71 protein-coding genes and 3 tRNA genes (1 of these 74 running past the window's edge) are annotated in these 55,379 nt (G+C 57.5%); 65 read left to right on the top strand and 9 right to left on the bottom strand.

Annotation, left to right across the window (positions count from 1 at the left end):
* The 4 genes in view from QXU97_02575 to QXU97_02590 are tightly spaced (at most 19 nt apart) and all read left to right on the top strand, a layout consistent with a single transcriptional unit that may run on beyond the window.
* Positions 1–187 carry the final stretch of an ABC transporter permease gene (locus QXU97_02575; protein ID MEM4035485.1) on the top strand. The gene continues 872 nt to the left of window position 1, outside the view, so the window shows 187 of its 1,059 coding nt (coding positions 873–1,059); the start codon falls outside the window, past its left edge; the stop codon is at positions 185–187.
* 19 nt (positions 188–206) lie between these two features.
* Positions 207–1,301, top strand: coding sequence for an ABC transporter permease (locus QXU97_02580; protein ID MEM4035486.1), 1,095 nt, complete (start codon positions 207–209; stop codon positions 1,299–1,301).
* Positions 1,298–2,299 carry an ABC transporter ATP-binding protein gene (locus QXU97_02585; protein MEM4035487.1) on the top strand — a complete coding sequence of 334 codons (1,002 nt, stop codon included), beginning with the start codon at positions 1,298–1,300 and terminating at the stop codon, positions 2,297–2,299. The genes QXU97_02580 and QXU97_02585 overlap by 4 nt, the downstream gene beginning before the upstream one ends.
* A 3-nt stretch (positions 2,300–2,302) precedes the next feature.
* Positions 2,303–3,277, top strand: a complete 975-nt coding sequence (locus tag QXU97_02590) for an ABC transporter ATP-binding protein (GenBank protein MEM4035488.1) — start codon at positions 2,303–2,305, stop codon at positions 3,275–3,277.
* Between the two features lie 22 nt (positions 3,278–3,299).
* On the opposite strand, the gene QXU97_02595 is transcribed toward QXU97_02590, so the two are convergent.
* The 4 genes from QXU97_02595 to QXU97_02610 form a co-directional block, all read right to left on the bottom strand.
* Positions 3,300–3,923, bottom strand: coding sequence for a hypothetical protein (locus QXU97_02595; GenBank protein MEM4035489.1), 624 nt, complete (start codon positions 3,921–3,923; stop codon positions 3,300–3,302).
* A complete protein-coding gene (locus tag QXU97_02600; protein MEM4035490.1) occupies positions 3,920–5,827 on the bottom strand; it encodes a S16 family serine protease in 1,908 nt (635 codons plus the stop codon). The genes QXU97_02595 and QXU97_02600 overlap by 4 nt, the downstream gene beginning before the upstream one ends.
* Before the next feature lie 119 nt (positions 5,828–5,946).
* Positions 5,947–7,158, bottom strand: coding sequence for a hypothetical protein (locus QXU97_02605; protein MEM4035491.1), 1,212 nt, complete (start codon positions 7,156–7,158; stop codon positions 5,947–5,949).
* 103 nt (positions 7,159–7,261) lie between these two features.
* Positions 7,262–7,525 (bottom strand): hypothetical protein, encoded by a 264-nt coding sequence (locus QXU97_02610; GenBank protein ID MEM4035492.1) that lies wholly within the window; start codon positions 7,523–7,525, stop codon positions 7,262–7,264.
* Between the two features lie 162 nt (positions 7,526–7,687).
* Between QXU97_02610 and QXU97_02615 the strand changes: the two genes are divergently transcribed.
* The 4 genes from QXU97_02615 to QXU97_02630 all read left to right on the top strand — a co-directional run bounded on the left by QXU97_02615 (position 7,688) and on the right by QXU97_02630 (position 12,233).
* Positions 7,688–9,496: an ABC transporter substrate-binding protein gene (locus tag QXU97_02615; GenBank protein ID MEM4035493.1), complete on the top strand. Its 1,809-nt coding sequence runs from the start codon at positions 7,688–7,690 to the stop codon at positions 9,494–9,496.
* 6 nt (positions 9,497–9,502) lie between these two features.
* Positions 9,503–10,477 carry an ABC transporter permease gene (locus tag QXU97_02620; GenBank protein ID MEM4035494.1) on the top strand — a complete coding sequence of 325 codons (975 nt, stop codon included), beginning with the start codon at positions 9,503–9,505 and terminating at the stop codon, positions 10,475–10,477.
* Complete coding sequence (locus QXU97_02625; protein ID MEM4035495.1) at positions 10,477–11,316, top strand: ABC transporter permease; 840 nt, start codon at positions 10,477–10,479, stop codon at positions 11,314–11,316. The genes QXU97_02620 and QXU97_02625 overlap by 1 nt, the downstream gene beginning before the upstream one ends.
* Before the next feature lie 119 nt (positions 11,317–11,435).
* On the top strand, positions 11,436–12,233 hold the full coding sequence (locus QXU97_02630; GenBank protein MEM4035496.1) for a hypothetical protein: 798 nt from the start codon (positions 11,436–11,438) through the stop codon (positions 12,231–12,233).
* Here the strand turns inward: QXU97_02630 and QXU97_02635 are convergent.
* Positions 12,208–13,023 carry an SAM-dependent chlorinase/fluorinase gene (locus QXU97_02635; GenBank protein ID MEM4035497.1) on the bottom strand — a complete coding sequence of 272 codons (816 nt, stop codon included), beginning with the start codon at positions 13,021–13,023 and terminating at the stop codon, positions 12,208–12,210. The genes QXU97_02630 and QXU97_02635 overlap by 26 nt on opposite strands.
* Positions 13,024–13,376: 353 nt before the next feature.
* Here QXU97_02635 and QXU97_02640 point away from each other — a divergent pair, with 353 nt between their 5' ends.
* Complete coding sequence (locus tag QXU97_02640; protein MEM4035498.1) at positions 13,377–14,234, top strand: winged helix-turn-helix transcriptional regulator; 858 nt, start codon at positions 13,377–13,379, stop codon at positions 14,232–14,234.
* Between the two features lie 5 nt (positions 14,235–14,239).
* Here the strand turns inward: QXU97_02640 and QXU97_02645 are convergent, their stop codons facing one another.
* The gene (locus QXU97_02645) at positions 14,240–14,614 is read right to left on the bottom strand and encodes a hypothetical protein (protein ID MEM4035499.1); all 375 of its coding nucleotides are present in this window, start codon (positions 14,612–14,614) and stop codon (positions 14,240–14,242) included.
* Positions 14,615–14,795: 181 nt separating this feature from the next.
* On the opposite strand from QXU97_02645, the gene QXU97_02650 reads away from it, so the two are divergent.
* The 8 genes from QXU97_02650 (at position 14,796) to QXU97_02685 (ending at position 21,776) form a co-directional block, all read left to right on the top strand.
* A complete protein-coding gene (locus QXU97_02650) occupies positions 14,796–15,449 on the top strand; it encodes an archaellin/type IV pilin N-terminal domain-containing protein (protein MEM4035500.1) in 654 nt (217 codons plus the stop codon).
* A 46-nt stretch (positions 15,450–15,495) separates the two neighbouring features.
* Positions 15,496–15,771, top strand: coding sequence for a hypothetical protein (locus QXU97_02655; GenBank protein ID MEM4035501.1), 276 nt, complete (start codon positions 15,496–15,498; stop codon positions 15,769–15,771).
* Positions 15,761–16,591 carry a hypothetical protein gene (locus QXU97_02660; protein ID MEM4035502.1) on the top strand — a complete coding sequence of 277 codons (831 nt, stop codon included), beginning with the start codon at positions 15,761–15,763 and terminating at the stop codon, positions 16,589–16,591. Before QXU97_02655 ends, QXU97_02660 begins: the two co-directional genes overlap by 11 nt.
* 30 nt (positions 16,592–16,621) lie before the next feature.
* Positions 16,622–17,086, top strand: a complete 465-nt coding sequence (locus tag QXU97_02665) for a hypothetical protein (GenBank protein ID MEM4035503.1) — start codon at positions 16,622–16,624, stop codon at positions 17,084–17,086.
* A gap of 10 nt (positions 17,087–17,096) precedes the next feature.
* Positions 17,097–17,645, top strand: a complete 549-nt coding sequence (locus QXU97_02670; protein MEM4035504.1) for a hypothetical protein — start codon at positions 17,097–17,099, stop codon at positions 17,643–17,645.
* Entirely contained in the window at positions 17,635–18,348 is a 714-nt protein-coding gene (locus QXU97_02675) for an ATPase domain-containing protein (GenBank protein ID MEM4035505.1), read from the top strand. The genes QXU97_02670 and QXU97_02675 overlap by 11 nt, the downstream gene beginning before the upstream one ends.
* Positions 18,349–18,364: 16 nt before the next feature.
* Positions 18,365–20,077 (top strand): type II/IV secretion system ATPase subunit, encoded by a 1,713-nt coding sequence (locus QXU97_02680; GenBank protein ID MEM4035506.1) that lies wholly within the window; start codon positions 18,365–18,367, stop codon positions 20,075–20,077.
* Positions 20,078–21,182: 1,105 nt separating this feature from the next.
* Complete coding sequence (locus QXU97_02685; protein MEM4035507.1) at positions 21,183–21,776, top strand: hypothetical protein; 594 nt, start codon at positions 21,183–21,185, stop codon at positions 21,774–21,776.
* A 307-nt stretch (positions 21,777–22,083) separates the two neighbouring features.
* Here QXU97_02685 and QXU97_02690 read toward each other — a convergent pair whose 3' ends face one another.
* A complete protein-coding gene (locus QXU97_02690) occupies positions 22,084–22,761 on the bottom strand; it encodes a hypothetical protein (GenBank protein ID MEM4035508.1) in 678 nt (225 codons plus the stop codon).
* Between the two features lie 166 nt (positions 22,762–22,927).
* Positions 22,928–23,440: a YfcE family phosphodiesterase gene (locus QXU97_02695; GenBank protein ID MEM4035509.1), complete on the bottom strand. Its 513-nt coding sequence runs from the start codon at positions 23,438–23,440 to the stop codon at positions 22,928–22,930.
* Between the two features lie 78 nt (positions 23,441–23,518).
* On the opposite strand from QXU97_02695, the gene QXU97_02700 reads away from it, so the two are divergent.
* The 26 genes from QXU97_02700 (at position 23,519) to QXU97_02825 (ending at position 40,156) form a co-directional block, all read left to right on the top strand.
* Positions 23,519–24,061 carry a nitroreductase family protein gene (locus QXU97_02700; protein MEM4035510.1) on the top strand — a complete coding sequence of 181 codons (543 nt, stop codon included), beginning with the start codon at positions 23,519–23,521 and terminating at the stop codon, positions 24,059–24,061.
* Between the two features lie 3 nt (positions 24,062–24,064).
* Positions 24,065–25,243, top strand: a complete 1,179-nt coding sequence (locus QXU97_02705) for an iron-containing alcohol dehydrogenase (GenBank protein ID MEM4035511.1) — start codon at positions 24,065–24,067, stop codon at positions 25,241–25,243.
* 19 nt (positions 25,244–25,262) lie between these two features.
* Positions 25,263–26,825, top strand: coding sequence for a gamma-glutamyltransferase (locus QXU97_02710; protein MEM4035512.1), 1,563 nt, complete (start codon positions 25,263–25,265; stop codon positions 26,823–26,825).
* An 83-nt stretch (positions 26,826–26,908) separates the two neighbouring features.
* Positions 26,909–27,199, top strand: a complete 291-nt coding sequence (locus tag QXU97_02715) for a hypothetical protein (protein MEM4035513.1) — start codon at positions 26,909–26,911, stop codon at positions 27,197–27,199.
* Positions 27,200–27,299: 100 nt separating this feature from the next.
* Complete coding sequence (locus tag QXU97_02720; protein ID MEM4035514.1) at positions 27,300–27,764, top strand: 30S ribosomal protein S19e; 465 nt, start codon at positions 27,300–27,302, stop codon at positions 27,762–27,764.
* Positions 27,765–27,844: 80 nt separating this feature from the next.
* Positions 27,845–28,201, top strand: coding sequence for a DNA-binding protein (locus tag QXU97_02725; GenBank protein MEM4035515.1), 357 nt, complete (start codon positions 27,845–27,847; stop codon positions 28,199–28,201).
* A 3-nt stretch (positions 28,202–28,204) separates the two neighbouring features.
* Entirely contained in the window at positions 28,205–28,369 is a 165-nt protein-coding gene (locus QXU97_02730) for a 50S ribosomal protein L39e (protein ID MEM4035516.1), read from the top strand.
* A gap of 20 nt (positions 28,370–28,389) precedes the next feature.
* Complete coding sequence (locus QXU97_02735; protein ID MEM4035517.1) at positions 28,390–28,686, top strand: 50S ribosomal protein L31e; 297 nt, start codon at positions 28,390–28,392, stop codon at positions 28,684–28,686.
* A gap of 92 nt (positions 28,687–28,778) precedes the next feature.
* Complete coding sequence (locus tag QXU97_02740) at positions 28,779–29,450, top strand: translation initiation factor IF-6 (protein ID MEM4035518.1); 672 nt, start codon at positions 28,779–28,781, stop codon at positions 29,448–29,450.
* 134 nt (positions 29,451–29,584) lie between these two features.
* Positions 29,585–29,857 (top strand): 50S ribosomal protein L18Ae, encoded by a 273-nt coding sequence (rpl18a, locus tag QXU97_02745; GenBank protein ID MEM4035519.1) that lies wholly within the window; start codon positions 29,585–29,587, stop codon positions 29,855–29,857.
* 6 nt (positions 29,858–29,863) lie between these two features.
* Positions 29,864–30,343, top strand: coding sequence for a prefoldin subunit alpha (gene pfdA, locus QXU97_02750; GenBank protein MEM4035520.1), 480 nt, complete (start codon positions 29,864–29,866; stop codon positions 30,341–30,343).
* 4 nt (positions 30,344–30,347) lie between these two features.
* Positions 30,348–31,283 (top strand): signal recognition particle-docking protein FtsY, encoded by a 936-nt coding sequence (gene ftsY, locus QXU97_02755; GenBank protein MEM4035521.1) that lies wholly within the window; start codon positions 30,348–30,350, stop codon positions 31,281–31,283.
* A gap of 6 nt (positions 31,284–31,289) precedes the next feature.
* Positions 31,290–31,607, top strand: a complete 318-nt coding sequence (locus QXU97_02760; protein ID MEM4035522.1) for a ribonuclease P Rpr2/Rpp21/SNM1 subunit — start codon at positions 31,290–31,292, stop codon at positions 31,605–31,607.
* Positions 31,604–31,885, top strand: a complete 282-nt coding sequence (locus QXU97_02765) for a YhbY family RNA-binding protein (GenBank protein MEM4035523.1) — start codon at positions 31,604–31,606, stop codon at positions 31,883–31,885. Before QXU97_02760 ends, QXU97_02765 begins: the two co-directional genes overlap by 4 nt.
* Before the next feature lie 5 nt (positions 31,886–31,890).
* Positions 31,891–32,580 (top strand): hypothetical protein, encoded by a 690-nt coding sequence (locus tag QXU97_02770; protein ID MEM4035524.1) that lies wholly within the window; start codon positions 31,891–31,893, stop codon positions 32,578–32,580.
* A gap of 73 nt (positions 32,581–32,653) precedes the next feature.
* Positions 32,654–33,088 (top strand): archease, encoded by a 435-nt coding sequence (locus QXU97_02775; GenBank protein ID MEM4035525.1) that lies wholly within the window; start codon positions 32,654–32,656, stop codon positions 33,086–33,088.
* A 122-nt stretch (positions 33,089–33,210) separates the two neighbouring features.
* Positions 33,211–33,288, top strand: a tRNA-Gly gene (locus QXU97_02780).
* Positions 33,289–33,304: 16 nt separating this feature from the next.
* Positions 33,305–33,667, top strand: a complete 363-nt coding sequence (locus QXU97_02785; GenBank protein ID MEM4035526.1) for a hypothetical protein — start codon at positions 33,305–33,307, stop codon at positions 33,665–33,667.
* Positions 33,658–33,732: transfer RNA gene (locus QXU97_02790), tRNA-Glu, on the top strand. The genes QXU97_02785 and QXU97_02790 overlap by 10 nt, the downstream gene beginning before the upstream one ends.
* 27 nt (positions 33,733–33,759) lie before the next feature.
* Positions 33,760–33,945 carry a protein translocase SEC61 complex subunit gamma gene (locus QXU97_02795; GenBank protein ID MEM4035527.1) on the top strand — a complete coding sequence of 62 codons (186 nt, stop codon included), beginning with the start codon at positions 33,760–33,762 and terminating at the stop codon, positions 33,943–33,945.
* 11 nt (positions 33,946–33,956) lie between these two features.
* Positions 33,957–34,445 (top strand): transcription elongation factor Spt5, encoded by a 489-nt coding sequence (locus QXU97_02800; protein ID MEM4035528.1) that lies wholly within the window; start codon positions 33,957–33,959, stop codon positions 34,443–34,445.
* A 1-nt stretch (position 34,446) separates the two neighbouring features.
* Complete coding sequence (locus QXU97_02805) at positions 34,447–34,950, top strand: hypothetical protein (GenBank protein MEM4035529.1); 504 nt, start codon at positions 34,447–34,449, stop codon at positions 34,948–34,950.
* 4 nt (positions 34,951–34,954) lie between these two features.
* Entirely contained in the window at positions 34,955–35,626 is a 672-nt protein-coding gene (locus QXU97_02810; protein ID MEM4035530.1) for a 50S ribosomal protein L1, read from the top strand.
* A 9-nt stretch (positions 35,627–35,635) separates the two neighbouring features.
* Complete coding sequence (gene rplJ, locus QXU97_02815) at positions 35,636–36,670, top strand: 50S ribosomal protein L10 (protein ID MEM4035531.1); 1,035 nt, start codon at positions 35,636–35,638, stop codon at positions 36,668–36,670.
* A gap of 121 nt (positions 36,671–36,791) precedes the next feature.
* The gene (alaS, locus tag QXU97_02820) at positions 36,792–39,497 is read left to right on the top strand and encodes an alanine--tRNA ligase (protein MEM4035532.1); all 2,706 of its coding nucleotides are present in this window, start codon (positions 36,792–36,794) and stop codon (positions 39,495–39,497) included.
* Positions 39,494–40,156, top strand: a complete 663-nt coding sequence (locus QXU97_02825; GenBank protein ID MEM4035533.1) for a DUF434 domain-containing protein — start codon at positions 39,494–39,496, stop codon at positions 40,154–40,156. Before alaS ends, QXU97_02825 begins: the two co-directional genes overlap by 4 nt.
* 5 nt (positions 40,157–40,161) lie before the next feature.
* Here the strand turns inward: QXU97_02825 and QXU97_02830 are convergent.
* A tRNA-Arg gene (locus QXU97_02830) sits at positions 40,162–40,239 on the bottom strand.
* Positions 40,240–40,360: 121 nt separating this feature from the next.
* Here QXU97_02830 and QXU97_02835 point away from each other — a divergent pair.
* From QXU97_02835 to QXU97_02940, 22 genes are all read left to right on the top strand, one after another.
* On the top strand, positions 40,361–40,759 hold the full coding sequence (locus QXU97_02835) for a translation initiation factor IF-5A (GenBank protein MEM4035534.1): 399 nt from the start codon (positions 40,361–40,363) through the stop codon (positions 40,757–40,759).
* Positions 40,760–40,788: 29 nt separating this feature from the next.
* A complete protein-coding gene (locus QXU97_02840; protein MEM4035535.1) occupies positions 40,789–42,129 on the top strand; it encodes a signal recognition particle protein Srp54 in 1,341 nt (446 codons plus the stop codon).
* On the top strand, positions 42,126–42,626 hold the full coding sequence (locus QXU97_02845; GenBank protein ID MEM4035536.1) for a hypothetical protein: 501 nt from the start codon (positions 42,126–42,128) through the stop codon (positions 42,624–42,626). The genes QXU97_02840 and QXU97_02845 overlap by 4 nt, the downstream gene beginning before the upstream one ends.
* Positions 42,602–43,903: a tRNA pseudouridine(54/55) synthase Pus10 gene (locus QXU97_02850; GenBank protein MEM4035537.1), complete on the top strand. Its 1,302-nt coding sequence runs from the start codon at positions 42,602–42,604 to the stop codon at positions 43,901–43,903. The genes QXU97_02845 and QXU97_02850 overlap by 25 nt, the downstream gene beginning before the upstream one ends.
* A 106-nt stretch (positions 43,904–44,009) precedes the next feature.
* Positions 44,010–44,321 (top strand): 50S ribosomal protein L21e, encoded by a 312-nt coding sequence (locus tag QXU97_02855; GenBank protein MEM4035538.1) that lies wholly within the window; start codon positions 44,010–44,012, stop codon positions 44,319–44,321.
* A gap of 38 nt (positions 44,322–44,359) precedes the next feature.
* Positions 44,360–44,686: a hypothetical protein gene (locus tag QXU97_02860; protein MEM4035539.1), complete on the top strand. Its 327-nt coding sequence runs from the start codon at positions 44,360–44,362 to the stop codon at positions 44,684–44,686.
* A gap of 12 nt (positions 44,687–44,698) precedes the next feature.
* A complete protein-coding gene (locus tag QXU97_02865) occupies positions 44,699–45,406 on the top strand; it encodes a DUF655 domain-containing protein (protein MEM4035540.1) in 708 nt (235 codons plus the stop codon).
* The gene (locus QXU97_02870) at positions 45,403–46,290 is read left to right on the top strand and encodes an rRNA adenine dimethyltransferase family protein (GenBank protein MEM4035541.1); all 888 of its coding nucleotides are present in this window, start codon (positions 45,403–45,405) and stop codon (positions 46,288–46,290) included. The genes QXU97_02865 and QXU97_02870 overlap by 4 nt, the downstream gene beginning before the upstream one ends.
* A 156-nt stretch (positions 46,291–46,446) precedes the next feature.
* Complete coding sequence (locus QXU97_02875; protein ID MEM4035542.1) at positions 46,447–47,148, top strand: TrmH family RNA methyltransferase; 702 nt, start codon at positions 46,447–46,449, stop codon at positions 47,146–47,148.
* The gene (locus tag QXU97_02880) at positions 47,133–48,230 is read left to right on the top strand and encodes a THUMP domain-containing protein (GenBank protein ID MEM4035543.1); all 1,098 of its coding nucleotides are present in this window, start codon (positions 47,133–47,135) and stop codon (positions 48,228–48,230) included. Before QXU97_02875 ends, QXU97_02880 begins: the two co-directional genes overlap by 16 nt.
* A gap of 6 nt (positions 48,231–48,236) precedes the next feature.
* Entirely contained in the window at positions 48,237–48,779 is a 543-nt protein-coding gene (locus QXU97_02885) for a 50S ribosomal protein L16 (protein ID MEM4035544.1), read from the top strand.
* A 9-nt stretch (positions 48,780–48,788) separates the two neighbouring features.
* Positions 48,789–49,805: a diphthamide biosynthesis enzyme Dph2 gene (gene dph2, locus QXU97_02890; GenBank protein MEM4035545.1), complete on the top strand. Its 1,017-nt coding sequence runs from the start codon at positions 48,789–48,791 to the stop codon at positions 49,803–49,805.
* Complete coding sequence (locus tag QXU97_02895; protein ID MEM4035546.1) at positions 49,799–50,452, top strand: METTL5 family protein; 654 nt, start codon at positions 49,799–49,801, stop codon at positions 50,450–50,452. Before dph2 ends, QXU97_02895 begins: the two co-directional genes overlap by 7 nt.
* Positions 50,442–51,026, top strand: coding sequence for an exosome complex RNA-binding protein Csl4 (locus tag QXU97_02900; GenBank protein ID MEM4035547.1), 585 nt, complete (start codon positions 50,442–50,444; stop codon positions 51,024–51,026). The genes QXU97_02895 and QXU97_02900 overlap by 11 nt, the downstream gene beginning before the upstream one ends.
* A 2-nt stretch (positions 51,027–51,028) precedes the next feature.
* Entirely contained in the window at positions 51,029–51,694 is a 666-nt protein-coding gene (locus QXU97_02905) for a DUF2067 family protein (protein ID MEM4035548.1), read from the top strand.
* 92 nt (positions 51,695–51,786) lie between these two features.
* On the top strand, positions 51,787–52,095 hold the full coding sequence (locus QXU97_02910; protein ID MEM4035549.1) for a DNA-directed RNA polymerase subunit L: 309 nt from the start codon (positions 51,787–51,789) through the stop codon (positions 52,093–52,095).
* A complete protein-coding gene (locus tag QXU97_02915) occupies positions 52,092–52,424 on the top strand; it encodes a hypothetical protein (GenBank protein ID MEM4035550.1) in 333 nt (110 codons plus the stop codon). The genes QXU97_02910 and QXU97_02915 overlap by 4 nt, the downstream gene beginning before the upstream one ends.
* Before the next feature lie 23 nt (positions 52,425–52,447).
* On the top strand, positions 52,448–52,783 hold the full coding sequence (locus tag QXU97_02920; GenBank protein ID MEM4035551.1) for a transcription factor S: 336 nt from the start codon (positions 52,448–52,450) through the stop codon (positions 52,781–52,783).
* On the top strand, positions 52,776–52,970 hold the full coding sequence (locus tag QXU97_02925) for a hypothetical protein (GenBank protein ID MEM4035552.1): 195 nt from the start codon (positions 52,776–52,778) through the stop codon (positions 52,968–52,970). The genes QXU97_02920 and QXU97_02925 overlap by 8 nt, the downstream gene beginning before the upstream one ends.
* A 48-nt stretch (positions 52,971–53,018) precedes the next feature.
* On the top strand, positions 53,019–53,756 hold the full coding sequence (locus QXU97_02930; GenBank protein MEM4035553.1) for a DNA polymerase sliding clamp: 738 nt from the start codon (positions 53,019–53,021) through the stop codon (positions 53,754–53,756).
* Positions 53,725–54,888, top strand: a complete 1,164-nt coding sequence (locus QXU97_02935) for a DNA primase small subunit domain-containing protein (GenBank protein MEM4035554.1) — start codon at positions 53,725–53,727, stop codon at positions 54,886–54,888. The genes QXU97_02930 and QXU97_02935 overlap by 32 nt, the downstream gene beginning before the upstream one ends.
* Before the next feature lie 6 nt (positions 54,889–54,894).
* Positions 54,895–55,368, top strand: coding sequence for a hypothetical protein (locus QXU97_02940; protein ID MEM4035555.1), 474 nt, complete (start codon positions 54,895–54,897; stop codon positions 55,366–55,368).
* The last annotated feature ends 11 nt before the right edge of the window (positions 55,369–55,379 follow it).

Genomic DNA, 55,379 nt, shown 5'->3' on the forward strand with positions numbered 1-55,379 from the left:
GGGAGCCGTGATAGCTGAGTACGTCTTCAATATACCCGGGCTCGGGAGATACATGTACGAGTCCGTGTTGAACTTAAATTACCCCGCCATAATCGCGTCGACATTCGTCTTCGCGTTAGTCTATGTGGTGATAAACTTAGCGGTGGACATACTCTACGCGCTCATAGATCCTCGGATAAGATACTGACAGCTAGGGGCGCGGCGACTTGGAGGCCGTCTACAGAGCGCTTACGCTGGCGATAGAGCTCTACGTGAAACTGCGCGAGAAGCTCCAAAGAGGCTGGGCCTCCAAGAACTCCAGCAGAATCCGAGAGTGGAAGCTGACGGCCTACGCTTTCAGCAAATCGAAGATCGGGGTAGCCGGGGGCATCATTACGGCGGTCGTATTAGTTCTAGCTGTGATCGGGCCCTACATAGCGTGGGAGCCATATTGGGATTATGGGGTCTTGAGAGACCCCTCACTGCATCTCAGACCCCCCTGTCTTCCGCCGTCTTGCAGCGGTTATCCCATTTTGGGAACCGATGAGTTGGGACGCGACATTTTATCGCTCTCTCTCTATGGAGTGAGGATATCGGTCGTTATCTCCGCCGTAGTAGTGTTGTTGGGAGCGCCGCTGGGCATACTACTGGGCCTCGTGGCGGGGTACAAAGGAGGACTGATCGACGAAGTTATCATGAGGTTGACGGATGTCTTCATAGCTTTCCCAGCTCTCATCTTGGCCATAGCCTTCGCGTCCGCTCTCCCCGGCAGAATAAGAGGCGTCCTCGAAGAGCACGAGATGCTGACAGCCCTGCTCTCCTCGCTCTTTGGCCTAAGGCCCCAAGAGTACGGACAGCTCGCGGCTCTTCTAGCGATCTGGTTGGCGTTGGTGTTGGTCTGGTGGCCCGGCTACGCGAGGGTCGTCCGCGGCGCGGTCCTCAGCGTGCGCGAGCAACCCTTCGTGGAGGCGGCGAAGCTGATTGGGTTGCCGACCTCCAGGATCCTCTTCAAGCACGTGCTGCCCAACGTGATATCCCCGGTGCTCGTGATGATGACATTCGACCTAGCCACGGCCGCGTTGTTCGCGGCGTCGCTCTCTTTCCTTGGTCTCGGGCCGCAGGAGCCCGTAGCTGAGTTAGGCTTCCTCATATCTAAGGCCGGCCGATACTTCCCTGAGCGCACTTGGCACGCTGTGTTTTACTTCGGGAGCCTCCTGATGCTTATCGCGCTCGGCTGGAATCTCCTGGGCGATGCTTTGAGAGATATCCTCGACCCTAAGACGAGGAGAGCCGTGGAATTCGAGGCGGAGGAGAAGAGATGAAGTGTGCTCTACGCGAGGACGAGATACTGAGGGTTCGAGATCTCGACGTGAGGTTCTATACTTACGCCGGCGAGGTCCACGCGGTATCGCGCGTCTCGTTTAACGTCCGCGCGAACGAGACCGTCGCCCTGGTCGGCGAGACCGGCTGCGGCAAGACCGTGACCACTAGGGCCCTGACGAGGCTTATCGAGGCGCCCGGAAAGATCGTCGGAGGATCCGCACTCTTCAGGAGGCGAGACGGGAGCGTGGTGGACCTGCTGAGGCTCAGCGACGATGAGATAAGGAGGATCCGAGGCGACGAGATAGCGTATATATTTCAAGATCCCTCGTCGGCTCTCGACCCGCTATACACGGTCGGCTACCACGTGTGGGAGACCGTGGCCGATCACAGGAGCGCCAAGAAGAGGGAGGTTCTGAGAGAGGCCGTTAGGCTTCTGAGAGAGACGGCTGTAGCGAGCCCTGAGAAGAGAGTAAAGAGCTATCCCCACGAGCTCTCCGGAGGCATGAGGCAGAGAGTAGTCATAGCGCTCGGCATAGCGAATGGGCCGAGAATGCTAATAGCCGATGAGCCGACCACGAATCTAGACGTCACGGTTCAAGCGCAGATACTAGAGCTCCTCCGCGATATACAGAAGAAGCATTCGACCTCGATACTTCTGATAACCCACAACATGGGGGTCGTGGCCGAGATGGCCAGCAGAGTATACGTGATGTACGCTGGGAAGATAGTCGAGGAGGGTGGGGTCGAAGAGATATTCTACGACCCTCTTCATCCCTATACCACGTTGCTACTTAGAGCAGTGCCCAATCCTCTGAGTCCATCCGCGAGGCTCCAACAGATACCGGGTTTCGTGCCGTCACTCATCGATCCTCCGCCGGGCTGCAGATTCCACCCCAGGTGCCCCAAGGCCGTGGAGATCTGCAGGCTCAAGGAGCCGCCCGAGGTAGAGCTCGGGGGAGGCAGGAGGGTCTCCTGCTGGCTGTATACGGGGGAGTGAGCATTGGGTGAGCAGGCGGTTCTGCTCGACGTCAGGAACCTCAGGAAGTACTTCGGCGTCCGAGGATCTCTCTTCAAGAAGGTGCGCGCCGTAGATGGCGTGTCCTTTCAAATCCGCCGAGGCGAGACTTTCGGGCTCGTAGGGGAGACCGGCTCGGGCAAATCGACGCTTGGCAGGACCGTTTTGATGCTCTACGAGCCTACATCGGGGGAAATATATTTTGACGGAGTGAACGTGGTCAAGGCCAGAGGGAAGAGCCTCAAGCTCTTTAGGCGCAGCGCTCAGATGGTCTTTCAGGACCCTCACACGTCTCTCAATCCTAGGATGACGATAGCCGAGATACTGCTCGAGCCCCTCCGCGAGCATGGTCTGATCTCGGGAGACCCCGAGGGCTTCCTCGTAGAGCACATGAAGAGCGTCGGGCTAGGCGCGGAGCACTTGTATAGGTACCCCCATGAGCTTTCGGGAGGTCAAAAACAGAGAGTCGCTATCCTGCGGGCTGTGCTATTGAGGCCTAAATTCATTGTACTGGACGAGCCGACGAGCTCTCTGGACGTCTCGGTCCAGGCTCAGATACTGGAGCTCCTCAGAGAGCTCCAGTCAATGTACAACCTCACGTACATGTTCATTTCGCACGATATAGCCGTCGTGAGGCATATGAGCGATAGGATCGCCGTGATGTATTTGGGCAAGATCGTGGAAATAGGAGCCTCGGAGGAGGTGTTCCTAGAGCCTCTACATCCTTACACGCAGGCCCTCTTTTCCTCGATTCCGATCCCCGACCCGCGCCTAACGAAGAGCAGGACTAAGATAAAGCTCATCGGGGAGCCGAGCAGCCCGATCGATCCTCCGCCGGGCTGCAGATTCCACCCCAGGTGCCCCAAGGCCGTGGAGATCTGCAGGCTCAAGGAGCCGCCCGAGGTAGAGCTCGGGGGAGGCAGGAGGGTCTCCTGCTGGCTGTACGCTCCCCCGCCGTGAGGGCTTGCTCGTATTTTCCGCCTCACTCCTCGGTTTCCCTTCTCATCTCGCTCGATAGGGATAGAGCCCCGAGGACGCTGCTCTTAATAGCGAAGCTACCGATGACCACGTGGACTGCTTTTCTTTTCCTCTCGATGGAGTACAACGCGAGGACTCGCCTGAAAGACTGCGGGGACCTCTCGTCGATCAGACCGGTCTCCTCGAGCAGCTCTAACAGGATGGACGATTTAATTCCACTCGCTAGGCTCGCGCCGAGTCTCTCGACGTCTCCAATCACCCACCTCGCCGGGGAAAGCAGATGAGAGAGGGCCCATCTATTGGCGCTGAAGCTTTCGAGGCGGCGCCTCTCTCTTAGCTCAATCGCCGCTCTCAAAGCGTAGTCGACGCACTCTTCTAGCTCGTGTTGGGAGCACTCTCCCTCAAGCAGAGCCGCATCGATGGGAGGCCTCTCGGTTAAGCTGGGCTCTAAGGGGAGGCGTATTATAGAAAGCACCCTAGCCAACTTAGGCTCACGTGCCCTCGAAGTAAGGGAGCAATCTAATAGGAACCAAGCCCCTTTGCTCTTGAAGAGACCGGCGTGGGCCCACGCGAGCTCTCCCTCTCGCGGCACGGCGCTCGGGTCCACGGCTACATACAACCGGCTCAAGTCCGAGACCTCTCGATCAAGGCCAAGAGACCTAAGACCGCGGCTATTAAAACGAGCATTGAGAGTGTGACGTACGCGACGGAGAGACTCGGTTGGCTAACTGACTCGGACTGCGGGCTTCTCGTTAGGATCTCCGCGCTTACGCTGAGCCCGTCTCGTTGCGTTTGCGAGAGCACGCCGCTCGTCATCAGTATTAAGAGCGCTCTCTCATAGTACATGATAGCTCCGCCTAAATCGCCCCGCGCCTCTCTCGAGCTCCCCATTTGGAAGTAGAGCTTGGCCGAGAGGGGCTCCCGTCCCCCCGATCTCGTCGTCGCCAGAGATATCTGCGCCTTGAGAGGAGCGACGAGAGAGCCCAGGTCGAGCGCGTAAATCTCGTGCAACGAGAGAGTAGAATCTAGGACTACTTCCAGGCTCAAGGCCATGGCGGCGACGACGTCGCCCGCCTCGAAGGAGGCGACAGCCTCGCTCAGCCTCTCTTCTAGTTCGTCTATGCTCGGGAAGCTCCCCCCAGAGGCCTGTAGGGACTCTAGGTAGCTGACGCAGGTCTTGGCGTAGCTAAGGAGCCAAGCGGTAAGTCTGTCGAAGTAAGCGACCGGGAAGGACTCCTCTCGCTCTATGTCGGCCAGCTCGAGCCAGAAGCCGGCAGATTTCATCCTGGCATCGGCATAGGACGCGTAATAGACGGCTTCGATAGGGCTTGTCGAGATAAGCGAAGAGGCCTTGCTAAGGCTATCGGACGCGTCCACGAGTCTAGCGTAGACTTCCTGGAGGCAGAAGAACTCGTCGACCGACATGGAGCCGACGCGAGTCCTAACCGAGTAGAGCTCTCGGTAGCGCTCTAAAGAGGAGCGCAGCCTCTCGATGTAGCTCGATGCGAAGCCCCGCACGTCGCCGGACTCATATGCAGCAAGAGTATTCTCGGCGGCGAGAGAAGTATAGAAAGAAACGAACGCGTACGAGAGCGCCGGGTAATATAGCTCGGAGTCCCAAAGTTTCTCGGACTCATTGAGGAAGCTCTCGGACGAGCTCAACAAGTCCTCGAGGTACGAGCGCAAGCTCTCGTTCTTCGCGACTCGAATCGCCTCGCTCGATGCACGAGAGAGCGCGCCTCTGGCCTGCTCGGAGAGCAGCGCATAGTATTTCTCCAATAGCCTCTCTTCGTCTCCCCTAAGGGAAGGCCTCCACGTGCTCCCGTTTAGCGTCAGATCCAAGCCGGTGAAGTATCGCAGAGCGTCGGCCAGAGTGGCCACCTCGACGACGACCGCGCCGCGTGACGCCGCGATCTGCGAAACATTCACGAGAGTGGTCGTTGGAACGATCACGGTTCGACGACCCACGCGCTCCTCGACGTAAGTCGTCTTATTGTAGAGCGACTGCCCCATCGGCACTAAGATGAGCTTGTAGCCAGCCTCGAGGGCCGCGGCGACTTTCTCCGGCACTCCTCCCACGGGTCCAACGAGTCCATCCGGGAATATCATTCCGGTGGCGACCACGCCCGGTCTGATGGTCGAGTTGGTGAGAGCAGAGAAGATGGCCACGCTCATGGGGAGGCCGGCCGAGGGACCCCCTATGATCGGAGAATCGGCCCTAACCGCGACGAGGTAGTCGAACGAGAAGAGGTCAACTCCGGCCAGATAAGCGGCCACGAAGGCGGCCGCTCTCGCCGAAGCCTGAAGATCTACGTCGCTGAGCGGCTCGGTCGCCACGTAGACCGTCCCGGATCCAGGTCGCAGGACCCTCACGTCCACTCTGCTGACCGAGCCCACGAGAGTGTTGTTCGCCGTCTGAGAGACAGCCAGCGCGGGAACCGAGGCCGAGCCCACCGGGCTCGAGCAGTCGCCGAGCAAGGCCCCGAGCGCGAGTAAGACGAGAAGAGTCGCCGACAAAGTTGACCAACGCAAGGGGGCTCATCTCGCTCGCGAACGCGATCGAGCGCGAGCTCCGGCGCTCGCCTCACGCCCTCTCGCAGCTCGCCTCGTCTACTCATAAAACTTACTTCTCGTGCTCAACGCGGGGGAAATCAGGCTCTGTTCCGAGAGAATAAGGCGGCCTTGAGTGCCGAGAGCGCCGCAACCGCGACGGCTATTCCGAGGAGCCCGACTTCGTTAAAGACGTAACCGGAGGCGAGAGAGCCTAGGAAGTTCGTCGACTCAGCCACGACCACGTAGAGGCTGCTCTTGTAACCGGACGTGTTGTCGAGAAAGGACGCGTAGAGGGCCGCGTCTGCGAGGCCGTTGAGCATGTAGATGGCCGCTAGCGCTAGCGAGAGCGCGAGCACATCGCCTTCGCGGGCTCCGTAGAGGAGGAGAAGAGAAAACGCGCTAGCTCGAGCGATCGCCAGGAGCGAGAGGCTCCCGGCTGAGATGACAGGGAAGATCAGCATGAGGAGAGACGCGGCGAGCTTGGCGCAGCCGTATATCAGCGCGACCTCGTTTGCTTCTAGCCGAGCTGGGCCCAGGAGCACGTAAGGGAGCGGGGTCAGTGCGAGCTCGCTCGACAGTCGGAGGGCCACCAGGCCGATCAGTATGCTCCACAAGGACGCGCCTCTCGCTAGCATCCGAGAAGCCTTCCTCAGCCGATCGGGGAAGGGACTCGACGGGCTCGAGGAGAAGAGGCTCAAGAGCTCAACGAATTTCGCTCTGCTCTCGAGGGACCTCAGGGACCTCTCTATAGAGTAGACTTTCCTCTGTAGTGGGATGACCACTTCGGGGAAAAGCAGGATCGCGAGGAAGTCGATTAGCAGCGCGGCGAGCGCGAGTGGTCCGCAGAGCGTCAACGCTTCTACGTTGGTCGAGAGAATCCTCGATATGAGCAGGAGGCAGGCTCCCTCCAAGAGGATCGCCAACGAGAGGAATCTCTTCACGGAACTGGCCCAGCTCGGACCGAGGTCGACCTCGGTCAGCGCCGAGGTGACCGACGGCCTCACCAATGACGCAGCCACGGCATGTAGACAGTAGGACGCCGCGAGGCCCGTCAAGCTTCTCGAGAGGAAGAGCAGCGCTAAGCTGGAGTTGAAGGTCATCGCGGAGACCAGCATGGCGCTCCTTGGGCTATCGAGGTCAGCCACTCTACCAACGGTTCTAACAGAGACGACGAAGGCCAGCGTCCACGCGGCATTGAGTAGCCCCAACTCAATGGCTGTGACCTCGTAGGAGTCCACGGCTATTAGGTTAAACAGCACGTCCGCGACGCTCACTAGGGCTGCATGTAGAGCCGCTAGGATAAGCCACAAGGAGGCCCCCTCGCAACGGAGCGAATAGCACGCTGAGAGGGCGAACGATTAATAAAGAGGGGGCCGAGAACCCTCGGCCGAGTCAACCGAGACGGTTGCGCTGTTACGTCGTTTTAGCCGCGCAGAGGAGCTCTCTCAAGTCCTCGAGGTCGCCCGGGGTCAGAGGAACCATGTAGACGTCGGCGAGGCCTACCAAAGCGAAGAACGCGATCTCGCGATCTAAGCGCCCGCTCTCGAGCTCTCGGAGCAGGGCGTCCACCTTGACTAGGACATCCTTTTGCTTCGCCCTGATCTCGAATGATTTAGTGCGCCTGATCGCCTCCTCGAAGATCTTCTTAATGGCGACTCCCTTCTCTTGCCACGTCATCGAATGCGCCTCCGCGCCGGCGCGCGTGGATCACTTCTGCTGAGTATGGCGTTGACCGGCTTAAAAGCGAGGCGCTCTACGCGCTTCACGCGTAGATTAAGTTTTTAAGCTGTTTCAGTAAATGCTGTGCAAACTATAGATTGATTTGATACGGTGGGAGATTTGGCCCTCGAGCGCGTCGCCGCTCTCCTTCTCTTAATAGCGCTTCTAGTGCCGACTGCGAGCGAGATAGTCGAAGCGCAGGTGAGGAGAGACGGCACGCCAGGCGGCGTGTTGATACAGGCTATAGTGGGCGACCCGCCCCACCTCAACGTGGGGATAACGACGAGCGTCGCAGCTCTGATATGTAGCGCGGGGATCTTCGAGTCGCTGCTGAGATTCGACGAGCAATTCAATCCGTACCCAGGTCTCGCCGAGCGATGGGAGATATCTCCCGACGGGAAAGAGTTCACGTTCTACTTGGTAAAGAACGCCACCTGGCACGACGGCACACCCTTCACGGCTCAAGACGTCAAGTTCACTTTCGAGAGAGTGCTCGCCAGATATCACCCGAGAGAGAGGGAGGTGCTCAGAACCCTCGATAGGGTCGAAGTCTTGGACAATTACACGGTCAAGTTCCTCTTCAAGGAGCCCAACGCGGTTTTCCTCTACACGCTCAATGTGCACAACGCGCCGATCCTGCCAAAGCATCTACTGGAGCCCTACGCGGACAATATGACGGCCGCTCCGTTCAATTCCAAGCCGGTGGGCACAGGGCCCTTCAGATTCGTCGAGTGGAGAAAGGGAGAATACGTGAGGCTCGAGAGGAACCCCAACTACTATCTACCGGGCCTGCCGTATCTGGACGGCATCGTGACCAGGATCTTCAGAGACGCCGTGTCGGCCGTCCTCGCTCTCGAGAAAGGCGAGGTGGACTACATAACAGGTTACTACATGCCGCTGAGCGAGGCCAAGAGGCTCCAGGGCTCTAAGGACATAGTGCTCACCGATAGGGGCACAACCATTACTTCACCGATCTTCCTGATGTTCTACAATATTCACAAGGCGCCTCTCAACAATCTAGAGTTCAGGAAGGCCGTGGCATATGCCATAAATAGGCAGGAGATACTAGACAAAGTGTTCTTTGGGTTCGGGAGAGTAGCGACCGGACCCATACCGAGCTCCAGCTGGGCATACACCGGCGACGTGGAGAAGTACGAGTTCAATCCCGAGAAAGCGAAGCAGATCCTCGACTCTCTGGGCTTCAGAGATATTGATAACGACGGATTCAGGGAGTTCCCCAACGGTACTAAACTCGTCTTGACGTTCCCCTATAACTCGGGCGTCGCGATTCACGAGAGGACGGCGCAGCTCGTGGCGGACATGCTGAGGAACGTCGGCATAAAGGTTGAGCTCAAAGCCTACGACGAGGCCACGCTGACAACTACTGTTTACTCGAGACGCGAATTCGACTTAGCGGTCGAGAGATTTTCAACCGGCCCCGACCCCGTGGTCGGAATAGGCAGGCTGTTCCTCAGCACCTACGCCTTCTCCGGAGTGCCCTTCAGCAACTCGGCTGTCAGCTACAACAACAGCGAAGTCGACAAGCTGTTGACCGAGGCCTCCAGGGTGGTCGATAGGACCATCAGGAAGCAGCTCTTCGAGGAGTTCCAACGCATAGTCGCGAGGGATCTACCTTATCTACCGCTGGTTGAGGTGAGCGACGTGGCCGCGATCAGGAGCAACGTGAGAAACTTACACGCTTGGAGCGCGGAGTCCAGAGTCGAGAGGGTCGACGTGTGGATCGCTAAGATCGCCCCCGCTCCGACGCCTACACCGACGCCCACACCCGCATCAACGCCCACCCCCACGACCCCCAAGCCTACTCCCACGCCCACGGGACCCAGTACCGGAGTGATTGTTGCGATCGCTGCGGCGGTCGCGATCGCTGTAGTAGCCGCTTATGCTATCACGAAGAGTAAGAGGAAGTAGCCTAGAATGATAAGATACGTCGCGAGCAGGCTTATTCAGGGCCTCATCACGGTTTTCATCGCGGTCCTCATAATTTTTTCCGTGGTTAATCTAGCACCCGGAGACCCCATATTATTCCTTGTAGGCGGCGGAGAGCCTCCACCGCCAGACGTAGTAGCCCAACTTAGACGAGAGTACGGACTAGATAGACCCCTCATCGAGAGATTGGGCATCTACGCGTCCAAGCTCTTGCGCCTGGACCTCGGCCACTCCTATATCTATCAAATTAGCGTGGCCGAGATGGTATTGGCAAGGCTCAAGGCTACGGCTCTCTTGGCTATCCCTGCCTACGTCCTCTCGACTCTCTTCGGCGTGGCGTTGGCCGTTGTAGCTACGAGAAGACCGGGCACCCTCCTCGATAAACTGATCAACGGCTCTTCCACGGTTCTCTTCTCGCTGCCCACGTTCTGGGTCGGGGAGGTCCTAGTGCTGGTCTTCGCCGTGAAGCTCGACCTCCTGCCGGCCAGCGGCCTCACCGATCCCAAGACTCCCCCAGGCTTGTGGAACTACCTGACCGACGTGGCGAGGCACATCGTGCTCCCGCTCGCCACGCTGACTCTCGTGTACCTAGGACTGATGACCAGAGTCGCGAGGTCGCTGATCCTGGAGGTCATGCAGGAGGACTTTGTCATGATGGCGAGAGCGGTTGGATACGACGAGAGGACTCTCGTGACTAGGTACGCCCTCCGCGTGGCGATACTCCCCGTCATAACCATGGCCAACTACAACCTGGCGTTCCTCCTCTCGGGCAGCATACTGGTCGAGACGGTTTTCAGCTGGCCCGGCATAGGGACTCTCCTCTACGATTCGATACTCAAGAGAGATTATCCGATGATCTCTGGGATATTCTACGCCACCATACTGTTCTCTGTACTGATCAATCTTGTCACGGACCTCGTCTACGCGCTCCTCGATCCAAGAGTCAGGCTCGCGAGAAGGTGATGCCGTTGCCGAGCAGAGTCCCGCTCGGCGCGATATTCGCCACGGGCTCCTCGAGACTGGCTTTGTCTCTCGTACTCGCGATGGTGATTCTGGCGCTAGGTGCCGACTACATTGCGCCCTACGATCCCCTGAGCGCGATTTTCCCGCCATTCTTACCGCCCTGTCGCGAGCACCCCTTCGGGACCGACGACCTAGGTCGCGACGTTTTCAGTAGAACTATACACGGGACCAGAGTGTCCCTCCTAGTGGGCTTCACCTCGGCAGTCATGGCGATAGCCATAGGCCTGCTCGTGGGCCTGCTCTCCGGCTACTTCGGGGGGCCGATCGATGGCATCCTCATGAGGATCACCGATACCTTTCAGGTAATACCGAGATTAGTACTGGCCACGGTCATGGTGGCGTTCTTCGGAGCGAGCATATGGAACGTGATATTCGTGCTCGGCATACTCAGCTGGCCTCGGACCGCCAGAACAGTCAGATCCCTCGTGTTGACAATCAAAGAGCAGGCGTTCGTTGAGGCCGCCCGCGCCATTGGCCTCAGGGACTTCGATATAATATTTAGGCACGTGGTCCCCAACGTGGCCTCGACCGTTGCGGTACTGGTCGGCTACGAGATGGCCTCTGCCATACTCATCGAGGCCGGACTGAGCTTTCTGGGCCTCGGCGATCCGAATCTCGTCAGTTGGGGCAAGATAATACACGAGGGGCAGAAGTACTTCAGGCTCGGATGGTGGATGCCCCTCTTCCCCGGCCTCTTCTTATCAATGCTGGTAGTCTCGGTGAACGCCGTCGCCGACTCTCTCAGCTTCTACCTCAACCCGAAGCTGAGGCCCAGATAGCCCGGGCCCGGCTCATGGGGATAGGGGGCTACTGCGGCGAAGTCCTCGAGAAGCGCTGGCTAGGTCTGCTATTCTTATAAACGTTAACAATGTTATCGAGGCCGAGGTCGCGTCAAGTCATGAGCTCGAGGCGCGGAGATCGGAGGGAGATAGAGCTGGTGGTGCACCCAACCTGCAAGTCCAGTCGAGTTTTGCTACTCGAAGCGGAGAGGGCGGGCCTATTAGAAAAGATAGAGGTTCGGGTCGCTCTAAGGGCCGAGGACTTCATCTCCTCTAGAGCTCTGAGCGTTCCCTGGCTCCTCCTGCGAGGGGAACCGGCCGCGGCCGATCCGATGGGCCTCGAGGAGCTCTCCGCCGCGGTGAGCGGAGAGCCCCTGAGCCTCGAGAGGGACCCCCTCGAGGCTCTCATCGAGACTGTGGTCCACAGCTCCTTCATCTCGGCTCAGGTCGTGCTGAGGGGATCGCTCGAGCCCGCCATCAACAGCGACCTAGTCGCGGCAGCCGTGAGGGCCCCTCTCACTGGCATCAGCCCCGTCGAAGTTCTCGAGGAGCTGAGCAGGCGCGAGAGAGCCCTCTACGAGGAGCACCTAGAGAAGTTGACCAGAGCCCTCGCCGTCTCGTTCGTGAGAGAGACCTGGTGGGCTTCCGACGGCTCCCTTACGAGCGAGGCCCTTAGGAGGATCGCCGACCCGCTAGTTGTTGGGGCGTGGCTCATCGGTAAGGCCGGCATAGGCAGGGTCGGCCTCCCCAGCCTTCCTCGGCCTCCTAAACGCGAGCTCGAAATGATCATAGAGTTTATTGAGAGGAACGCCTCGGGGCTTATCTCCAGGGTCGAGCGCGAGCAGCTGGAGACCCTAGGCGATGAGCACTACCGGGACCTGTTGAACTCTCTCATGGCGCGGGCTCAATCGAGATGAGATCGCCGACTCTCACGCCTAGGACTTCGGCCGCGTTTCCCAAATTCACGGCGACCTCGGCGAATCCCAGGCTATTCTCGTAGAGCACGGCCTCGCCGCGCTCGGCCAGGCTAAAGACCGGCAAACAACGCGCCACGACGACTCTCTCGCCCGCCGAGATCGTCAACCTCTCGCGCCTCTCGCAGATGCGCTCAACGCATTCTGCTCCGAGGCTCAACGCCACGTTACCGAATCTATCTACGTAGATAGCTCTGGCGACCGCTGGCAGATCCTTCGGGCAGGGGTCTTTGAGTCTCAGCTCCACGATATCTCTCGGGCTGACGATTCTCCCCACGTCTTGGATCGGTCTGCCCAGAGCCAAGTGAACCGCCACCGGCGCGAATACGTCGCGACCGTGGAAGCTCCTCGATACGGGCCTCAGGAGCAGGACCTCGTTAGTGATCTCCCTTAACTCGATAACGCGGTCCTCAACGATAGACGGATAGAGCAGGCCGTTGTCCGGCCCTACGAAGAAGTAGCGCTCAGTCTCAACGGCGAGAGCCCTCCTCGTCGAGCCGACTCCGGGATCCACCACAGCCAGAAAGACCGTGCCCGGCGGGAAGTATCGATAGCTCGAGTATAGGACGTAAGCTCCGGAGATCACGTCGAACGCTCCAACGTCGTGCGTGAGATCGAGGACTCTGACGCGCCCCGCTCCCAAGCTCTCGACGACGCCTCTCAATATGCCGGCATAGGGGTCCGACCATCCGTAATCGGTCAGCAGAGCTACAAGGCCGCAGGCCCTCGCCAAGCCTCCTACCTCTCTTCTGATTCGCGCTCAGCCGGGAAGCCCGGCCCCGGCCTTCTCGGCCAGAATTATTGTCTTCTCCCCGTCGAGTTTAATGAGTCTCCCCTCGGTGCAACGGGCCGCGTCTGTCTCCTCATGACAACATAGTAGAGGCCGCGAACGGGCGCGCTTCGAGAGCTCGATCTCATTTAGCGGTCCGGTCAAGCATGGTAAATCGAGAGCTCTGCGCTCTTCGAGACCCCACGGCACCCCGGAAGCCAAGCGAAGGTCCACCATTGTGGTTCATTAATTTAAATGAACGCACGCGCCCGCCTGTTTTTAATTCAATCGCTTAATAGTACGCTAAGGGACCTATTTTGAGCGATGATATATACAACAGTATAAACGTGTTCAGGAATAAGCTGACCCTCTTAAAGCACTTGGACAGCGTTATCGATTTCTCAAGAGCCACCAGTCAATTGGAGCTAATCGTGTATCTCTATAGCGTCAGGAAACCGATCAGCATAGACGAGTTGGCCTCGGCGCTCGGCTACTCCAAGAAAGCTGTACTCGACTCGCTGAGAAAACTCGAGAAGAAGGGTCTTCTGCTCAAGGAAAAACAATCTGACGAATTGAAGGTATCATTGAGCGAGAGGGGAGCGGAGTTTGTGACGAGAATGATCAAGTTGCTGAAACCAACGTCGATCCCCGGCGAGGCGACGCTACCCGTACCAGTCAGATTAAACCTAGCCAGGGAGATCGTGGCGAGCGTAAATCTTTACAGACTCATAGTCTACGTGGGGCTCGTCAAAGAGGATAAACCGGTCTCGGTTAAGAAAGTTGCCAAGATCCTCGGCGTCCCTAAAGAAGACCTCCGCGTGTTGCTCGACTCCTTCACTCAGGCTCCCATGAGATTATTTAAGCTTGTCAGAATAAACGGCGAGGATGTGTTGCTGATGGACAAACAAGGAGTAGAGATGCTCAGAAGAACTATTCATTACAGAATATATGTAACTAGTAGACTATATAGATATCTGGTAAGGTTAACTAATACTCCGTGGATCGCCGAGATGGCTCTAAAGATAAACACGGGAGCGGTGATCAGCGTGAGCGGGATCGCCGCTCTCTTAGGACTGACCAAGGCGCTGCCGCCGATCATGGCCGCGGCGCTGATCGTTCCGGCTCTCTCGTTAGCGTCGCTCAACGCCTACTTATATCGTCACAGAGCACTCTAACGCTCCTATCCTATTCCAAGCCTTCTCAATAACTCTACGAACTTCTCCCCGATCTCCTCGGCGCGCACCCTCTTATCCATGGCCAATAATATGAATCTCTCCCCTAGCAATAGCACCACGTACTTATACTTAAAGTGCTCTCCGTTTATCACCATGTACGTCAAAGGCTCGTTCGGTGCATAGAGTCTATTTGCGATATACTCGACCTCGTTATCCAGCTCCGGTGGCCAGTAGCCTATCACGCCTTCTCTGAATCCGGCTAGCACGACCTGTTTTACTAGTAAGCCGTCAACTAGCAGCGAGAGCTCCTCCGCGAGTATAGACGCGTGATCGCTTACGTTAACGGGGCTCCCAATGATCACCTCTCTCAACACCCTCATAGAATCCTATCGCCTGACTTTAAAAACAGGAGAGCCGGCACGCAGAGTCTCAGTCAGTTATTCGCCGTCTCGCCGAAGCCTTCTCGAAAGCATCGAGAAGGCGACACGCCGAGAACCGCGGTGGCGTTTTTTAAAAACGAGGCCCGTCAATCCCCCGGGCAGATGGGGGGGCGAGAGGGAATTGACCAAGACGAGGGGTATAGTCGGCATCGAGGCTGCCATAGTGCTGATAGCTTTCGTGATCGTGGCCTCTGCGCTAGCATTCGTTGCGCTCAACATGGGCATGTTCACGGCTCAGAGGAGCAAAGAAGTGATGGGGCAGGCGTTAAGCGAAGCCAGCAGTGCGCTGGAAGTGGACGGCTCAGTCTTCGCTTACGTTAACGAAACTGGAAAAGTCTCGGCAATATACGTCCCGCTAAAGATATCGCCGGGTCAACAAGCGGTCGACCTCTCGAAAGACAAGGTCGATGTTGTGGTCAGGCTTCCTAGCGGAACATTCGGGAAAGTAAACGGAGAAAATCCGAAAATTGTTAGTGGACCAGTTAATTACACCTACTTACATGTGCTTGTGAGTGAAGGCTTAAGCGATCAGAAAAAGATCAATGCAACATTCTTCTTCGTGCAGTCGTTACAGAACAACGAAGAAACGCCAGCGTCTAGGGTGCTGGAGCTCGGGGAGAAAGCTGTGCTGGTGATATCGCTTTACACCGATCTGGAGCTATCTCCCTACGAGAGATTCGTGATCGAGATAAGGCCTCTCGCCGGCGCTCCGCTGACCATCGAAAGGGTTATTCCGCCTACGCTGCCCCTCGGCGAAACCGTCAATCTAATTTAGAATTTTTCCCCACCTCCCCCATAATACACCTCGTGGTGGGATGGATGTGGGTTGGTGCGTCAAGAGATTGTCCGAGGGCCTCTTAGTAGTTGGGGTAGCGGGATTCGCGCTAGCAGTTGCGTGCATCTACCTATTCGTGACGCTCATAACGATCACGCTCGACCTAGAGCTCTTGGAATACTTAGCAGTAAACGTGCCTGTGGGGGCTCTCTTGATCTATTCGTCGTCTCGCTTCATTCACACAGGTCTAGAGTCTCTCCTACTGCTAGCGAGCATCAGGAGAGGGCGAGACCTCAGGGGGTTGAAGATATGTGCCCGATAGAGACTCGCTCGGAGACCTCTGGAGATGCAATTGTCAGTTTTGCAGGCTCTTCGCGCTCAGGCTGTTGCGACGCGTCGTTAAGCTCGAGTACGCTAGTGATGAGCGGGGCGATGAGGCGGTGTCGCAGAGTGAGGTAGACCTAGCTAAAGATTTGAGGGAATTGAAGACGACGGTAGAGGAGTTGAAAAGAGCTATGGTGGAGCTCAAAGCTGCTTTGGCCGATCTAACGGGACCTTTCAGTGCTTATAAGCCGTTGGAAGACGCCGAGAGATACTCCGCTGGGATGCAGGCAGCAGCCCCAGCTCAGCCCCAACTCGAGAGAGTTTCGATGCGATCGGAGAAGCCGAGCGAGGCGGCAACCATCGAGCCCGGGCACCCGGTCGAGAAACCGGGTGCGTTGGAGGAGAGAGGGCTGACACACGTATTGGCCGGCATAAGCGAGGTGCTACATAAGGAGAGAGCCAGGATAACGAGAACTGGTCTCGAGAGGGTGCTAAAAACGATCAAGACGCTATACGAGCTCAGGAGGTTGTACCCTAGGGCGAATATCGAAACGATAGTGAAGATGCTCGAGGAGATGAAGGTGCTGACGAGCGAGGAGGCGAACTTGTTGAAGACGGCCATGAATCTGGTCGAGGAGTCGCTCAGAGAGAACATCTCACACGAGGAGAACGTATTAATGATGTTCATGCTATTGAGGCAACTCGGCGTAAAGTCGGAGGAGCTAGAGGAAGAAGCGTTGAGAACCATGCTGGACTTGCTCACGTTCAAGAGGAGAAAACGGAGCAGCGACATAGCGACGAACGTAAACAGCGGTTGAAGAAAGCAGCAGCGATGAGGGCAAAAATGGATGGGCGAGTCCACGACGATAGCACACGCGTTGCTCACGATAGTGGCGGTCATTCTGGTCTCTCTCTTCGCGATGGCCGTCATGGGTCAGCTGAACTTATTGGTAAACTCGATGAACATAGCCGTAAAAAATAAAGCTGATACTTTTAGACTAAGTATTGATATAATATATGCGTATTATAATGGAACACATTTAGTGATCTATGTTAAGAATACTGGAGATATACCATACAATAAACTAGACTACATGGACATATTCGTGAGAGACTACAGCGGCAAGGTAGAATACTACGTGTCGGGTGCCAGCTACGTGGTGATCGTTGAGTACGGCGTTAGAACGGGGGTGCTTGAGCCCTCCGAGACGATTGAGCTAGTAATAGACACCGATGGTAGACAGTACACGCCGCCGATAGAGATCAAGCTGGCGCTAGTCAACGGCTACGCCACCTCATACGTTGTGAGTTAGGTGCGTTGTCATGCCGTCCGAGGTATTGCTGCCGGGTGTGGCAGTCGTGTTGACCATGATGTTAATAGCGTCGACGCTCGTGAGCGTGCTCATGTACTCTAGCACGTCGCTCCTCTCCTCAATGAGAGATCACGCGAACATAATGCTCAGGTCCAAGCTGAATAGGATATTAATAACGAATGCTGAAGCGATCGCGACTAATATCAACGAAAATACGAGCACGTATAGGATCGACTTCGTGATCTATATTTATAACGAAGGCTCGGAGCCCATATACGACATGAACAAGTGCGATCTCATGATTCAATATTATACGGTGAGCAACGGCGTAGAGGTCGTTCGACTAACGTACGGAGAAAACTGGCGCATTACTGAAGTCTTTTTGACAGATAATTACGCTATATCGTTTAATTCGAAGAACTCCATAGGACCCGGTGAGCTGGGCGTAATCGAAGGACACCTTGTGAGAGATAACATAGACATCAGTAAACCAATAAAAATGTTATTTACTTCGCACTACGGGTATACGGCCTCGAGGTGGGTCTCGCTTGGTCCTTGAGACAAGGGTGATAACCACAGGCAACAGCGAGCTCGACTCTAAGCTAGGTGGCGGTTTACCCGTCCCCTCCCTTCTGGTAGTAGAGGGAGGACACGGCTCTGGCAAGACCGTTTTGATCCAGCAGTTCATATATGGGGCTCTTCTCTCGGGGCTAAGGACCATAGTTATAACGACGGAGGCTTCCACGATAGGCTATATCAGACAAATGATCGGCGTGGGCTTCAACATTCTCGAAAAATACTTGAACGGCTCGCTGATCGTATACTCGTCCAGAATACCTCGCGTGAGATGGGTCGAATCTACTGGGAGAACTCTGCTCGAGCTAGTCCAAAGCCACGCGGTTAGAAGCATTGATAAATACGACATATACGTAGTTGACTCTTTCACGACACTTATTAAGGGGGCTAGCACGGACAACGTATCTAATTTCCTAACTATAATTAAGAAACTCGTTGACAAAGGTAAAACGTTCATGTTGAGTATTCACCCGGATGGCCTAGATAGGGAGATTTACCTGTTCCTAAGGGCAATAGCGGACGGTTACATGGAGCTCAAGAACGTTGAGATGGGTGGCAAATTGATGAAAGCTTTGAGCATCATAAAACTAAAGGGAGCCCCTACCTCCTACAATTCCATGGTAACTTTCGAAGTGGACCCGGCCTTTGGTATAAAACTCGTCCCGATGGCTCTGGCAAAAGTATAATTAGTAGGCGTTCGCCGTGCCCGGCCTGCCAGGGGTAAAGATACGGTCGGTCAGGCGGCGCGAAGCGAAAGAGATCGAGATTAGAGAGCCGGATTTCGGCGAAAGGCCCGAATACCTAGTTAGATACATCGAGGAGTTCAAGAGCAAATACGACGAAGAGCCTGTCCTCGTAGATAGACTCACTGGCGAAATGAAAACGTGGAAGAGATACAACATAGTGTATCCCATCGGCGGTGGCGTGTTCGTACACGTGACAAATATAGAGCGCGGAGCTCAGGGCTACGCGAAATACAATGTAGTCGAACCGCCGAGACCCCCCCCGCGCCTATTGAGCCTCATCGAGGAAGCGTTAGCGTACAAGATAAGACCGGAGCACGCCGTGGAATCGGCGGAGGGGCAGAAGAGAATACTCCTCGAGCTCCTCGATCAGATATTGGATCTGAGTGATAAGCCCGTGAATTATAACGAGATAAGATCTTATAATTACAAGATAAAGATTTACATTGGGGATGCAGATTATATCAAATATCACATGATAAGAGATAAAATAGGACTAGGTATATTAGAACCATTCATAAGGGATCCATATCTAGAGGATATATCTAGTAAAGGAGTTGGAAATATATATGTAGTTCATAAAATCTTCGGTTCTCTCGTGAGTAATGTTGGTTTTTCAAGTGAAGATGAATTAGATCTCTTTATTATCAAACTAAGTGAAAAAATAGGTAAACCCATATCGAGGGCCAGACCGATAGTCGACGCCACGCTGCCCGACGGAAGCAGAATAAACATCGTATATGGGAGAGACGTGAGCCTCCACGGGAGCAACTTCACCATAAGGAGAGTGGCCAAAGTCCCGATCAGCGTAACGCAGCTAATTAAATGGGGCACTTTCAACGAATACGCTGCCGCATACATGTGGATCATGTTGAGCGAGGGCATGAGCGCCTTCATATGCGGGGAGACGGCTAGCGGTAAGACTACCACCCTAAACGCGCTCGCAGCGTTCATCAGACCTAACTACAAGATAGTCTCCATAGAAGACACGGCGGAAGTCACGCTACCACACCCGAACTGGGTCAGGGAATTAACTAGAGATACAGGCAAAGCCGAGAGCAGCATCACAATGTTTGACTTGCTCAAAGCAGCATTGAGGCAGAGGCCTAATTACATTATAGTTGGCGAGATCAGAGGCGCGGAGGGCAATATAGCATTTCAAGCCATGCAGACCGGTCACCCTGTTTTATCTACATTTCACGCAGCCAACCTCGAGAGGCTCCTACAAAGGCTAACGAATGCTCCTATCGGAGTGCCAAAGACCAACCTAGATAATCTCAACATAGCGTGGTTCCAGTCCTCCGTATACGACAAGAGTGGGTTGCTGACACGTAGGATGATCTCGGTTTACGAGATAATAGGATACGACCCAAAGGCCGATTCGGTAGCCGCGATGCCGGTTTTCATATGGGACCCCGTATCGGATGTCCACAGGTTTTCGGGTCGAGGAGCCAGCTACTTGCTCGAGGAGAAGGTAGCAGTCATGCGCGGAATCTCACGTAAAGACATCAACGCGATCTACGAGGAATTGGACTTAAGAGCAAAATATATAAGGTTACTCATTGATAAAAACATTTTAGATTATTTTGATGTTTACAGGGCTATCATTAAAACATACGACCTAGGCCTCGAGGAGGCATTCAGAAGGCTCTCGAAAGGTGAATTACTATAGGTGAATTACTATAACTGTAAGAAAGTTATATGAAGGTCTGACCAATAGGTTGAAAAAGATACCAAATCTCTTTGTTAGGAGAATATATTTAATTTTAATAATGATAATCTTAAACATAATTATTCTGTCACTACTATTTATTTATTTCTCTTATCCAATTAATGTTATCTTAGGATCTGTGACAATTTTCAGCTCTGTTTTATTAATAATATATTATTCCGGTATTAAGAAGTTGGGAGCCACAATTCCTATATCAGACGATCTCATATTCATATTGGTTCATATGAGATGTCTCGTAACTGGCAATCCGACTATAGCTACACTTTTCCAAAAAATAGGCGAAACCAACTTCTATAAGAGGAAGTATAGAGAGTTGTACTTCAAAGTGTACACTCTGACCAGGAATTGGGGCTACAGTTTGCCCGAATCGTTGAAGCTGGTTTCGAGAGAGGCCCCGAGCAAGATAGAGGAGCAACTCCTTCAGAGACTTTCGGCTATAGTCAGCACCGGTGGAGACGTAAAGGAGCATTTGAGATTAGAGTATAACACACTATTTAGTGAGTATAAATCAGGATTTGGTAGAATGATCGACTCGCTCAGATTGGTGCTAGGAGTGTATACGACAGTAATTGGCTCACTTACATTCCTCATTACCATGTTACTAATGCTCGGCGTGCTATTCAGAGGTGGTTTAATGGGGTTCGTGTTAACGGCTCTGATGGGCATCGCGGCAGCTCTGCTATCTGTATCTACCTTGATGTATTTCATAATCCGTAGACCCTTATTTGAATATAAAAAGGCGCGCTCGACGTTAGTCAAGTCTATAAGTCTACTCGGTATTTTCGGTATAATTTCTTTCGCTATAATAATCTCATATTTAATTATGACTGGTAATATAACAGAGCTAGATACAACTTCCCTTTATTTGATACTTAGTGGTGTGATATTTCTACCAGTTGGCATATTAGTTAAAATTTATGAGAATAGAATAACTGAATATGATATGTTTTATCCAGCTTTCATAAGGAGCTATGGTGAACATATATCGGTTGTTCCTAACTTACTCGAATCACTCAAGCCACTGCTCGTTGCGGAACTAGGTAAATTGAGGAAACTACTGAGCAAGGTCTACGCTGGCCTCGTGAATAAAATAGATCCGAGGCTGATGTGGAGGAGAGTTGCGGTCGAATCGGGCAGCGAGCTCATGGTGAGAGCTATGGAGATATTCATGGATACGGTGGAGCTCGGCGGCGACACGGGCGAAGCCGGCGCGTTGCTCTCAGATCATTTGAACGAACTGTTCAGGATAAGACTCTCTTATATACAGGTCTTCAAGACGTTCGAGATAACGCTATATGTCATGCACGCCATCGCCATTATGCTTTTAATTTTCGTTGGCGGCTTCGTGAACCTGTTCTCAAGCGCCATCTCTCAATACTCAATGGGAGTTACCGCGGAGTACGTGAGCCCTCTCGAGTTCTTGGAGACAAGCCCGGTTGATGTATCACCAATCATAAATGTATCTGTATTAGTGTTAGTGTTATCGAATACGTTGTCGCTGATGTCCGCTAACCCTGGTTCTAAGTACGCTATATACTATTACTCGTCTATATTATTAATAATAACGGGGGCTAGCATGTATTTGAGCAACGCCGTGATAGAATCGCTATTGAAACGGTTCCTCGTGCCACTGATGTAGACAACTCGTTGTCAGAGGTTATCGAGGCGATCAACTCGGAGAAAAGCGTCGCTCTCGATATCACACTACCAGGGCCTCTCTATCTGTTCCTCGAGCTTTCCCGATTCGGCCGCTCGTGGATCAGGCCCCTTCTCTTAACGCCTTTGCGGAGCTCCGGGCCACGGAGCAGAGTCAGTCGTGTTGATCGCTTCTTGACGGAATTCGATGGGGATGCGGGAGCGAGGATCTGAGGAATCGGAGGCAGAGACCTAATCTATCCCGAAATGGTCGAAAATCTTCGCAGGAGGCGACCTCCGAAGCTCGACGCTCAACTCCTCCTCGTTCTCGAGGCGTAGCGACATAAGTCGCGTAGAGGACACGCGTGGCAGACCGGGGCTCGGGCTCTGCAGATCTTCCTCCCCAGATCTATCAGGCCGAGCGTGAACTCCTTAGCCTCGGGGCTCTGAGGCGCGAGAAGGCGCACCAGGACCTCGAGCTTGCGCTCCCCGCCTCTGCTCACGTCTACACCGAAGAGCCTCCCAATCACCCTAGCCGCGTTTGAGTCTAGGAGAGGCTCTGGGCGCTCGCATGCCGCCATTAAGATCATTGACGCGGAGTATCTCCCCACACCCGGCAGCTCGGCGAGAGCTCTGCCAGAGCACGGGATCGAGCCCCCCCATCTCTTTATGATGAGCCTCGCGATCTCAATGATCTCCTTGGCTCTCAAGTTCTGTAGACCAAGCGGGCGCAACAGGCCTCTCAGCTCCTCCTCGCTCGCCTCGGCGGCCTCTCGAGGAGAAGGGAGCCTCGCGAGAACCTCCTGGAAGAGCTCTGCGGCTCTCTCGGCGCGGGTCCTCCTAAGTAGGAGAGAAGCAAGCAGGGCGGTCCAAGCGTCTTTCTTGAGTCTCCACGGTAAGAGCTTATCTCCCCGCTCCTTGTACCACTCGATGACTCTATTCCTCAGCTCAAAAATCGTCGTAGGGTCGAGCGGGCTGGTCAAGCTCATCGCGATTGACCTCTAACTAACTGCCGCCGCAGTCCCCATTCACTCCTTCTTCTCCTTCTCCTCCTTCTTCGCTCGGCAGCCCTTTCCCTTCACCATCGAGCTCTTCACCGAGAAAAACTATTGGGACCTTGCCCTAATTAAGAGGGCAGCCGAGGCTCTCGAGAGCTCAGACCTCGATTATTTCAGCCGTCATGCTCTCGAGGTCCAGGAGAGCAACCGTCTTCTTACCGGTTAGGCAGCCGGCGAGCTCTCCCGGATTCAAGAGGAGCGACCTCGAGCTCTTCTCAACGAGCGGGGAGTGGGTGTGGCCAAAGAGGACGCCATCGAACGTCCCCCCACTCGCTATGGCTCGAACCACTTCGAGCGTGAGCTCGGGGCGCCCCATCCCATGCAACAGCAGGAGCCTCCTGCCCTCGAGCTCCAAGACCTGTGGGTGATTCGTAAAGACCACGCCGAGCGCGTCGGCTTGCTTGGAGAGGAGAAGCTGATCGCCATCATTGTTGCCGGCCACCGCGAAGGCCTTTCCGCTCCACCCCCGGAAGAGCTCTCGGAAGGTGAAAGGCGAGGTGAAGTCGCCTAAATGGATCAAGGCGCCGACCCCTCGTCGCTCGAGCTCGCGCCTCGCCGCTCTCACGGACTCTAAGTTATCGTGAGAATCGCTCACTACGCCAAGCAGCATTTCCCATCGATCCTCGCTCGTCGGAGCGGCGTTTAATTTTTTACAGTGTCGGGGGACCGCGGTTAGTGGAGATGAGCGTTGAGCTCAGAGCGCGACGTCGAGCGGCTCGTGGAGTTCCTGGTAACAAGGAGGAGCATTCGGAGATTCAGACCGGACCCTGTATCTCTCGAGTTAGTCGCGAGGCTTATCTCGGTGGCGCGCTACGCTCCGAGCGCCAGGAACAGGCAGCCGTGGGCGTTCATTGTGGTTACCGACAGAGAGGTCATCGACAGATTTTCGAAGCTTCACAGATGGGCGGCCCCTCTGCGGGGGGCCCCCCTCTGCGTCGTGGTGGCTAGCGACGCCAGCGCCGCCCCAGTCTCGTTTCAGGTGGACGGCGCCAACGCCGCGGTCTACCTCATGCTCGCGGCGCACGCTCACGGCCTCGGAAGCCTCTGGATCCAGACGCTCAGAAACGTCGGCGAAATACAACAGGTCCTCGGCCTCCCGGAGCATCTCGTGCCCGTGGCGATAATAGCGCTGGGCTGGCCCGACGATGTGCCCCCGCCTCCGCCTAGGAAGAGTCTCGAGGAGCTCGCCTTCCTCAACAAGTACGGCGAGCCCCTGACGACTGGTCGATGAGCCGTGACGTGGGACGTGCGCAGAAGCTTCGCCGTGAGAGCTGGACCTACGAGGCTCATGTTCGGGGTCGACGTCGTCGGCTGCCTGGAGCCCTGGCTGGAGCGCTTCGAGAAAATTCTACTGGTGACCGGTAGGAGATCTGCGCGAGAGTCGGGCGCTCTAGCGGACGTCGAGAGGCTCTTGAGGAGATGCGGCGTCTCCTACGAACACTTTGATAGAGTCACGCCGAATCCGAGTGAGGCCCTCGTGGAGGAGGTCGCCGAGGCCGCGCGCGGGGTCGAGGCGATCGTGGCGATTGGGGGAGGGAGCGTGATCGACGCGGCCAAGCTGGCCTCGGTCGTGGCTAAGTGCGGTGGAAGAGTCAGAGACTACGCCTTGGGCGATGCTCAGATTCGCGGAGCGCTCCCTCTGGCGGCGGTGAACCTCACGCACGGGACGGGGAGCGAAGTCGACAGATACGCCGTCGTGACGATCGACGATCTTCGGGCTAAGATAGGAGTCGCGAGCGACCACATGTACCCCGAAATCAGCATAGATGACCCCAGGTATCTGCTCACGCTGCCGAGAGATCAGACGACCTACACGACTCTCGACGCGTTTTACCACGCCATAGAGTCCGCGACGAGTTTCTGGGCCTCGCCCTACACAAAGCTCCTGGCGGAGGAGGCAGTGCGCCTCGCGGCCTCGTGGCTGCCCTCGGCCCTCGAGAATCCGCGCGACTTGAGCGCAAGGTTCTGGCTGCTCTATGCATCAATGATAGCCGGGATCTGCATTGATAACAGTAGGACCCACCTGATCCATGCGATGGAACACGCCCTCAGCGGCCTCAGGCCCGAGCTCGCCCACGGAGCTGGCCTGGCGATGCTCGGTCCCCCCATCGTCGAGCTCATCTATAAAGCGGACCCGAGCACATGCTGCTCCCTCCTCAGACACGTAGACCCCGGCCTGAGGCCCACGGCGGACGACTCCCAGCGCGCTAGGAGGGCTCTCGAGGAGTTCCAGAAATCCGTCGGCTTCGCGGAGACGCCGGAGCGCTATGGCCTCGGCCTCGGTGACGTCGAGCATGTCAAAAAGGTGGCACTAGAGATCTTGGGGGCCCAGTCTAAGCTCGCTCCCTTCGAGGTCACTCCGAGGCTAGTCGAGGAGATATATCGAGAGATGTTGCGGTCGAGCTCGAGATAGCGCTCTTCGACGCGAGGGAATGCGTCTAGTTTTTATAGAAGGAGATAGCTCGGTCTCGACGGCTGAGAGAATGATAACCGCGAGAGGGAGAGGGGGGGTAGCCTCCACTATTCACCTAGCCTCGCTTGCCGGCCTTGAGGTTCTCAGAGAAGGTGGCAACGCGTTCGACGCCGCTCTCGCGACGAGCGCGGTGCTAACTGCTCTAGTTCCCCACCTAGGGGACTTAGGCGGCGACGCCTTCCTCCTGGCTAAGCTAGAGAGCGGAGAGCTCGTAGCCTACAACGGATCCGGGAGAAGCCCCAAGGAATTTGACGCGGAGGCCTACATGAGGGAGAAGCCGGCGCACGGTCCTCTGACCGTGACCGTGCCGGGCATAGTGGACTTGTGGGAGTGGATGCACGAGAATTTCTGCAGCCTGGACCTGGCGAGGCTGCTGAAACCCGCGCAGAGTCTGCTCGAGAACGGCTTTTATCCTCAGGAGCCCTTGCTGCGGGCTATCGAGAAACGCCGAGGAGAGCTCTCTCGCTATGAGTCGTGGAGGAGGACCTTCGGATCAATCGCCCCGGGTTCTCTCGTGAAGTTCCGTAGCAAGGCCGAGATCGTGAGTCTCTTGGCTAAGAAAGGGCTCAGAGAATTTTACGAGGGCTCCATCGCGGAGAGGCTGGTAGACGAGCTGAGGGCTCAGGGAGTCCCGATAGGGTTCGAAGACTTCGCTTCGCATAGCGGCGAGAGATTCCCGAGACTTCTCAGAGCTCAGATCGACGACGTAGAGCTCTACGAGCTACCACCAAATACTCAAGGGCACACGGCGCTGCAGATGTTAAAGACTTACGAGGCCGACCCCGATGTGAGAGGGCGGGAGAGAGCCGACGCGCTCCGCGTGGAGAAGTTCTTCGAGATAGCCATGGAGTCTTATAAATATAGAGACGAGAACCTCGGCGATCCGCTTAGCATGACCAAGCCGTTCGACGCGTTAGAGCGCGAGCTAATCATCGAGAGGAAGAAGCAGGCCTCAAGGGGCTCAGAGGGGGTAGGAGACGCCGATACGACGTTCTTCGTGACAGCCGACGGGCGCGGCAACCTCGTGGGGTTCATTCAGAGCACGTTCTACCACTTTGGTTCTGGGCTAGTCGCGAGCGAGATAAGCTTCCAAGCCAGAGGAGCGTGCTTTGCCCACGCGCCTGGCCTGCCAAACTCGCCAGCTCCACGGAAGAGGCCCCTCCACACGCTCTCGATCTTGGCGGCTGAGCGCGGAGACGAACTTTACATAATTGGGTGCCAAGGCGGTCATCTCAGGCCCCAAATACACGCTAGCCTGCTCATAGACATCATCTACTACGGCATGGACTTGCAGAGGTCGGTATTCGCGCCTAGATACGTGATCAGAGAATGGCGCAATTACGAGCCCACGGTCATAGTGCTCGAGCGGGGCATCGACGTCGAGGTGAGGACAAATGCTCGCGTGGATAGACCTCTAATGTCCGAGGAAACCGGGGTAGTTCACGCTCTTCACGCGAAGCCGAACGAAGTGATCCTCGTGGCTGACCCGCGCGCTAGCGGGGTGGCTCTCCCTCTGTGGTGAGCCCGTCGCCTCGAGCGGAAAGCGCGACTCACTTTTATATAGCCTGCATAGTGTAAAGTGGCGCTCTCGCGGAGCGTGAAACAGTGAAGTTTTGCCCCAAGTGCGGCGCTGCTCTGGTCCCTAAGCGCATAGGCAAGACGACGCGCTTGGAGTGCCCTAAGTGCGGCTATCAGGAGAAGCTGACTCGCGGAGAAGTCTACAAGGTCAGAGAGAGAGTCAGGGAGGAGGCTCGCGTCAGGACCACCTCCCTAGTTGCCAAGCCCGTGACTACCGCCGTGAGCGAGGAGGAGAAACAACAGAGACTTGAGGAGTATTATGACGTTGCGTTGGAGCTGATACACGAGGAGCTCGAGGGGGTCGAGCCGGAGGAGTGAAGAAGAATAAGAGGAGCTCGAGCTCAACTTAATAGTCCTGAGAGAGCTCATCTCCACGCGATTTCGCGAGAGCGACGAGCGCTAGCGAGGTGATGCAGAGATGACGACGGCAATGGAGGTCCCCGCCGACCTCCTCATAGCTAGGCTAGCCGAGTACCTCAAGAGGAACTTCGAGGAGATCAGGCCGCCTCATTGGGCCTCCTACGTGAAGACGGGCACTAACAGAGAGCGCCCGCCACTGCAGGAGGACTGGTGGTACATCAGAGCGGCCTCGATCCTGAGAAAGCTCTATAAGTCGCGCGAGCCCGTGGGGCTTGAGACGTTCCGGGTCGTTTACGGAGGAGCTAAGCGATACGGGTCTTCCCCGAGACACTTCGCGAAGGCCTCGGGGAGTGTGCTGAGGAAGGTGCTGCAGCAGCTCGAGAAAGCGGGCTTAGTTGCGCGCGTTCCCGGTAAAGGCAGGACCCTCACGCCCAAGGCGCAGTCGCTGTTAGACGGGCTGGCTCACGAAATACTGCGAGAGCTCGCTGAGAGCAGACCGGAGCTTCGCAAATACCTCGAGTGAGAGACTTCGTGGTTGAGCCGCGGCAAGGAAAAATACGCCTCTCCTGCAGAAATTCTAGGCTCACCGGAGGAGGCATTAAGATGCAGAGCTCGTTCGAGGAGACAGACCTAGAGCTGGAGGAGGTAAAGCGCAGAAAGCTCGCCGAACTTCAACAGCGCATGATCGCCGAGGAGGAGCGCAGGAAGAGGGAGGCCGAGCTGGAGGCGCGCAGGCAGGCGATACTGCGCGCTGCTCTGACTCCCGAGGCCAGAGAGAGGCTAAACAACGTGAAGCTCGTGAGGCCTGAGATCGCGCGACTCATAGAGGACCAGATAATAGCCATGGCTCAGATGGGGAGGCTCAGAGCCCCCGTGACGGACGAAGAGCTGAAGAGGATTTTGATGGAGGTCTCCTCGAGATCCTCGCGCGACATCAAGATAACTTTCAAAGAAAAATAAGGTGTGCGGCCCGTGGCGCGCTTCAAGCCGCTCGCGCGGAAGCTAAGACTAGCCAGCGCTCACAAAGCGAACTCGCCCGTCCCTCTCTGGGTAGTCGTTAAGACGCTGAGGAAGGTCAGGACCAATTACAAGAGGAGGCACTGGAGAAGACAGAAGCTAAAGGCGTGAGAAGTGGGGTGACGCTCGTCGTGAGCGAAAAGAAGACGCTCACGGTCAGGCTCTCTCGTGTGTATTGGGGTAGAAGGGCTCGGAGAGCCGCGAGAGCCGTCAAATACTTGGAGACGCTGTTGAAGCGGCGCCTCCGGGCTGAGGAGGTGAAGATAGACCCTATCCTCAACGCCTACATATGGAGCCGAGGCTCCGAGAAGCCTCCTAGGAAGGTCAAGTTACTCGTCGAGATCGAGGAGAAGCGCGAAATCACGACGAAGAGCGGAGAGAAGCTCACAGTGCCGCTGCGAGTGAGAGCGAAGCTCGCTGAGAGATGAGCCTCGCCGCTCCTCTCGTCGAGATCGCGCCGAGCCTAGCTCGCTGATGAGCCGAGTGCGAGCCAGGTGATGTAGAGACGACGGCCCGAGGAGTGCTTCTCGAGCGCTTGTCGATCAACGGCAACCCAAACATTGGGGTTCTGGCTTTCGTCAACAACAAGCTGGCCCTGGTCCCTCCCGGGATCACTCGGAGCGTGAGGAGAGCCCTGGAGGAGGTGCTCGGAGTCGACGTGATCGAGACCACGATAGCCGATACCAGAATAGTCGGCGTCTTCGTGTCGGGCAATGATCGAGCCGTCCTGCTCCCCCACATAGTCTCTCCCGAGGAACTCGACGCTCTCGAGAGCGCTGTGGGTCGGAGCTTGAGGATCGCGGTGATTCCTAGTAGGAAGACCGCGCTGGGGAATCTCATAGTGGCTAACAACAAAGCCGCTGTCGTGTCGAGCGAGCTGGAGCCGGGGGCCGTGAAGAGTATCGAGGAGGCGCTCGGAGTCAAAGTTTGCGTTAGGAGGTACAGCATCACGCCGGCAATAGGCTCTCTGACCGTAGCCAACGACAGCGCGTCTCTGGTGCACCCCGGTTTGAGCGACGAGGAGATAGCGGACATAGAGAGATGCCTGGGTGTGAGAGCGGGTCCCGCGACCGTCAACGAGGGCGTGGCGTTTGTCAAGAGCGGGGTGCTCCTGAACAATCGAGGCGTCCTCGTAGGAGAGCTCACGACAGGCCCCGAGATCATGAACATACAGTCGCTACTCGCCGACTGATGTTATAAGCTGTTCTTCTCGCTTGGTTCGGCGGGAAAGCGGAGCGATAACCCCTAATCTCTGCAAAAAATAAGAGTTTGGAGAGAGCCCATCTTAGGCGCGCGTTCCCAAATAAGCGAGCGGGCGGATGCGCTATGAAGCGAGACGTCAAAGTGTACAAGATTGTCGGCAAGATGCTGCTCTCTCACGATCGCAACCCCGAGTGGAGGAATTTCACGATAGAGATCAGAGCGATCGACGCGAAGCACGCACTCGAGAAAGTCTACTCGGAGCTCGGGAGTAGGCACAAGCTGAAGAGGTATCACGTGAGGATTGAGAACGTAGAGGAGCTGCCTCCCGAGGCCGCTAGCTCGAGGCTCGTCAGGGAGTTTGAGAAGCTGACTGCGTTGCCTCTGAAGAGAGCGTGAGGGGCCTTGGCCGATTTGAGCGAGTTGAATGCCGACGCGACGGTGGCGGTGATATCGCAACATCTCGAGGCTCTCGAGCAACAGATAGCTAGGCTAAAGCAAACGCTGGACATAGTGACGAACACCGCGCTGAACGCGAGGAAGGCTCGAGCCGTGCTGGAGGAGCTCGAGTCTCAGAGCGAGGCGAACGAGCTGCTGCTTCTCGCGGACCCGTCGGCACACGCCGTATTGAGGGTCAAGCCTCTCGGGGCAAAACCCTTGGTTTATATAGGCTTGAACATATACGCCGAGTGCACGTTGGAATTCGCCAAGAAGCAGTTGGAGCGAAGAGAAAAGCTCCTCGAAGAGCAAGCGAAAACGTTGCGAGCTCGCTTAGAGGAGCTCGCGCGCGAGTACGAAAGGTTACAGGGCCTCGCTCAGGCGGCTATAGAGCGCAGCGTAGCGCGGACGGAGGCCGGGCCGCTCGTTCGAGAGCAGCGCGCTTAGGCGTGTGGGCGATTTGTTCGAGAGACTGAAGAGCGCTCTCGGGAAGATAACGTCGGCGGCCGCTCAATTCCTCAAGACGCGAGAGCTCAGCGAGAAGGAGCTGAGAAGAGCTCTCGACGAGCTCAAGTTGAGTCTCCTCGAGAGCGACGTTGCCTACGACGTGGCCGAGAGGATCTGCGAGGAGACATTCTCGCGCCTCATCGATACCAGGATCGAGCGCGGGAGAGACGCCCTCGAGGTCGCTCGAGAGGTCGTGTCCGAAGTCCTAGCTGAGATCTTAGATAAGCGCGGCCCCGACGTGATCGAGGAGGCTCTCTCGAAGTGCTCGAGAACAGGAGAGCCCTACGTGGTAGTCTTCTTCGGCGTTAACGGCTCAGGCAAAACCACCACGATAGCTAAGACGGCCTACGCGCTGAGGAACTCCGGCGTCACACCAGTGATAGTAGCCGCCGATACGTTCAGAGCCGGAGCTCAGGAGCAACTCGAGGCTCACGCTAGAAAACTGGGCGTCCCCATAATAAGGGCCAAGTACGGGAGCGACCCGGCGTCCGTGGCCTTAGACGCCGTATCGTTCGCGAAGAACCGCGGCTACTGCGCCGTCCTCATTGACACGGCGGGCAGGATGCACACGGACCCCGACCTCGTGGAGGAGCTCAGAAAGATAGTTCGGGTCGTGGAGCCAGATCTCAGGGTCCTAGTGCTGGACTCCCTCACCGGGAACGACGCAGTGGAGCAAGCGAGGAGATTTGAGGAGGCGGTTGGAATCGACGGACTCATTCTGACCAAAGTCGACGCGGACGTCAAGGGGGGTACGGCGGTCAGCGCCGTGGCGGCGACGGGTAAGCCGATACTCTATATAGGAGTAGGGCAGGGCTACGCGGACCTCCAGAGGTTCTCCCCGAGATGGCTCATCGAGAGGCTGCTCTCCGAGGAGGAGTGAAGACGCTTGAGCCCCGTAAATAGACGCGGCGTGCTTTCGGAGTTCTTCTACCTCAGGCGCTTGGCCAACGAGGCTCTAAATAGAGGAGACGTAGAGCACGCGAGGATCCTGGGAAAGCACATGTGGAGGATCTACCTCAAGTATAAGCTGCGAGGGCTCGTGAAGAGACGCCTCACGCTCTGCCCCTCCTGCGAGATCCCCCTGAAACACGGAGTCACGCTGAGGATCAGGCTCAGGAGGAAGAGAGGAGCCACGTTTTTGGTCTACTCGTGCTCGCTGTGTGGGCGCTCGTGGAGGAGAATCGTCGCGGGGGTCGCGCGTTGACGAGATCGTTGGGGCGGCGAGCTGAGCATGAGCTCAAGGCCGAGGCGAACATCGGGAAGAGGGGGGTCACGGAGGGGCTGCTGGCTGAGCTGGAGAGGAGGCTGAAGAGCCGGAGGAGGATCAAGGTGAGGATAAACAGGAACGCTCTCGCTTCCGGCCTTAAGAGAGAGGACGTAGCCAGAGAGGTGGCGCGGAGGCTTAACGCGAGACTCGTCGAGATTCGCGGGCGCACGTTTGTCATCGAGAAAATCGAGTTGAGAGGTAGAGAAGGCGAGTAGAGGCCTTGCCGAGGGCCCTCTACGTGCTCGGCCTCGTCGAGGCCTCTCTCGAAACGATCCCGGAGGACCTAAGGAACACAGAGAAAGCTAGGCGCCTCTCGCGGCGAATGCGCGTGCCCCCTGAGTATTTGATCCTCGATAGAAGCCTCTTCCACGAAGAGATGAAGCTCTTAGGCATAGAGTCGAAGAGAGGCAGGCCCGATATAGTCTTCATGTTCCTGCAGGCCACGCAGTATTCTCCGCTCAACGCGAGAGGGGTTCTGCGGGTCTTCGTTCACACGCTGAACGATGAGGTGATAGAAGTAGACCCCGCGGCTAGGCTCCCTAAGAACTATTATCAATTCGTCAATCTACTCCAGCACCTCTACATGAATGGAAGAGTCCCACGCAGAGGCAGGCCTCTGCTCAAATTAAAAAAGAACAAGACCTTGCGAGAGCACCTCGAAGAGCTCGGAGTGAGAGAGCCGGTGCTGCTACACGAGCGCGGAGAGCCAGTCGACTGTCGATGGCTCGGAGAGCGCACGTTCCCGCGCAGCTGCCTCCTCGTAGGGGGCTTCCCCCACGGAGACTTCTCGCCGGCCACCGAGGCCCTAGCCAAGCACAAGGTTAGCCTCTTCGGCGGCGCGCCGCTCGACGCGTGGATCGTCGCCGACAGAATCGTCTGCTGTTTAGAGAGCTCGCTCGGTCTGATATGAGGTCGAAGGGAGAAGCTCGAGTCGGTTTTAAGTCGCGGGTTCGGGAGAAAGAACGCGCCGGGTAGAGGCGAGCATGGGCGAGCGCGGCCACAGATTCCTCGAGCACACGGCAGATGTGATCATTGAGGCCTGGGGAAGCACGCTCGAAGAGCTCTTCGAGGAGTCGGCGGCAGCGACGTGCGAGGTAATGACGGACCCCAGTGCGGTTGAGCCCAAGGAAGAGCGCTCCGTAGAGCTCGAGGGCTTCGACCTCGAAAATCTCCTGCTGAGGTGGATAGAGTGGCTCATCTACATGTTCGACGCTGAGTTTATGCTCTTCAGCGAGTACGATGTGGAGAGGATTTGGCGAGAGGGAGACTCCTGGAGGCTCAGGGCGCTCGCGCGAGGCGAGAGATACGATCAGAGGAGGCATGAGTCGCGAACTCACGTAAAGGCGGCGACATACTCGTTAATGAAGGTGTGGCGAGAGGATGATACGTGGCGCGCCAGGCTGACTCTCGATATATGAAGGGAGCGAGTCGGGCTGTGATGTAAAGAGGGTCTCTCGAGGCATGCGGCCCGTGAGGAGAGCCGGAAACGCTGAGCCCTCGAGAAAAGCTTTTTCACCCGCGGCGTTGAGTAGCTCTCGATGCGGCCGTCGTCTAGCCTGGTTAGGACGCCGGCCTCCCAAGCCGGCGGTCCCGGGTTCGAATCCCGGCGGCCGCACCAGCCCCGGTGAGCTAGCTTGTCGATAGATGAGGTCGCGTCGATCCTCCTCTACGTTTTCCTATTAACCTTCGCGTCGATGCCGCGCCTCGACGTCAGCACTCGCTTCTTCCGCTACGTGGCTCTCCCCACGGGGGTGGCATTTGTCGCGCTTCACTACGCGGGATTAACGCTGCACGGCACGAGCCTGAGGATCTATCCTCTGCTATATCTCGAGGAGTGGAGGGGGGAAGCCGTGATCTCGCTCGATTGGGGCCAGGCGGTTCTCTTGTGCCTGGCCGTGCCTCTTCTCAGCGCGGTCGCCGACTTTCTGAGGGCGCGAGCAACAAAAAGGCAAATTCTAAATAAGCCTACGACGCATGAAGTGAGAGAGCCGCGGTAGTATAGCCCGGCCAAGTATGCGGGCCTTTCGAGCCCGTGACCCGGGTTCAAATCCCGGCCGCGGCACGCAGAGGGCCGGGAGAATTGCAGAGCGTGGTCAGCAGACTTAAGGAGAACGTGGAGGCCTGGAGGCGCGTGCTGAGGCTAGCCCGGAAACCCGACGGCGAGGAATTCAAGCTTCTGCTCAGGCTCAGTTTAATCGGCTTCGCCATAGTGGGAGGCATAGCCTACGTCGTGCATCTGCTGGCTACGCTCGTTTTCCCGAGCCTAGCGCCGTGAGGGAGCGAGCTTTGAGCTCGTCGAGCGACACTAAGGTCGAGGGCAAGGCCAGATTCGTAGCGGTAAAGACTACAAAAGGACAGGAACTCAATGTGGCGTTGCTTATAGAGAACAGAGCCAGGAGGTCCGGCGCTGAGCTCTACGCTATCGTAGCCAGCTCGAGGCCGAAGGGCTTTCTCGTGCTCGAGACACCGAAGATGAGCACGGCGGATGCGTTAATAAGAGACCTGAGACACGTGCGGGGAAAGATTCGAGGCACGCTTTCGAGGGAAGAACTCGAGGGTATGATAAGACCGAGACCCGTCGTGGAGATGTTGGAGCCCGGGATGGAGGTTAAGGTGGTGGCGGGACCGCTGAGGGGCTCTAGGGGGAAGGTGTTGAGAGTCAACAAGGAGAAGAACGAAGTAGAGCTCCTCGTTTACGAGGCAACTTACCCTCTGAAGATCACGGTCCCAGGAGAACACCTCAAACCATCCGAGCCTGAGGAGGGCTCGAGTTGAGATGAGTCAGCAGATTAAGATCGTTAGCGTGACCTTCACTGGGGGGAGCGCAAGCGCCGAGGACCTCTCTGCTCTCAGGGAGTCCGGGGTGGACCCGGCCGAGATCGCCGCCAAGCTCAACGCCTTAACAGGGAGCTTCAAGGGACTTAAATTCGGTGCGCGCATTTACGTGGCTCAGGGCGGGAAGTATCGCATAGAGCTAGTGCCTCCCAGCATAACCGAGCTCTTGCTCTTCAAAGCCAAGGCGGAGAAGCCGAGCGGGGACCCGGCCAAGCAGAAAGTGGGCGATATAAGCATCGAGGACGTGGCTCAAGCGGCTCTCGTCAAGAAGAGTGAGCTGCTGACCAAGGACCTGAGAAAGGCCATCAAGACTGTGTTGGGCACGGCTAGAAGCATAGGACTGACCGTCGAGGGAAAGGATCCTCGCGTCGTCAGTGCCGAGGTAGAGCAAGGCTTATATCGTGAGCGAATAGAGCCCTTCGAATCGCTCTGGAGAGAGGCTTGAGGAAATGCTGGTGACCACCGATCTCGTTGAGTCCATTAGGAGCTCTCTGCAAGCTCTCCTGAGCGACCGATCGCGGAGGAATTTCAGGGAGAGCATTGAGTTGATAGTGACTTTTAAGAAGACGGAATTGAAGCCCGAGGAGATGAAGTGGAGAGAGACGCTCTATCTACCACATCCTCCCGCGAAAGAGGTCAAAGTGTGCGTGGCCGCCGAGGGCGAGACGGCAATTCGAGCCAGAGAGGCCGGCGCTTACCTGGTGTTGGACCGGGGAGCGCTAGAAGAGCTTTCGGGTAACAAGAAGAAAGCGAGGAAGATCGCCGAGACGTGTGATTGGGTTCTCGTTCAGAGAGAGCTCATGCCTTTGGTCGGCCGAACGCTGGGGCCCGCTCTCGGGCCCAGAGGCAAGGCCCCAGCTCCTCTGCCGGCGGGGGCCTCGATAGCGTCGACACTCGACCTCTTCAGGAGGGCAGTGAACTTAAAGATGAAGGAGCAGCCTCACGTGCAGGTCAGGATAGGGACCGTCGATAACAGCATCGAGGAGTTGGTGGCCAACGCGAGCGCGGTGCTCGAGAAGATCGGCGAGAAGATGGGGGGAAAGACGATCAAGAAGATTTACCTGAAGCGCACAATGGGGCCGGTTGTGGAGATAGGGGCGGGAGCGGGCCAGCGGAGGTAGAGAAAGGCGTTGAGCGTCGCTAGGGTCGGACGCGCGCCACCTCGCTACAAGGTCGAGGCCGTAGCTGAGATAGAGCGGCTCCTGCGTGAGTACCCCGTAATAGGGGTGGCCAGGCTCGAGAACCTGCCGGCCTCGGTGCTCCAGAAAATAAAGAGTCTAGTCAGGGATCTGCACGGTAACGACGTACTGTTGAAGGTGGTAAAGAGCACGCTTTTCGCTGTGGCAGCTCGAAGAGCGAGGCCTGAGGTCCTCGAAAAGCTCGAGCCTCTGCTGCGGGGGCAGAAACTCCTCGTGTTCTCGAAGCTCAACGCTTTTGCTCTAAACGCTGCGCTGCGCAGGGCCCTCGTGCCGATACCGGCTAGACCTGGTATGAAAGCCACGAGAGACATCGTGGTCCCAGCGGGTGACACGGGCCTCAAACCGGGCCCTGTGCTCAGCTCCTTCAGCAAATTGAGGATCCCGACGAAGGTGCAGGGAGGCACCATATGGATCGCCAAGGACACGAAGGTAGCGAAGGCGGGCGACGTGATATCGGCGGAGCTGGCCTCGCTGCTTCAGAGGCTCGGTGTGATCGGCGGTGAGGCCTACATTGAGCTCGAGGCAGCTGTCGACGGGAGCACGCTGCTCAAAAAAGAAGAGCTCGAGCTCGACCTCGAGAGCTTCAGGAACGAAGTATCGAGAGCTCAGAGCCTAGCGCTCGGCGTGGCGACTAGGGCCGCGGTGCCCGAGCCCGAGGCGCTGAGCGCGGCTGTGTTGCTCGCGCGTGCAAGAGCGGCTGCTCTGGCCGGCGCAGCCGGCCTCCTCCTCAGAGGGGTCGAAAGGGAAGTGATCGCACTGGCCGTGGCTAGAGCGCGAGCCGTCGTCGCTGCTCTCGGCGACCGCGCGAGGGAGCTGGGCCTCGAAGTCCCGGCGGCCCCGGCCCCGGCGCCGGCGGTCCAGGCCAAGGCCTCGGTCGAGGAGGAGAAGGAGAAGGAGGCCGAGGAGGAGAAGAAGGAGCTGAGCGAAGAGGAGCTGGCCTCGGGCCTAGCCGCCCTCTTCGGATGAGATCCGAAGAAGCCGAGAACGCCAACGCCGAGCGCCCTCTAAGCGTGAGCGCTCAGATTTAAGTCTGAGACCTCCAGAGCTGAGAGCCCTGGGTCTCGAGGACGGAGAGAGGGGTCGATGCATGACAAGCGAGGACGAATATAGGGTCGAGTTCTTCGACGAGCTAGGTTTCGTTAGGAAGACTTGCAGAGTATGCGGCAGGCCCTTCTGGACTCTGGATCCGGACGCGCAAACTTGTCAAGATGCTCCATGCGTCGAGTACTTCTTCGATCGCATCCCGGTGAAGAGCGCCACTGGCGTGGCTGAGTCGAGAGAGCGCTTTCTCAAGTTCTTCGAAAAGCGCGGGCACGAGATTCAGAGACCCAGACCCGTCGTGGCTAGGTGGAGAGAAGACCTCTATCTCACGATAGCCAGCATAGTCGTCTTTCAGCCCCACGTGACGAGCGGCGTTGCGCCTCCGCCGGCCAACCCGCTGGTGATATGTCAGCCATGCATCAGGCTCGAGGACATAGATAACGTAGGCCTCACGCTGGGGAGGCATCTAACTTTATTCGAGATGGGAGGCCATCACGCTTTCAACTCGGAGAGAGAGTGGCTCTATTGGAAGGACGAGACGGTCAGATACGCCTACGAGTTCTTCGTCGATGAGCTCGGGGTGCCCGGGAAGAGCCTGACCTTCAAGGAATCGTGGTGGCAAGGAGGTGGCAACGCGGGCCCGTGCTTTGAGGTGGCCTCGGGGGGCTTAGAGGTGGCCACGCTCGTCTTCATGCAATATAGGCTCGACGGCGAGAGGCTCGAGCCCATACCGCTTAAGATCGTCGATACGGGTTACGGAATAGAGCGAATAGCGTGGTTCACCAGTAAGACCCCGACGGCTTTCCACGCGATCTACGGGGGCCTACTCGAGAAATTCCGCTCTCTTCTCGGCCTAGAGAAGCCCCCCAGAGGCCTCCTCGAGGCGGCTTTCAGGAGAGCAGGCCTCATGAACGTAGAGAAACCCGAGACGCTCGAGAGAGTCGTAGCGACCGTGGCCGAGGAGATCGGCGCAGAGCGCTCCGAGGCGGCTCGAGCGCTCGACCGAGAGGCCAAGCTCTACAGCCTCCTTGACCACACGAAGACTCTAGCCTTCATGCTAGCCGATGGAGTGGTTCCTTCTAATCAGGGCGAGGGTTATCTGGCCAGACTCGTGGCGAGGAGGGCCTTAAGGAACATAGCGTTGCTCGGGAGCGAAGCCTCGCTGGCCGATCTCGTGGAGCTTCAGGTCGAGTTGTGGGGCGGTCAGTTCCCCTCTCTCAGAGAGAACGCGAACTACGTGCTGGACGCCACAATAGTCGAGGAGGAGAAGTTCAAGCAAGTGCTGAGGGAGAACCTCCCGAGAGCCGTGGCTCTGCTCAAGCGTGGACCCACTATCGAGAATCTGAGGCGGGTCTACAGCGAGCTGGGAATACCCCCGGAGCTCGTCGCGAGGGCCGGCGTATCGGTGGAGATACCGAGGGGCTTCTACTCGCTAATCGCTAGGGAAGGAATGAGTAGGCCGATGGAGGTGCCCGAGGAGCCGGCTTGGCTGCGAGGTCTTCCGGAGACCCTCAGGATATTCCACGAGGATCCTTACGCCTGGAGGATCAAGGCTAGAGTGCTCGCCGTGAAAGGGGCCGAGGTCGTGCTGGACGCGACCATAGTTTATCCGACCGGCGGAGGACAGCTCGGAGACTCGGCGTGGATCATAGACCCTAAGGGGAGGAGAATTGCCATAGCATCGGCCGAGGCAGTGGGAGGCAAAATAATCCACAAACTAGAGAGACAGGATCACGGTCTCGCGCCGGGCGACGTAGTCGAAGTAGAAATAGATAGGGCCAAGCGCTACAAGCTGATGAGGCATCACACTGCGACTCACCTCGTTCTAGGAGCTCTGAGGAGGATCCTCGGACCCCACGTTTGGCAGGCCGGAGCCGAGAAGACTCCCGAGAAGGCTAGGCTGGACTTCACGCACTACAAGCCGCTGAGCAGAGAGGAGCTCGCGCGCGTCGAGGAAATCGTGAATTCTCTCGTGCTAGAGAACAGACCCGTCAGGTCTTACCTCATCGATAGGAACGAGGCGGAGGAGAGATACGGCTTCTCGATTTACCAAGGGGGAGCGCCGCTTCAAGCTCGATTGAGGATCGTCGAGATCGAGGGCCACGATGCTCAGGCCTGCTTTGGGACTCACGTGAGGAGCACGGGAGAGATAGGCGGCGTCAAGATAACGAGCCTCGCCAAGCTACAGGAAGGAGTCTACAGGCTCGAGCTCGTCGCCGGCACTGAGGTCGCTGTCTACGCGAGGAGCCTCGAGGAGAAGCTCGATGGCGTAGCGAGCGTCATCGGAGGAGACAGAGAGAGCGTTGACAAGAGGGCTCGATCTCTCCGTGATGAGCTGAGCGAGCTCAAGAGTCTGCTATCGAGGTACAGGCAATTGGCGAAGCTCAGGCTATTAGAGGAGATCCTATCGAAGGCCGAGAGGGTCGGCCCCTTCTCGGTGTACGTACTCAACGACGAGCTCAACGATGATAAGTTGGCCACGGAGGTCCTGAAGGAGGCCGCGGAGAGAGCCAAAGACGTCGTGGTCGCCAGGGTGGCGAGCTCCGACGGCTCGACGCTGATCGAGCTGAGCTTGGGGGCGAAGGCCGCCGAGATCGTCGATGGCCTGACGCTCGTCAAGAGGATATCAGAGGTCCTCGGTGGCAGGGGAGGAGGGAAGAGCACTCACGCTTACCTCAGGATCGATGCCCCGATCAGCTCGGAAAAGGTGAGAGAGGAATTAACGAGGATCTTATCGGAGCCGAGAAGTTGAGCGAGGCAGCGAGAGATCTATACTATTTGCTCAACAGAGGCTACCCGAAGAAGTCGTCTCTTCAGCTCGTGGGCTCTAGGTATCGGCTCACTAAGACGGAGCTAGCTCTGCTAGGGAGGTGCGTCCACGAGGAGGAGTATAATCTGTCGGTAGCGCGCAAGCTTGAAGTCGGTTCGAGCGCGAAGCTATTGGTAGTCGACGTCTACAACGTGCTCACCAGCGTCAGCGAGTACCTAGAGGGGGGGAAGCTTTACCTCTGCACTGACCTCGTGATACGCGACATCGCCTCGGCCGAGGGCCGCTCGAGGAAGACGCGTGAGGCCCTCCTCAGGGCGGCATCGCGACTCTCTGAGGCGCTAGGCTCCACTAACGTCGAGGCCTTAATCTTCGTGTTGGACGAGCGAAGGTCGAGAAGCGCCGAGCTGGCCGCGAGCCTTCGAAAACTCCCGTGGCCCGTGGCTGAGGCGAGATTCTTGCTCTCCCAAAAGGCCGACTCTTCCATCATTGAGAAGTGCTCTGAGGAGCCCGAGAGAGCGGCCGCTACGAGCGATAGAGTAGTCTTAGAGAGGGTCGAGGCCGCGAGGGACCTCGTGAGATTGGTCGTGGAGCACGAGGGAGGATTCGAGAAAATATTGGACCTGAGGGATCTCGTGCTCTGATCTCTTGGCGGCCCCGCCGGGATTCGAACCCGGGACCACCGGCTTAGAAGGCCGGCACCCTATCCTGGCTAGGCCACGGGGCCTCGGTTAATCTCTCGCGCGGCCTTTAAGCCTCTTCTCTCCTCGACGCTCGTCGGGCTCAAGCTTTTTACTTCACGAAAGCCCACAAGAGCTCGCAAAACGAATCCGCGCGGTGCCTCCGAGTTGGGAGTAAACTACGTCGAGCTGGGAGAACTCAAAGAGGGAAGCTTCATGGTGATAGACAACGAGCCGTGCCGCGTAGTAGAGATAACCAAGGCGAAGACGGGGAAGCACGGAAGCGCGAAGGCCCATGTCGTCGCGGTGGGGCTTTTCAGCGGCTCCAAGAAAACGCTCGTGGCTCCCGTCGACCAGAGAGTCGAGGTCCCGGTGGTGCTCAAGAGAGTGGCTCAGGTGCTCGCGGATACTGGCAAGTCGTTGCAGCTCATGGACCTGGAGAGTTACGAGGTCTTCGAGGTCGAGAAGCCGAGCGACCCCGAGCTCGCCTCTAAGATCTCGGTGGGCGCCGAGGTCGAATATTGGGAGGTAATGAATCGCAGACTCGTGATGCGCGTCCGCGGCTAAGATGCCCGAGACTCCAGAGGAAAGAGAACGTGGAAATCTTCGCGGGCCTCAGAGACGCGCTGAGGAGATTCATTTCTTCGACCGCTCCTTACGAGAAAAGCGTCGAGGAGTTCGTCAGAGATCTCCAGCGAGAGCTCATAAGGGGAGACGTCAACGTGAGATTGGTCATGGAGCTTAGTGACAGGCTGCGCAAGAGAGCTCTTCAGGAGATCCCGCCGCCCGGAGTGACCAGGAGAGATTGGTTCGTGAAGATAATCTACGAGGAGCTGGTCAAATTCCTCGGCGGCTCGGAAGAGCCGCAGATCTTACCGGAGAAGAGACCCTACGTCATCATGTTAGTAGGAGTACAAGGCAGCGGCAAGACCACTAGCGCGGGGAAGCTTGCTTGGTACTACAAGAACAGAAAGATGAAAGTAGGGCTAGTCCAAACCGACACGCACAGGCCGGCGGCCTACGAGCAGTTGAAGCAGATAGCGGAGCGATTGGGCGTTGAGTTCTACGGCTCCAAAGACGGTAAATCGCCGATCGAGTTGGCTGAAGAGGGCCTGAGAAACATGATCGAGAAGAAAGTCGACGTCGTGATCGTAGATACGGCAGGCAGACACGGCTACGGTAGCGAGGCCGCTCTCCTCGATGAGATGAAGAGGCTCGCCGACGCCATAAAGCCGGACGAGATAATGCTCGTGCTCGACGCAACGATAGGTCAGAAGGCCCGAGATCTAGCCGAGAGATTCCATGCCGCGGCGCCCGTGGGGTCGATATTCCTGACGAAGCTCGACGGCAGTGCCAGAGGAGGGGGAGCTCTCTCCGCCGTGGCGGTCACGGGAGCGCGCGTGAAGTTCGTTGGGACTGGCGAGAAGCTCGAGGACATCGAGGTGTTCAAGCCGACCAGATTCGTCGGCAGGCTCCTGGGGATGGGCGATATCGAAGGCCTCTTGGAGAGGCTGAGCTCTCTCGAGGAGACCGAAGAGCTCGAGGAACAGGCCCGCGAGATGCTCAGCGGAAGGCTCGACATGAGGCTGGTCTATAGGCAGCTCTACGAAATAAGACGCATGGGGCCTCTCGGGAAGATCCTCAAGATGATACCGGGCCTCGACCTCGCCTCTATCTCCGAGGAGAGCATGAAGATGAGCGAGAAGAAGCTAGACAAGTGGCTGGCAGCGATCCAGAGCATGACATACGAGGAGCTGGAGAAACCCGAGCTATTGATCAGGGAGAAGAGCAGGTTGAGGAGGGTAGCGTTCGGCAGCGGACTCAAACCCGAGGAGGTACAGGAGCTCCTCAAATACTATGCGCAGATGAGGAGAGCTCTCAAGCAGCTCAAGAGGAGGAGGGAGCTATTGAAGCGTTTCCGGCTAGGCGGGCAATGACTAAGCGAAGGCGGAGGATACTCGTGGCGCTGTCGGGGGCCCCCAGCGACGCTCGCGCTCTGGCCAAGGCGGCGCGCGCTCTCGCTGGCGCTCTGCTCCTCTCGGGCAGCATCAGGAGGGACGCGGAAGTTCTCTTGATATTCTACGAGGCAAGGGTTCGGCTTTTAGTCGAGGGAAGCCGCGTGAGGAATCTAAGGGAAGACGAGGAGAGCTCGCTCGGCCTCGTGGCCTCGCTGCTTTCGCGACGAGCGCGGAGGCTGGAGGTCGAGGAGCGCCTCCCCTGCATCGTTCCTCGCGACTCGAAGCGGGAGCTCGCCGCTTTGACTTGCGACGCGTTATCAGAGGGCTTCGCCGTGCTCGACCCGGAGCTCCCGCCAGAGACGACGGAGCTCTACTGCGACAAGCTGCTGGAGGCTCCCGCAGCTTTAAGACTCGAGGAGCTCATAGCGCTCGGCAACATGGTGATGGATCTTTGCGCGGGGGACCCTCGCTCGTAGAGAAGACACTGGAGCTCCTCGCCGAGGGGCCCCTCTGCTTCTCGTGCCTCGGCAGACAGTTCGCCTCCCTCCTGCGGGGCCTCACGAATGCCGAGAGAGGCAGAGCCCTCGCGCTCGTTGCCGTGGCCGAGCTTTACTCGAAGGCGGTGAGCGGCGACGAAGAGGCCAGGGAGGCTCTGCGCAGAATAGCGAGAAGCCTTCCAATCGAATTTGGCGAGAGTCTGAGAGCTCTCGGAATAGGGCGAGAGGAGCCCCCGGGTTCTTGCAGGCTCTGCGGCGGACTGATGGGGGAGCTCCGAGCCTTGGCGGAGAGAGCCTCGGAGCTCCTGAAGAACAGCATGGCGGAGACGTTCGTCGTCGGCGTGAGAGGGGGTGCGCTAGCGTTAAGACTCGAGGACGAGCTCTGGAGAAGGCACTCGATCACCTCGGCGGAGAGTCTGAAGAACGAGGTGAAGCGAGAGCTAGGCAAAGCTATACAGGCTCTGACCGGGCTAACGGTGGACTTCTCGAACCCGGAGGCGCTGATCCTAGTCAACCTCGACGATTGGACTCTCGAGCTCTCGCTCAACCCCGTGAGAATTTACGGGAGGTACCTCAAAATCGGGAGGAACATAAGTCAGGCCAGGTGGGTCAAGCGAGACGGAAGTAAAGTCTATGAGTTCTCGGTCCAGGACGCGCTCGAGCCTCTGAGAGAGTACTTCGGCGGAGCCGACGTGGTGATACACGCCTCGGGCCGCGAGGACGTTGACGCGAGAATGCTGGGGAGAGGGAGGACGTTAGTTGTCGAAATAAAGAACCCGAGACGCGCGCGCATTAACGCGGAATTCCTGACGAGCCTCGTGAACAGGCGCAGCGCTTGGGTCAAGTTCGAGCTCGAGAGGAAAGCGGGGAAGAGCGACGTCAGACGCGTCAAGGGCAGCGACGCCCTGAAGAGGAAAGTCTATAAGGCTCTCATTGTTGCCTCCGCTCCCCTGAGCCCCGAGACCTTGAAGAGCTTGGAGGAGGCCTTCCGCAACACGGTCGTCAACCAGAGGACGCCGCTGCGCGTACTCGCCAGAAGAGCCGATATCGTCAGGAAGAAGGCAGTCTACGAGGTCAAGACGCTTCAATACACTCGAAGGATCTTCGAGGCCTTGATAAGAGCGGAGGGGGGATTATACGTCAAAGAGCTCGTCTCGGGAGATGGAGGCAGAACCGAACCCAGCTTCTCGAGCGTAACGGGCGTCAATATGTCGTGCGTAGAGCTCGACGTGCTGCACGTCGAGGAGCCCGAGTAAGCGGAGGGCCTCGAGCCAAAAACTAAATTTATAGACGGCGAAAGAGAAGAAAAATAAACAACGTAAGTGATCCGACCCTTCGTCACTACAACGAGGTGCTTGGGGAGTGGTTAAGCCCTCTAAAGGGACGAGACACAGAACTAGGAAGCTTCTCAGGAAGAGCGTCAGAGAACGCGGAGGAGTGCCCCCGCTCAGCCTCCTCATGATAGAGTACAAGGTAGGAGACAAGGTGGCCCTGATAGCGAACCCGGCAATCCACGCCGGCATGCCCCACCGTAGATACCACGGGTTGACCGGCACAGTGGTCGGCCGCCGAGGGCGCGCCTACGAGGTCAAGGTGGAGCTCGGAGGCAAGAAGAAGATCCTTTTCGTTAGGCCAGAGCATCTGCGTCCTCTGAACCGCTTGCTCGGACATTGAACCGAAGCTCGAGACTCTGATCGGAGGGTAGAGAGCCCGTGGCACGGAAAATTCTGAGCGTGGAGCCGGTGAGCAACGCTGAGGCTATGTCGATAGTGAACTCCAAGCTCCGAGAAACCCTCACCAACGTCATCATGAAGAGAGTAGCAGAGTACCTCTCGTCTACGTCCAAGTGCGGAGATCGCGCCGGCGAAGTCAAGCGGAGGCTAGTGGAGCTGGGCTTCTCTGCGGAGAGCAGCGCTCTCCTCGTTAACACTCTACCAAGAGACCAGAGCGAGCTTCGAGCTCTCCTACTCCAACAGGACCGAGACATTGGGCCCGAGAAGATCGAGAAAGCTCTCGAGACGCTCAAGCTCTGCGTCTGAGGTAAAAGATTCTTGTGGAGAGGATTAGACCGAAGCGAGGGAGGGCGCGGCTTCCCTAAGCGCTTCGAGCGCAGACCCTTCCCGGAGGACTTCGCCATAGTGCTAGATTTCCTGCCGCAGGGCAACCCACTCGATAGGCACCCGGAACACAGGCGTGAGCCGCTGGTCCAAGCGATCGGCGAGAAGCACTTTACGTTGATGGAGATCGTGACGAGGCACGGTGAAGACTTCAAGCCAGGCGAGAGGCTCTACGTGAACCCGGAATACGTTGGGCGCGGGCCTGTTAGGAGCATAGTAGCCCCCATAAGCTTCGAGGAGCTCACATCTGTCGCGGTCGAAAATCTAAAGAACGTTATCGAGCAGCTGGTGAAGGAGAAGGAGAAGATCTTCGTCGAGATCTTCAACGTGTCCGAGCCTCTCACGCTCAAGATGCACGCGTTGGAGCTCATACCGGGCATTGGGAAGAAGTGCTTGGGCGCTATACTCGAGGAGAGGAGGATCCGGAGATTCGAGTCGTTCGAGGACTTGGAGAAAAGACTCTCGATGCGAGGCATAAGGCTGCAGGACCCCAGCAAGCTCATAGCGGAGCGCATCTTGATCGAGCTACGTGGAGGTCAGAGACACTACCTCTTTGTGAGGCCTCGAGAGGGGGAGCGCGACGCGAGGTACCTGGGCTACCTGCGCAGGCTCTATTCGCTCGGAGAGAGAGCCGAGCGTTGAGCTTCGCGCTCGAGGAGGCTCTGCGTTCTAGGAGGGCCCTCCTCGAGCTAACCAAGCATATGTTGAGGGAGCACGGGGTACGGGCCTCAAAGAGGAGAGGGCAGAACTTCTCGATATCGCCCCGCTACTTGGAGACGTTCCGCTCCGAAGTTGCTAAGTGGCCATCTGGCTGGATCCTCGAGGTGGGCACGGGCCTCGGCACCCTGACCTACAGCGTGGCGGCTGCGCGGAGCGATCTGGAGGTGATAAGTGTCGAATGCGATGAGAGGCTCTTCGGGGCGGCCAGCGTGCTGCTCGCCTCCCTCCCCAATGTCTCCCTCGTGCTAGCCGACGCGCTCGAGCTCCTCGAAGAGGCCCGAGTCTACGGCGTTTTCACGAGCGCTCCATTCTCGGTGGCGAGCCTCATACTCTTGGCGCTAGCACGAAACAACAACATCCAGAGGGCGGTTATCGGAGTTCAGAGGGAAGTTGCGAGGAGATTGACGGCCAGGCCCGGCTCCCGAGAATACGGCAGACTGACTGTGGTCACGTCTCTGCACTTTAGAGTGAAGAGATTAGGCGACTTCGACCCGGGAGACTTCTACCCCGAGCCCGAAGTCTGCACAACCGTTGTGGCGCTGGAGCGGAGATCTCCCTACGAGAGAGAGCTGGGCAGACTCTTGGAGAAGCTATCGGCCTGTGTTTTCTCGGCTCGCAACAAACTGGCCAAGAAGGTCGTCCACTCGTGTCTGCGAGCTTTGGGGGTGAGAGAGCCGGAGGCCTCGAGAATCGTGGCGAGCGCTGTGGCGGAGGATCAGAGGTGCAGAGACCTCAGCCCAGAGCTCCTGCTCGAGATCGCTCGGAACTCTCTGACCTCTTGGCGTGCGACCCGAGCGAGCATGTGAGGACGGCTCGATTAGATCGTCTCGAGGAGCGTCGAATGATCGCCACCGAGACGGCATCGACGTCTAAAGAAGGCGTTAGCCGTTTATGGGGAGCAATTCGCTTTCTCTCTGAGGAGAAAACTCTCGGGAAGCATCGAGCGAAGGTCGCCTCGAGGAATGAATGTCAAGGTAGTCCTTGTGGGAGTAGAAGGCGAGGTCAATCTCGGATTCGTGATGAGGCTGGCCGCGAACTTCGACGTGAAGCGCGTGGTGCTGGTTGAGCCGAGAGCTGCCTATGGGGAGGAGGCCAGGAGGTATGCTGCCAAAGCGGCGGCTCTCCTCGAGCCTCCTCTAGTCGTCGGAAGACTTGAGGAGGCATTCGAGCCTGGCGAGCTCAGAGTGTGCACCAGCGCTATAGCGCGAGAGGACGACGTATTGCGCAATGCGATCACGCCCCAGCAACTCGCTGCGATTTACGAGGAGACAGGCTTGCCCATAGCTCTCGTCTTTGGGAGAGAAAGCACGGGTCTGACGAGGAGAGAGCTCGAGAGCTGCGACGTCCTCGTCAACATTCAATCAAGCGACAGCTACCCCGCTCTCAACCTCTCGCACGCGGTCGCGATACTGCTCTATGAGCTCTACGTGACCAAGCGGAGGTGTCGAAGAACTCCTCCGGCTAGCGAAGAGACGCTCAGATTCCTCGAGGACAGCTTCAACGTCTTGGCGGACTGCGTGGTGAAAGACGAGGGCAAGGCCAGATCCTCTAAGATAGCCTTCAGGAGGGTCGTGAAACGAGCCCAGCCGACGGAGGCCGAGGCTAGGAGAATACTCTACGTCTTGAGGCGAGCGAGGAGGAGAGCCTCTTGCTCTATGTCTTGAAAACCGTGCCGGGCCTCGAGGATCTATTAGCCGAGGAGTGCAAATCAGTCGAGCCGAATTGCGAGCCTCTCCGAGAAGAGCGCGGCAGACTACTCGTTGAGCTGAGCCGCGAGGGCGCCGAGAAGCTAGTGCAGATCTCCAGGCTTCTCACAAGCGCCTACGAAGTCCTCGCCGAGACGGAGCTAGTCAGCCTCTCTCCCGAGGGGATCCGAAGCGTCGCGCTCGAGATCGAGTGGGAGAGGATACTACACGACGGAGCCATTTTCGCAGTCAGAAGCGAGCGCGTCGGAGAACACAGCTTCACCTCGCTGGACGTCTCGAGAGAGGTCGGCCGGGCTGTCTTCGAGAGATGTGCGAGTCGCGGAGTGCATGTCAAAGTGCATCTGAACGCGCCGGAGGTAGTCGTGATAGCGGAGCTCTTCGGCTCTAGGCTAACCATAGGAGTAAGTCTCACGGGGGACTCGAGCCTGCACAGGCGTTGGTATAGAGTGAGAGAGCACACAGCCTCGCTGAAGCCACCAATAGCCTTTGCTATGATAATGTTGTCGGGCATGCGTGACGGCGAACTGCTCATCGACCCCATGTGCGGCGGAGGCACCATCCCCATAGAGGCTCTCTTATACTTCGAGACCTCTCGCGCCGTCTGCGGCGATGTGAGCGAGGAGAGTTTGAGGATCGCGAAGCACAACGCGGCGGCCGCCGGAGTCCTCGAGAGGCTCGAGACGTTGAGGAGCGACGTGAGAGATTTACCGAGCCTCCTTGGCAGGAGGATCGCGAAGAGAATAGTGACGAACCCTCCCTACGGGATAAGACTCGGAACGCCTAGAGCTTCGGCTTACTCTCTCGCTAAGCTCTTCGACGCGTCGAATGAATTGCTGACCGAGGACGGCTCGCTCGTCTTGATCACCCCGAGCAGGAAGAGAGCTCTAGAGGAGGCGGAGAGGATCGGCATGAGGCTCTACTGCGAGAGAGAAGTCCTACACGGAGACCTGAGGGCCTGGATCCTATGTTTCGAGAGCTCCTCGTTAGCAACGAGAAATAATAGCCCTTTGAGAGCAGAGGATCAGCGAAGTGCGTGGTGAGCAGTCGTGCCGCTGAGGCCGGCCAGGTGCTACACCCACTTCACGTCGCCTCCTTACACTCGGAAGGAGTACATACCAGGAGTCCCCCAGCCCAAGATAACGAAATTCGAGATGGGCAACAGGAATATCGAGCCGGACTACGTGGTCTACCTCGAGGCTTTAGAGGCCGGCCAGGTGCGTCACAACGCCCTAGAGGCTATGAGGGTCATGGTCCACAAGACGCTGAGCACCAGAGTCGGCGAGGACAAGTACTTCTTTAAAGTGAGACCTTACCCTCACCACGTATTGAGGGAGAACAAAATGATGGCTTTCGCGGGAGCCGATAGGCTGCAGGACGGCATGAGGCTCTCGTTCGGCAAGCCCATAGGAACGGCCGCCAGAGTGTCCCCGGGCACGGTGATAGCGGAGGTCTACGTTAAGAAGGAACACGTGGAGGTGGCGAAATCTGCGCTTAGGATCGGTAAGTCTAAGCTCCCCATACGCAGCAGGATAGTGGTCGAGCAGCTGAGGTCGGCCGAGAACCGGGCAGAGCCCGCGAGAGGAGATTGAAGCTCCACTATGGAGCCCCCCTACGACTTCGAAGTAGAGAAGATAGCTAAATACGTCAAAGAGAAGCGCTACAGCCTCGTTCTGCTCCAACTGCCCGACGGCATGAAGAGGTACGCAGCCGAGCTAGTCGACGCCCTCCGCGATGCCACTGGAGCGGAGTTCTACGTGCACGGAGAGCCTTGCTGGGGTCCCTGCGTCGTTCCCATCGAGGAGGCCAAGTCGCTAGGCGTCCAGCTGATCGTCCACTACGGTCATAGACCGCGCGGCTACGCTGCTCTGCTCCCCCGGGAGCCCGAAGTGATCTTCGTTCCGGCCTCGCTGAGATCTCCCGGCTTATCTGAGCACTTGGTGGAGCAGCTGGTCTCGGAGCTCAGGGCTCGAGAGTGCAGCAAACCGGTCCTCATAACCACGGCTCAACACGATTGGCTGCTCCCGCGACTAGTCGAGCGCCTCGCCGCCGAGGACCTCGAGCCGGTGATGCGGGGAGCGATCGAGCACTCCGTGTTAGGCTGCGACTACGGACCGTTGATCGAGCTGCGAGGGGCTTATCAGTGCGTCGTGGTGTTGGCCAGCGGCGTTTTCCACGCTCTAGGGGCCGCTCTATCGACCGACGTCCCAACGCTCCAAGTTGACCCCATCGAGGAGAAGGTCATTGACCTCGCCTCGATGAAGCGGACCTGGCTTAGGAGGCGCTACGCGAAGATCATAGCCTCCCTGAAAGCCGAGAGGTGGGCCCTCTGGGCGGGCTCGCCGCCGGGCCAGCATAGGCGAGAACTCATCCTCAAGCTCGCGGATCTGATAAGAGCGAAGAAGCTGAAGTACTATCTGTTCTACTCGAGAAACGTAAGCTCCGCAGAGCTGCTCAACGCGGACTCGCCCCAGATAGACGTCCACGTGGTGACTTCCTGCCCCAGAGTCCCTATAGACGATTTCACGTTGCAGGAGTTCCACAAGCCCGTGCTCAGCCCCGGCGAGGCCCTAATGGTTTTGACCGGCGACCTCGAGAGGTATAGATTCCCGTGGTGAGCCGTAAGAAGGAGTTGGAGCTCGCGCTGGAGAAGCTAGCGGAGCCCCTCAGCCCCAGGCGGGACCTCGAGCAGTACCCTACGCCGGCTCACATAGCGGCCGACCTGCTTTGGGAAGAGGAGCTCGCGGGGAGAGGATTGAGCGGGCGCATCGTAGTAGACCTAGGCGCCGGCACGGGTAGGCTGTGCATTGGAGCGGCTCTCCTCGGCGCGGAGTGCGTGGGGCTGGAGATCGACGAGAGGCAGATACGCGTACTGCTGGACAACGCGCGTATCGCTGGCGTCTCTGAGAGAGTCGAGGTCGTGCTGAGCGACGTCAGGAGGCCTCCTCTGAGGCCCATGGACGGTTCCACCGCGATCATGAACCCGCCATTCGGTACTTCGCGCAGAGGAGCAGACAGAGAGTTTCTGGCCGCGGCCTCGACCCTCTCGGATAGGATCCTCAGCCTTCATATCTATAATGAGAGCTCGCTCGACTTCCTGAGCAGATTCCTGAGATCGAGAGGCTTCGTCGTAGTGAAAATGAAAAAATACACGATGCTCCTGAGACAGACTATGGAACATCACGTAGCCAAGACCGTGAGATTCCCCGTCGTGCTCCTGGTCTCGGACAAGATGCGCGAGGTAGGAGTCCAGCGTGAAGCGTGAGCTGATCGTTGTGCCCGGCGACGTGTTGGGAGTCATCGAGGAGCTGAGTCCGGGCGAGAACACGCATGAGCACGAAGGCTATATAATATCGACCGTGCTCGGCCGAGCTGAGATAAACCTGTTGAGGAGGACCGTTAACTGTAGAGGTCTCCCAAAAAAGTACAGGATCCCGACCAAAGATTCGGTGGTCCTAGGCTTTGTTTCGAGTCTGAGAAGCGAAGTGGCTCTCATAACCATAGTGGGACTCTTCGAGCAAGATAAATTGTTCGAGACGTCTTTTCCGCTGGCCGGGCTCCTCCACGTGAGTCAGGTTGGCTCAAACGTAGACTCGATGTATGATGTGTTAGGCCTGGGAGACCTGCTCAAGTGCAGAGTCCTGAATTCCGAGAACCCCTATCAGTTGACGATCTCAGGCCCTGCCCACACGCTGGGCGTTGTGCTCGCCTCCTGCTCGAGGTGCGGGGCAGCTCTGAGGCTTGAGAGGCTGTCGGGAACTCTCAAGTGCCCCAGGTGCGGGAACTCGGAGAAGAGGCGTGTCTCCAAGGATTACCTCAACCTGAGCAAGGTGATTTAAAATTGCGTAAGAGAAAGCTCGTGCTCAAAGTGCCGCGCGAACCCGAGAAGGCCCTCGAGCTTATCGCGAAGGCCGTGCAAGCTCAGCTCGTCAGCTATAGGCTTCGAGGCAACAAACTCGAGATCACGCTACGAGGAGACGAGATAAGTCTCGCGAGGAGCGTCGACAACGTGAAGAGAGCCTTGGCATCTCTCAGACTGAAGGACCAGGCGATTGGCGTGACGTTCCTTCCGAAGGGCCGTCTCGCTGAGGTCCTTGGTAGAGCCGTTCCACTAGAGGCTCTCAAAGAGCTTCTGAGCGCTCTGAAGATTTCCTACGAGGATAGAGGAGGGGAGCTCATCGTTAGGAGCAGCGTCGAAGAGCTTAGGAAACACGTGCTCCCTCTCAGTGAGTTACTCGAAGCCTCGAGCACTCTATGCGGGGGAGCGGCCCGCGAGGTTGTGGCCGTCGCGGCGCACCTCACAGAGCTCGACCCAGCTGCGATAGTCGAGATAGGCAAGGGCGCGGGGGTCCTCGTCGAGAGCAAGGACGGGAGAATCTTCCTCGGGGTGGATAGGAGGCGAGCTCTCGAGGAGCTTCTGCGCGCTGCTTCGCGAAGAAGTGAGGAGAGCGGTCGCTCCATGCCATCGTCGAGGGGGCGAAAGCGCGAAGACCGAGTCGCGAGCTGATCTCTCGAGGACCGCTCGCTTTTATAAACGATCTTTCCTCCTCGCAACAGAGGGCGGAGGAAGGAGGAAGAGCGCCGGAGGGATTCCAGAGATTGCTCGAGGCCCCTACGTCTACCGAGAAGATAGTGATCAAAGAGCGGAGCGGCAACGTCCTGCGAGTGGAGGTGATAGGCGAGACGCACACCTTCGGCAACATGCTAGCGAAGGAGCTCCAGTCGAGAGAAGACGTAGAGCTAGCATATTATGTAGTAAAGCATCCCCTAATTGAGAGGTTCGAGCTTCTGCTTAGGACGAAGCCGGGGAAGGACCCGATGGAGGTTCTCGTGGAAGCCATGGGCGGCCTCGTGAGTAAGCTAGAGAGGCTCGAGTCTCTAATCGCGGAGGGCCTCCGCGGAAGATGAAGAGAGAGAGCAGGAAGCTGTTCCTTCACGCCAGGGAGGGTCTATTGGTAGGGGCTATCCTGAGGGGCGAGAGCTTCGACAAGCTCATCGTGAGGACGATCGACGAGGATCTAATGAAGAGCCTGAGCGAGGAGAAGGCTATGAGGGAGGTCAGGAGGGTCCTAGCAACGTGGGAGGCGGCAAAGGAGGCCCCTCTCGTGGTGCGAGCGCTCGGGGCTGAGCTCGGCGAGATAAAGGACCTCGCGAAGTTCCTAAATAAGGTGGCCCTCGAGACAGGAGAGCTCGTGGAGAGATTAAGGTCAAAAGAGTCGATCGAGACTAGACAATAGCTCGTCGTTGAGAGTGAGGGAGCGTGTTCTGCCCCAAATGCGGCACACTGATGAAGTACACGAGAGGGAGCTCGACAAAGTCGCTGGTCTGCCCTAGCTGCGGCTACACGAGCACGGAGGCTCCAGGCGGAGCGGCTAAGCTCCCCGAGGTGCCTAAGCGTAGAGCAACGAGCGGGGTAGTGGTCGAGGAGAAGAGCTCTCTCGAGCTCTTGCCCAAGCTCAAGAACGAGGTCTTCTGCCCTAGGTGCGGTCACGACGAGGTCTACTACTGGGTCGTGCAGACGCGGAGGGCGGACGAGCCTCCTACAAGGTTCTTCAGGTGTGTTAGGTGTAATCACACGTGGAGGGAGTATGAGTAGCGGTAGCGAGAATCTCAGAGAGGAGCTGAGGGGGCTGCTCTACTCCTCCAAGAGGCTCGAGGAGGAGCTGAGAGAGGCGCTAGCAAGGTCCGGGAAGAAGTACTCAGGCTGGGTGAATCTAAGAAACGCTTACCTTCTCTCGCTCTCCATCCGCAGGCGGCTCGAGAGAATGTTAGCTTTAATTTGAGGTGGCCGGCAAAGAGGCCGGAGGAGCGCTTCTCTAGGGTGCGAAAACGTGAAGCTGTCTTTCCCAGACGCGTCGCTCTGGAGCGCCATATTGAGAGGAGCAGCTAAAGTGATACGAGAAAGCACTCTGAAGGTCGAGCCGGAAGGACTCAGGCTCCGTGCTATGGATCCTAGCCGCGTCGTCATGATTGACCTCTTCATCCCGGCTGACTCCTTCAGCGAGTACGAGGGGAGGGGCGAGAGGCTCACCGTCAATCTCGAGGAGCTGAGCAAATTGCTTCGGAGAGCCGCCGAGGACGAAGAGCTCGTGCTCGAGGCTAAGAGAGGGGGAATAGAGCTTACTCTACGTGGCAGGATAACTCGGAGAATCAGAGTCCCCCTCCTCAACATAGAGGTCGAGGAGCTCGGAGAACTCAGGATCCCGTTCAAGGCGGATGCCGCGATGCCGGCCGAGGTCTTCGCTGAGACATTGAAATTGCTAGAGCCGATGGGTGACGTATTCGGCCTAATGGCTGACGAAGACAAGCTCACGATATTCAACGAGAGCGAGCTCGGTCGATACTTCGTTGAGCTTACCACCGAGGCAGGCGGAGGTCTCCTATCGCTCGAGGCAGAAGGAGAGCAGAGGTCCATTTACAGCATGGAGTACGTGGCCAACTTCGTCTATCCGGCCGAGAGCGCCGAGCAAGTGAGGTTGCAGTTCTCGACGGATATGCCGTGTAAGATCACGTTCGAGTTACCGAGAGGGGCGCAGTTTGCGGTCTACGTGGCCCCGAGAACGCTCTGAGCTCTCCGGTCTCGATTGGCTGAGGAGCCTCTTCGCCTCCTATTACGCCAGGGCCGAGGTAGTCCTTCCCGAGGACTACGCCGCGAGAGAGTGGGCGTTTCAGCCCTTGGGCAGCTCGACTTACATCAGGCATCTCTCCTTCAAAACTGAAGCGGAGCTGAGGAGATATCTCGTGAGGAATCCCCCCGCGCACGCCTACTACTCCTCGGCTCGATTCTTATTCCCCGAGGTTCCATACATGGAGCAGAAGGTCTGGCTAGGCAGCGACCTCATCTTCGACATAGACGCGGATCACTTACCCGGCTGCGAGAACCCGAAGACCAGGTGGGCCTGCTCCTCCTGCGGGAGGAGCTTCGAGGTTGAGGGTCGTGGCAAATCGATCGCGTGCCCGGCTTGCGGCTCCCGCGAGCTTATCGACCTCAGCGAGGTCTCCCCCGAGTGCCTCAAGCTGGCGGCGCGAGAAACCGCGAAGCTCTTGCGAGTGCTCGAGAACGACTTCGGGGTAGATGACGTCCACGTATACTTCTCGGGCAATCGCGGGTTCCACGTCCACGTTACGTCCAAAGAGCTTCTCGAGCTGAACGGCGATGAGAGGAGAGAGCTGGTCGACTACCTCAAGGGAGTGGGGCTGGAGCTACGGGAGGTGCTGGAGCTCGGCGGAGAAGCTAAGAGGCCGCGGAGCTCTGCGGTAGCGCCGAGTCCGCGTGACGCCGGATGGAGGGGGAGATTAGGCCGCGTCATCTATGATGAGCTGGGTCTGAGTGATGACAAGGTGCTCACGTTTGGCGAGTTGAAAGGGCGTGACTTAGAGGAGTTGATTCCTAAGGCCTCGGTGCACGTGGATGAGAAAGTCACGATAGACGTCCACAGGCTCGTGAGACTCCCGGGCTCTCTCAACGGCAAGACGGGGATGCCTGTCGTCGAGGTTCGTCCGCGGGAGCTCGAGGCCTTCAGCTTGACGTGCTCTCTCTCGCCTTTCGACGGAACAGCCGCGGTGGCTCTCTCGGTGGATCTCGACGTCGAGGTCTTCGACGTCGAGATCCACGGCGAGCGAGGCGAGCTCGTGGAGCTTCCGCTATGCGCGGCCGTGTTCTTGGCACTAAGAGGAGCGGTAGAGCGCGTAGTGGCGTGAGGGGCTTTGGCGGGCAATCCCGAGAGAGAGATCCTTGCGGTCAAGAGGGCCGGGGAGTACTGGGAGACCAGGAAGAAGTTACTGAGGGAGCTCCTCAACGTCTGCTCCCAAGAGGGAAGCGAAGACGCCTCTCTCGTCTGCGAGCGGGGCGCCGAATTCTACAAGGGGGCCAACGACAGCCTGATCGAGGTCCTCGCGAGCAAGCGGGACTCCTTCTTAGGAGGAGTCCTAGACAAAGTCCGCGGAGCTCTCCGCGAGGTCCTGAGCCTAGAGGCTACGGTGGTGGGCTCGAGTAGCGCTGACGCGATAAAGGTCGCGTGCGTTACGGCCGAGGACCTCGTCCTAGGAGGACTCAGAGCGCGGCGGGGGTCGATCCTCATGTTGAGCCCCGAGAGAGCCCTCCTCGCCTACGCGCTAGGCTTGGTCTCGGTTTTGAAGATGCATCTATCGAAGAAAGTTTGGTCGGTGCGCGAAAAGTAATAACCTCCTCG

It is taken from the genome of Fervidicoccaceae archaeon (assembly GCA_038878695.1).
GTDB lineage: Archaea > Thermoproteota > Thermoprotei_A > Sulfolobales > Fervidicoccaceae > JAVZVD01.

Bases quoted from the DNA above. Each gene is read 5' to 3' on its own strand.
- QXU97_02720 (MEM4035514.1), top strand. From the start codon at position 27,300: ATGACGACGGCAATGGAGGTCCCCGCCGACCTCCTCATAGCTAGGCTA.
- QXU97_02630 (MEM4035496.1), top strand. From the start codon at position 11,436: ATGAGCTCGAGGCGCGGAGATCGGAGGGAGATAGAGCTGGTGGTGCAC.
- QXU97_02710 (MEM4035512.1), top strand. From the start codon at position 25,263: ATGCGTCTAGTTTTTATAGAAGGAGATAGCTCGGTCTCGACGGCTGAG.
- QXU97_02810 (MEM4035530.1), top strand. From the start codon at position 34,955: ATGCTGGTGACCACCGATCTCGTTGAGTCCATTAGGAGCTCTCTGCAA.
- QXU97_02915 (MEM4035550.1), top strand. From the start codon at position 52,092: ATGAAGAGAGAGAGCAGGAAGCTGTTCCTTCACGCCAGGGAGGGTCTA.
- QXU97_02645 (MEM4035499.1), bottom strand. From the start codon at position 14,614: ATGAGGGTGTTGAGAGAGGTGATCATTGGGAGCCCCGTTAACGTAAGC.
- alaS (MEM4035532.1), top strand. From the start codon at position 36,792: ATGACAAGCGAGGACGAATATAGGGTCGAGTTCTTCGACGAGCTAGGT.
- QXU97_02925 (MEM4035552.1), top strand. From the start codon at position 52,776: ATGAGTAGCGGTAGCGAGAATCTCAGAGAGGAGCTGAGGGGGCTGCTC.
- QXU97_02775 (MEM4035525.1), top strand. From the start codon at position 32,654: ATGGGCGAGCGCGGCCACAGATTCCTCGAGCACACGGCAGATGTGATC.
- QXU97_02585 (MEM4035487.1), top strand. From the start codon at position 1,298: ATGAAGTGTGCTCTACGCGAGGACGAGATACTGAGGGTTCGAGATCTC.
- QXU97_02690 (MEM4035508.1), bottom strand. From the start codon at position 22,761: ATGAGCTTGACCAGCCCGCTCGACCCTACGACGATTTTTGAGCTGAGG.
- QXU97_02875 (MEM4035542.1), top strand. From the start codon at position 46,447: ATGAATGTCAAGGTAGTCCTTGTGGGAGTAGAAGGCGAGGTCAATCTC.
- QXU97_02845 (MEM4035536.1), top strand. From the start codon at position 42,126: ATGACTAAGCGAAGGCGGAGGATACTCGTGGCGCTGTCGGGGGCCCCC.
- rpl18a (MEM4035519.1), top strand. From the start codon at position 29,585: ATGAAGCGAGACGTCAAAGTGTACAAGATTGTCGGCAAGATGCTGCTC.
- dph2 (MEM4035545.1), top strand. From the start codon at position 48,789: ATGGAGCCCCCCTACGACTTCGAAGTAGAGAAGATAGCTAAATACGTC.
- QXU97_02725 (MEM4035515.1), top strand. From the start codon at position 27,845: ATGCAGAGCTCGTTCGAGGAGACAGACCTAGAGCTGGAGGAGGTAAAG.
- QXU97_02695 (MEM4035509.1), bottom strand. From the start codon at position 23,440: ATGCTGCTTGGCGTAGTGAGCGATTCTCACGATAACTTAGAGTCCGTG.
- QXU97_02625 (MEM4035495.1), top strand. From the start codon at position 10,477: ATGCCGTTGCCGAGCAGAGTCCCGCTCGGCGCGATATTCGCCACGGGC.
- QXU97_02805 (MEM4035529.1), top strand. From the start codon at position 34,447: ATGAGTCAGCAGATTAAGATCGTTAGCGTGACCTTCACTGGGGGGAGC.
- QXU97_02665 (MEM4035503.1), top strand. From the start codon at position 16,622: ATGGGCGAGTCCACGACGATAGCACACGCGTTGCTCACGATAGTGGCG.
- QXU97_02670 (MEM4035504.1), top strand. From the start codon at position 17,097: ATGCCGTCCGAGGTATTGCTGCCGGGTGTGGCAGTCGTGTTGACCATG.
- QXU97_02610 (MEM4035492.1), bottom strand. From the start codon at position 7,525: ATGACGTGGCAAGAGAAGGGAGTCGCCATTAAGAAGATCTTCGAGGAG.
- QXU97_02620 (MEM4035494.1), top strand. From the start codon at position 9,503: ATGATAAGATACGTCGCGAGCAGGCTTATTCAGGGCCTCATCACGGTT.